A 56008-nucleotide genomic window follows, 5' to 3' on the forward strand; every position below is an offset into this window, starting at 1 on the left:
GCCTACGTAAGACCCGTAAGACCTGCACCCGCAGGCGGGGCAGCGGGCCGTGAAGCGTCTAGACCGGTTCATCCGGTCAACGTCGCCCGGCAACGGACGACTGCCAATCATGAGTCACGTTTGCTCACTGAAAGGTAACGGCAGCGCCAGCGCCAACCCGGTCAGCTGCAGCGGGGCGTCCAGAGATTCGCGCATCAGGATCGGCAACTGGGACAGCAGCATGATGCGTCCACTGGAGAACAGCACCATGACGACCGCGAGGATCAGCAGTAGCCGCCGACCACCGGCCGTCCGCGTCCGGACATCGCCCGCGTCGTCGACGTTCTCAACCGTGGCCGGGCGCCCTGTCGCGGCCGCGACCGTGTCGCCCCTTCCCAGCAGGTACCACGACAGCGCCAGACAGCCGAGGCAGGCGACCGCCACGACCCGGAAGAGCGGACGCGCCCCGAGATAGGCCAGACCGAGACCTCCGATGCCGAATCCGGTGAACGAACCGATCGACAGCACGATGCGCATCGTGGCGATCACCGCCGTGGAAGTGGCGGTGTCGTCCCGGCTCTCCACGAGGTCCCGGCTGTGGGCCATCAGCTGCGTGTTGGGGACGCCGACCGCGCAGAAGAAGACGATCCCGACGGCGAGCATCGCCGGGTACGACCGCACGCTCGCCAGGACCGCGTAGCCGGCGGCCAGCCACGCGAAACCGGCCGGAACGATCACGCGCCGGACGCGGCCCCGGTCGGAGAAGTGGCCCGTCGTGAGCAGCACGGCCATGCCGGCCAGCGCGATGACGACGAAGTTGACCGTGACTTCGGTGTTCGAGGCGCCCAACTCGTCCCGCGCGAACAACGACAGCGCACCGAGTGCCGTGAACGACGCCGTCGAGCTGGCCAGCATCAGCGCCATCAGCGGCCGGTACGGCGCTACACCACGCCACGCAACCCCCAGCCGACGTTCACCGGGGGCGTCCGGTCGAGCGTCCGTCCGCGCCACCACCAACACCTCCCCTCGGTGTGTGCCGGCGGCCAGAGCTTGGCCGACGGCATGTAGATGGTCATCCGACGGCCAGCCCGACATGGTCGGCAAGGAAACCCAGCGCGAACGGAGCAGCGAGGACGAGTATCCCGCCGAGCAACTGGGTGAGCGCGTTGGCCGCCGGGGTGAGTGGCCAGGCGGGCTCACCGGTCACGCGAAATCCGCAGGTTCTGCGGTCGGTATGGCGGCGAACTGGCGATCAGCGCTCGTGACGAGGGCGTGCGACTCAGCGATGCGCGGCACAGGGACCTGGCGGCTTTGACAACGCCTGATCGCCTATTGACGCGGAACGACGGACAGTCGGAGACCGTCTTGTGTCTCCTCCACTCGTACCCGTTCCCCCTGGACGTGATCGGGCAGCAACGCGTCGTACAGTTCGGCGTTGCTGATCTCCACAGTGCCGCCGGCGCGGTTGATGAGGACGTTGAGGACGGCGCGTAGGTTGACGTCACTGAGGTACTGCATGTCATTCATCTCCGTGCTGTTCATTTGTGGGGGTGGGTGCCGCTCTGCTTGCCCCGCCGGGTGGGATGCCGAACCTCCGGCCCGCCGTACCTCGTCGGCCGCTCGACTTTCAGCTGGACCGGCCCTGGACCATCGCCTCGACGAGCGGGGCGAGGGGTACGGTGGCGAAGCCGACCCGGGCGTCGCTGGCGCCGTACGGCAGCCAGAGCAGGTCGCCGTGGAGCAGCGCTCCGCAGGAGTAGACGACGTTGGGTACGTAACCCTCGCGCTCGGTGTCGTCGGGGGCCAGTAGCGCCCCGGGCAGCTCGGCGATCACCCGCTCCGGTCGGTGCAGGTCGAGCAGCAGGGCTCCGATGGCGTAGCGGCGCATCGGGCCGACGCCGTGGGTGAGCACGAGCCAGCCCGCGTCGGTCTCGATGGGCGACCCGCAGTTGCCGACCTGGATCAACTCCCAGCTGCGGCGCGGTCCGTGCAGCGGCACCGGGGCCCGCCAGGTGTTGTCGTCGGCCAGGGCGGTCAGGCCGATGGTTTCACCGTCGGAGCGGCAGAGTGCGAGGTGCCGGCCGCCCACGGCCCGGGGGAAGAGCGCGATGCCCTTGTTCCGGGTGCCCGGTCCGCGCATCGGGTCGATCCGGAAGTGACGCAGATCGTCGCTGGTCAGCGCGCGGGGGGCGATCCGTTGACCGTCGTAGGCCGTGTACGTCGCCCGGTAGGTCGGGGTGCCGGCGTCGTCGACGTACCTGACGAACCGGGCGTCCTCCATGCCGTTGCTCTCCGCCGCCGTGGCCGGCCAGAGCACCCGCTCATGCAGGAGGGTGTCGGCCGGGAATTCGACGGCATAGCTGGCCGCAGAGGTCCGGCGCAGCTGCTCCAGCGTGTCCGGCGTGGTGTGGCGGTAGAGCAGATCGGGCGGCAGGTCGCCGAGCGCCCGTTCGAATTCGGCCTCGTCGTAGTGTTCCGGCAGGGTGGCCAGCACGGTGGCGGAGACCTCGTTGTCCCAGCCCTCCTCGCGCAGCCCGGCGGCGAGCAGGTCCCGTCGGTGCTGGACGTGACCGGGGCGGCCGGTCACCAGCGGCCCCGGCCGCCCCTGCACGGCGAGGTGGCTCCCGGGCCCCAGCACCGCGCTGGCGAACCCGATGGAGGAGAGGTGACCCTCACCGATCTGGCGCAGGCTGACCGCCACCCGTAGCTGCCCGGGTCGCAGCGCGGACTGGTCGGGGTGGGCCACCATGGACGGATTGCACAGCGCCGCGGCCTCGACGGCGAACTCGTGACTGAAGTAGGCACCTACCAGCAGCCGGGCGGTGGGGGAGAGCTGCCGGGTGCGGGTGACTCGGTGCCGGACGAGCTCGTAGTGGTGCTGGAAGGTGCCTTCCAGGTCGCGGTGCCGGTCGCCGAAGTCGTGCAGGGTCCGTCGGAGCAGCAGCTCCGTCTCGTCCGGGTCGAGGTCCGCGATCCGGTCGACGAGGTCGTGCGCGCGGGTGTGCGCCACCGCGGCGTCCTCACCCGGGACGAAGAGCTTGATGATGACCCGGCGGGGGTCGGGGGCGAGGGTGAGCCGCTGGCGGGTGGCCGGGGTTCCGGTCACGACCACCGCCGGGCGTGCTGCAGGGTGGAGATCAGCGCCAGGGTCGACTCCGCGCCCTGGTTGAAGTTGGGGCCGTGCGGGGTCAGCCCGTCGTAGCCGCCGCCGGTCGCCGGGTCCCACATGGCCATGCCTAGGTCGTTGTCCCCGAGGAACCACCCGACGGCCCGCCCGAGGCCGATCTCCCAGGCCGGGTCACCGGTCACCGCGGCGGCGGTGGCGCAGGCGTCGGCGAGGGCGGCGACCTCGATGGGCTGCTGGTCGTGGCGCAGCCGAGGGCTGTCGCGTTCCCAGCCTTCAGCGGGTACGACCGAGAGCCGTCCGTCGCGGAGCTGGACCTCGCACAGCCAGGTCAGCATCCGCAGCCCGGCAGCGAGCAGCGGCGCGTCCCCGCTCAGTTGGCCGGCGGCGATGACGACCTCCGCGAGGGCCGCGCTGGCGTAGCTGAGCCGCTGCCGCGGCCACGGCCAACGCGGATCGGGGTCGGCGGGGCCGACGGCGCGGGCGGCGTCGGCCAGCAGCGCCGCCGCGGCGGCGTGTCCGGGATGGCGACGCAGCACCTCGGCGGCGCCCAGCCCGGCGAAGGCCATCGCGTGCGGCGCGGCCGACCGCCGGACGGCGCCGCAGCTGAAGGCGACGAGGGCCTCCTCGCGGATCCAGGCGGCCGGGTGGCGGGCGGCGGCCGTCCCCAGCCCCCACAGGGCCCGGCCCCACCAGTCACCGAGACCGGGCTGGTCGGCCCACTGTCGGTCGTGGCCAAGGCGGTTGTGGAAGGCGCCGCGGCCGTCCTGGGCGTGGGTCAGGAAGGCCAGGTAGCACTCGGCCAGCCCGAGCACCTGCGCCGACGGCTCCGGCTCCCGGCTGGCGACCAGCAGACCCCGGGCGACGTCGTCGGTGCAGTAGCCGTGTTCCCGGCGGACGATGGCGTGCCGGGCGTGTTCGAAGAGGCCGGTGTCGTCGCTGAGCCGGGCCAGGTGCGTGAAGCTCGGAGCGGGTACCGCCAGCTCCGCGGTGCGGCAGCGGTCGTCGCGGGGCCGGTCGCGCGTCGCGGTCACGCCGGCACCGGGGCGACCGCGGGTGACCGACCGGCGAGGAGCCGGCCGGCGAGCGCGTCGTACCGCGCCGCCACCGCCGGCCAACGCAGCTCCGCGGCGATCGGCCGGGTCCGTCCGGCGAGGCCGGCGGCCAGGCCCGGCTCGGTCAGGATCCGCCGGATCGCGGCCGCCAGCGCGGTCGGGTCCTGATGGGGTACGACCAACCCGGGGCCGCCGGTGAGCAGCTCGACGGCGTGCGGGAAGGGCGTGGCGATCACGGGGACGCCGGCGGCCACCGCTTCGATCAGCACGCCGGACGTCACCTGTTCCCGTGAGTCGTAGGGCAGCACGACCACGTCGGCGGAGCGGACCAGGGCGCCGAGGGCGGCCGGGTCGAGGTACGCGGCCTGGTAGTCCACGGCGTGCGCGACGCCGAGTTCGGCGCCGAGGCGGTGCAGGCCGATCCGGTATGCCTCGCCCTGGTGCTCGATCACCTTCGGATGGGTCCGGCCGGCGACGGTGTACGTGGGGGTCGGGTCGAGGTCCTGCAACCAGGCCAGCGCCCGCAGCGCCCACTCGATGCCCTTACCGGGACCGAGTAGTCCCCAGGTGAGCAGGTGCGGGCGGGTACGCCTCGGCGTGGGTGCGCCGACGTGGTCGGCGGCGCCGTGCGGGATGACTGAAACCTTCGCCGGGTCCACCGCGTAGCCGACGATCAGCCGGTCGTGGGCGGTGTCAGTCATCGTGACGACCGCGCCGGCCACGGCCACGATCTGTTCCAGCAGCGTCTTCTGCCGGGCCGAGGGCTGACGGAGCACGGTGTGCAGGACCACGATGCTCGGTACGTTGAGCCGGCGCAGCATCGGCAGGACATCCTCGCCGTCGATCCCGGGGTAGATGCCGTACTCGTGCTGCACGACGGCCACGTCGAAGGCGTTGAGAGCGGTGGCGGCCCCCCGCCAGCCGGCCGCGTTCCGCGCCGACCAGGTGTGTACGACGCCGGGTTCGGGGCGCTGGTCGTCGCCGGGGGCGGTGACCCGAACGACGCCGCCGGGCGGGCCGCCGAGGGTGAGGTGGGCGGCGAGGGCGGAGTTGAAGGTGGCCAGTCCGCACCGGGTCGGTGGGTGGGTGCTCAGGAAGCCGTAGCTGACGGGCATAGGGTGCCGTGCCTTCCGGTTGTCGGCCGCCACCGGGGGGACGGGGCGGGCCTCACGAGGTAACGGCGCACGTCGGCCAGCGTGAATGGCCGGCGGAACGGGTTTCGGGGCGGCCGCCGCGTCAGCGGGAGGTGGGGCCGGCAGCGAACCTGGATCGGACGGGGCCGGATTCACGGGGAATCGTCGGCCCCTGGACAGTATCAGCGTTCCCGCCGACCGATGTCGTCGTAGACGGCCAGGTAGTCGGTGACCATCCGGTCGGCGCCGAAGCGTTGCCGAGCCCGCGCCCGGCAGCCCACCCGGTCGATCGACGCGACCCGGCCGACGGCCTCGACGGCCTGCTCGACGGTCTGTACGAGCAGCCCCGTCACCCCTTCGTCGACCACCTCGGACATCGACCCCCGCGCGTACGCCACGACCGGCGTCCCGCAGGCCATCGACTCCACCACGGACAGGCCGAACGGTTCGTCGAAGGCGATGGGGTGCAGCAGCGCGGAGCTGCCGCCCAGGATCTCCCCGCGCCGGCGTGGGCCCACGGCGCCGTGGAAGGTGACCCTCTCGCCATCGATGTGCGGGGCAATCTGCTCGCTGAAGTAGCGCTCGTCCTGCACGATGCCGCAGATGCTCAGCGGCCGGCCGGCCCGCCGGGCGATCTCGATGGCGGTATGGGTGCCCTTGTCGGGGTGGATCCGGCCGAAGACCACCAGCCCGGGGCCGGGGTCCGGGGTGAACGGCAACCCGTCCAGGTCGACCCCGTGGTGCACCGTGGCGAGGTACTCGAGCCCCGAGATCCGGTCGGCGTCGGAGATGGAGACGTAGGACGATTGGCTCTTCTCGTACGCCGGCAGGATCCCCGCCCCGGAGAAGCCGTGCACAGTGGTCAGCAGCGGGGCGTGGCAGTGCTCGGCGAAGGCCAGCGGCAACCAGTCCAGGTGGCTGTGCACGAGGTCGAACTCGGCAGACCGGGCCAGCGCGTGGGAGACGTGCAGCGCCTCCCAGACCCGCCCGTCCATGCTCTGATCCTCGGCGTACCCGCGTGGGCACACCCCGTCGAGAGTGGCGGAGGTGATCGAGTCCAACGTGGCGAAGAGCGTCACCTGTACGCCCCGCGCGGCGAGCCCATCCGCGAGCAGACCGGTCACCTGTTCCCAGGGGCCGTAGTGGCGCGGCGGGGTCCGCCATGCCACTGGCCCGAGCAGGGCCACTCTCACCGGGCGGTCGGCTCGGCGAGGTCGGTCGGATCGAGATGCAGGGTCGCGAGCAGCCCGGCGTGTCGGGCCGTGTCGACCTGGTCCGGCAGCTCCCGTTCGACCCAGTCGGCCCTGGTGTGCTGACCGCGCCGACGCAGTGCGGAGATGATGGTGTGCCGGGCGATTGTCACGGGCTGCCCCTCGGTGGGAACGTCGTCGGTCCTTCGCTGCCTCGGCCCGGGTGCTGTCGGCGCGAGCACCGGTTCCACCGGCGCGAACTTCCCGGCCGTTCTGACGTCGGCTCTGCGGGAAGCGACGGTGGCGCGGGCGTCGGGGGCGGTGCGGAGACTGCCGCCCTCCGTCTCCCAGGTACGCCTGCCCGCGCTGTCGACCCCCGCGTCGGACAGCTTGCCCGCGGCGGCGAGCAGCTGCGGAGCATGGACCAGGTTGCCGGCGGTGGCGGCGAGCGCCATCGCTGCCTCGGCCAGGTCGCCTGCGGTTTCCGGCGGGACGACCAGCAGGTCCACCCGGTCGTTGTTGAGGCAGATCGCGGTCAGCAGGCCGGCAGGCTGACTGGTGAAGTAGCCCAGTCGCAGAATCCTGCCGCCGACGGCAAGGCGGCGCGGACTGCCGTCCCAGATCCCGGCGTTGAGGACCAGCCGGATGATCGGCCCGCGCAACAGGTCGATGGCGAGGACGAGGCCGGGCAGCTCCGCGAGCGGGTCGGTCGAGCGGGGCCACCAGCCGCCGTCGAGCAGCGTCCGCGGGGACCGCGTCGGTTCGATCCGTAGGCGTGGCGTCGATGGCGGCGATGGGGGAGCGAGGGGGTCGGTACGTGGCATCATGTCGGATCCTTATCGCCGTGACCGCGGCGTGGCGGTGGGTCGTGCGCCGGAATCGCGCAATGAGCCGGGCGGGATACCAGTTCGCCGACCCCACCCGGGGCCGGGCCGTTGCTCAGCTCACCCTCTGAGGTGGAGCCGGTGCAGCTGGGCGATGCGGACGGTGCCGACCATCATGGCGACGAACGCGAGCGTCGCGGCGCAGACTGCCGATCCGGGCCGCGCCGGCGAGGGTCAACGGCGCCCGGGGCGGCGGGAGGCGGCTCGGTCCCGATGCTCCGACGACGGGAGGTCGGTCGGTCGGGCGGGCCGCTGCAGATCGGGTGCGGTCGGGTACGGACATGGCATCCCTCGGGCGGAGCCGGCGTGGCGGGCACCTCGAAGTGGGATGTCGTCGATTCCGGGATAGCCCCAGCCTACGCCTGTCCGGACCGGGTTGCTCCGCGTCGCGCGCGCCAAGGGGCCGAGGCTCACCCGAGCGATCCGGACCCGCGCGCTGTCAGGGCCGGCCTCAGATCCAGGTGGCCGGTGGCACGCGCCGTGGTCGAGGTCGGAGGGCGATGAGTCCGATCATCGGGCGAAATGACCCCGGGTCAGGCGCCGTCAGTCACTATGCGGTCGATGTGTCCGGAGGCCAATTGGTCCTCCTTCTGTGGCATTCCCCCTCAGCGGGGGGATGGCCGGCCGGTCATCCGCCCTGCGAGCTGCCGCAGCTTCTGCTGGGTGCTCGGCTTCGCCGCCTGGCGTCGCCCGCTCTGCATCAGCTTGCGCGCCTGCGGGCTGTTCAGAAGTCCCTTGATGCGTTGCGTAACCGATGTCATCACGTCTCCCTCTGCTCGCCGGCGTCCGCGCCGCCGCCTTCGGTCGTCTCCAGTCTGGGCGATCGCCGGCCGACCGGTGGCCGGATCAGCTGATCGACGATGTCGTGCCCGGGTTCGGCGGTCCCGGTGCATGCCTCCGGCAGGGGCCGGGTAAGCGGGCTGCCCGTCGTTCTAGTCGGAAGTTCTTTGAGGGGAGATCGGATGACGACCCAGAGTGGCTCCGGTTCGCCGCCCAATGCGAGTGGCAAGCCGCAACAGGCTCGGGAGCAGGCCACGAAGGTTGGCCATGAGGCGGCACAGGCTGGCGGTCAGATGGCACGGCAGGCCGCCGGGCAGGGCAAGCAGGTCGCGAGCGAGACCAGCCGGCAGGCGCGAAACCTGGTAGGGGAGGCGTCCGAACAGTTCCGGCAGCAGGCGGAAACACAGCAGAAGCGCGCGGCTGACGGCCTTCGTTCGCTCGGCGCGGAACTGCAGTCGATGGCCAGCAGGAGCGAGCAGGACGGGGTGGCCAGCGAGGTGGTACGCCGCGCCTCGGGTACGGCCGAGCAGGCCGCCGGTTGGCTGGAGGCGCGTGAACCGGGCGAACTGGTCAACGAGGTACGCGACTACGCACGCCGGCACCCTGGCACATTCCTCGCCGGCGCCGTCGTGGCCGGGCTGCTGGTGGGTCGGCTGACCCGCAACGTCGCCGCTGGCGGCCACGAGGAGGGCGGCCAGGGGGAGGGCCAACCAACCGGTCAGGGCTCTCAGCGTGCTGGCATGCCGCCCGAGGTGTCGCCGGATTCTGGGCAGACCATCAGCGAAGCAGTGGGCACGGCCCACGTACAGCGCAGGGAGGTGGCCCCGTGAGCGACTCGAGGCCGCACAGTGCCAGCGCCACCGCCGAGCGGTCCCAGGCCTCGATCGGTGATCTGCTCGGCGAGGTCACCCGGGACATCTCCACGCTGGTGCGACAGGAGGTGCAACTGGCGAAGGCGGAGGTTCGCCAGGAGGCGAAGACGGCGGGCATGGTCGCGGGGATGTTCGGTGCGGCGGCGATCGCCGGCCTGCTGACCCTGTTCTTCCTGTCGTGCGCGTTGTGGTGGGGCCTGTCCAACGTCATGGACCAGGGCTGGGCCGCCCTGATCGTCGGCGCGATATGGGCGGTGATCGGAGCCGTTCTCGTCGCGCGAGCGCGCAAGCAGATGCGGCAGTTGCGGCCGCTACCACGGACGCAACAGACCGCCCGGGAAATTCCGAACGCCCTTCGCGGCCGCTGAACCGCAGGAGAGGAGACGTGATGTCGAACGATCCCGAACAGATTCGCCAGGAGATCGAAACGGCCAGGGTCGAGCTGAGCACGGACGTGGACGCGCTGGCCTACAAGGCCAACCCGCGACGGATCGCGACCGAACGGGTCGACCGCGCTCGCGGCCGCTTCGGCCAGATCAAGGACAAGGTGATGGGCACCGCCACGAAGGCTCGTCACGACGGCGGCCACCCGGCCTCGGAGGCCCGTCAACGCCTGTCCGGCACCGCCCACCAGACATCCGGCGCTGTTTCCGGTGCCGCTGACCGGGCATCCCATGCCGCCTCGTCCGTCACCCACCAGGCTCAGGCGGTGCCGCAGATGACACGGGAGCGGGCCGAGGGCAACCCACTCGCCGCCGGCTTGGTCGCCTTCGGCGTCGGGCTGCTCGCCTCGTCACTAATCCCACCGAGCCAACGTGAACAGCAAGTCGCCCAGCAGGCGAGACAGAAGGCGATGCAGCACTCCGGTCAGGTAAAGCAACAGGCCACCCAGATGGCTCACCAGGTACAGGACAACCTCCGGCAGCCAGCACAACAAGCCGCGCAATCAGTGAAGTCGACAGCAGGCGAGAGCGCATCCGCGCTACGCCACCAGGGCACGGCTGCCGCCCAGCAGGTCCAGGGCCAGGCACGCGAGAGCCGAGACGATCTACGCCGCTGAGGAAATTGGCCAGGGTTCCGTAAACCCAGCGGCGACCCGCGTTGTCGGCGGGTCGCCGTCCATCGTCGGCGGCGTGTCGCGACGAGACCAGCGGGCTGACCGTGGCTCAGGTGGAGCCGGCGTCGTGATCTGGCTGACCAGACCCGACCTCGTGCAGGTGCTCCAGCGCTTGGGCCCAGGAACGCATCAGGGTGGTTTCGTGGTAGGTGATGCCGTGTTCGGCGCAGAACCGGCGGACCAGTGGTCGAGCGCGGCGGAGGTTGGGTCGCGGCATGCTGGGGAACAGGTGATGTTCGATCTGATAGTTGAGACCGCCGAGCAGGGTGTCGATGAACCAGCCGCCGCGTACGTTGCGGGAGGTGAGCACCTGGCGTCGGAGGTAGTCGAGTCGCTCGTCGCCGGCGAGGATTGGCATGCCCTTGTGGTTGGGGGCGAAGGCACTGCCGAGGTAAAGGCCGAGTAGGCCTTGGTTGACGAGGATGAACGCGACGGCCTGCATGGGGCTCAGGACAAGAACCACGGCACCGAGGTAGCCGGTGGCGTGCAGGGCGAGCAGCGCGGCCTCTGCGGGGCGTCGCTTGATCCTGCCCGGGTCGACGACAGCCCTGATGCTGTTGGCATGCAGGTGCAGGCCTTCCAACAGCAGCAGCGGGAAGAACAGGTACGCCTGGTACCGGACCACCAGTGCGCCCAGCCCACGCCGCTTCCGCGCCTGTCCGGGGGTAAACGACAGCGGCCTGACGACGATGTCCGGATCCCGGCCCTCGGTGTTCGGGTGCGCATGATGCCGGTTGTGCTTTTCCACCCACCAGCCGTAACTGACGCCGATCAGCAGGTTGCCGTGGACGAGGCCGACCAGGTCGTTGGCACGACGGGATCGGAGGATCTGGCGGTGACCGGCGTCGTGACCGATGAACCCGGCCTGCGCGAAGACCACCGCGAGCGCCGCCGCGACGCCCAGCTGCCACCACGACTCACCGAGCCACCCGAACAGCGTCCACGCCCCGAGGTAGCACCCGCCGAGGGCACCGATGCGCAGCGAGTAGTAGCCACGCCGCCGGTCGAGCAGGCCCGCCCGGCGGATCATGCGCGACAAATCCGCGTACTGACTGCCGCCATGACGTTCGGTATCCAGGCTTGCATCGCTCATGGTGGCGCTCCGTCGCATGGCGTTGTCGGTGGTGAACAGCGCACCCGCTACCGGTCGACTTCCGACCAGCCGGCCGCGGAGTGCACGGGCAGCGGCCGGCCCCGTCTGGGCGACCGAACTGCCGGTGACTCTGCCGCGAAGGGCGGCCAACGCCCCTGACGTGCCTCGGCGCAGTGCCGCCCCCAGTTGCAGCGCGGCACGGGCTGTTCCGTCGAGACCTGTGCTGCCGGCCCGTTGCCGGGCCTGAAGGCTCGCGCGGCGGCGGTGCCCGTTCTCACCGCGCTGCGGCTGCCGATGACGCCGTGTCCTTGTCCCGCAGCGCCGTGCCGCCGGCGATCGGCGACCTGCCCGCATCGGCGAACGCGCTGTCGCCCAGGGCCGGAAGATCACCGGCCGGCGCGTCACCTACGGCGCGGCGCCGGCTGGCCCGTACGACGGCCACCGCCGCCGCCACCGCTGTCAGGGACATGGCCGCCGCCTGCATCAACGGCACTCTTCTACTACGTCGACGCCTCATGCCGCACCATCCCTCTCACTTCGAGTCCAAGCTTGTTCTCATCGTGAAGACACCGCAGCGGCAGTGGGGGTTGTTCGGCGCATTCGACACGGTCGGGTTATTTCGCCCACGATGTGCGCCGTCGCGGAGAAGCCGGGCCAAGGCGGGTGGGAGGGGCTCGACGGCTCGGCCCGGGACGGGGGCTCCTAGGGGACTGCTCCGGGGCTGGTAGGGGCTACGCTTCTGCCGTGATTGGCGTGCAGGGGAGCGGGAGCGACGAGCGGCTGCGTCGTATGGAGGCGGTCACCGACGCGACGCTCTCCCAGCTCGACGTCCACGACCTTCTCGAAGAACTCCTCGACCGGGTCCGGGAGGTGCTGCGGGTTGACACCGCCGCCATCCTGCTGGTGGATGTGCACGCCCAGCAGTTGGTGGCCACCGCGGCGAAGGGGCTGAAGGAAGGGGGCCGGCAAGGCTCTCGGATCTCCGTCGGCCAGGGTTTCGCCGGCCGGGTCGCACGGGAGAAGCAGCCCGTCAAACTGGACAACGTCACCGCCGCCGACGACCCGATCCTGTTCGGCAGAGGGGTCCGCTCGCTGTTGGGCGTGCCCATGTTGGCCGGTGGTGAGGTGATCGGCGTCTTGCATGTCGGCTGTCTGGAGCCGCACCGATTCACCAGCGAGGACGTGCAACTGCTGCAACTCGCCGCCGACCGGGCGAGCCTCGCCAGCCGCACCCGGGCCAGCAGCATCGACCGCACCGCTGCCCTGGCACTGCAACGCAGCCTGCTACCCACCCACCTACCCGACGCGCCCGGCGTGGACATGGCCGCCCGCTACGTGCCCGGCCACGACGCCGGCGTCGGCGGCGACTGGTACGACGTGTTCACCCTCCCCTCCGGCTGGCTGGGCGTCGTCATCGGCGACGTGTCCGGACACGGACTGCGCTCGGCCGTCGTGATGGGGCGTCTCCGCAGCGCGCTGCGCGCCTACGCACTGGTCTGCGACGACCCGGCCGCCGCGCTCACGCTGCTCGACCGCAAGGTCCAGCATTTCGAGACCGGGAACCTCGCCACGGTCCTGTACGCGATGATCTCCCCGGACCGGGCCACCGTCCAGATGTCCCTCGCCGGGCACCTGCCACCCATCCTGGGCACACCGGGACAGCCGGCGGTCGCGCTGGACATTCCCGTCGACCTTCCATTGGGTATGGGCGCCCATCAACCGCCCCGCCGGCGCACCGAGGTCGCGTTCCCTCCCGGGGCGGCACTGATCTGCTACACCGACGGGCTCGTCGAACGCCGGGGGGAAGTCATCGACGTGGGCATCGAACGGCTCTGCTCAGCCGTCGAACCAGGTCCCGCCGAAACGGTCTGTGCCCACATCATGACCACAGTCGCCCCCGAACAGGCCACCGACGACATCGCCCTACTCGCCATCCGCGCAACCGACAAGAGTCAGTCACGCGAACCTGACGGGGCCCGGCGAGGCGGCGGGGTCACGCACCTCGGAGGCCGTGCATGAGCGTCACCGCCGCCACCAGGACGGACAGCTTTGTTCACCCGGCCCTCTTCTATGCCGACCGGGAGGAGTACCTGGCCGGCACGGTGCCGTTCATCCAGGCCGGCCTCGCCGCCGATGAGCCGGTCATGGTGGCCGTACCTGGGGACAACCTCGATCACATCCGCGCCGCGCTCGGCAGCGACGCGGACCGGGTCCAGCTGCACGACATGAGCGTGGCCGGGCGCAACCCCGGACGAATCATTCCGGGCGTCCTGCTCGCCTTCGCCGCCGCCCACCCCGGGAAGCGGGTACGCATCATCGGGGAGCCCATCTGGGCCGGCCGCACCGCTACCGAATACCCCGCCTGCGCCCAGCACGAGGCCCTGATCAACGCGGCGTTCGCCGGCCGGCAGGCCACCATCCTCTGTCCCTACGACACCAGTCGCCTGGACCCGAGCTGGCTCGACGACGCCCACCGCACCCATCCGCTCCTGCAGACGGGCAGCGCGGTGTGGGACAGTCCGCACTACGCCGACCCGTTCGCGGTGGCCGCCGGGTTCAACCTGCCGCTGCCGGACCCGCCCGCCCACGCGACCGTCGTCACCATCGACCTACCTGCCCTCCCGGCCATCCGCCGGCTCGTCACCGCCGAGGCGGTCGCGGCCGGCCTGCCGCCGGACCGAGTCGCCGACCTGACCCTGGCGGTCAACGAACTGGCGGCGAACACGGTCAGACACACCAACGCCGGCGGCGCCCTCGCGGTCTGGGCCGACCCCACGCGGCTGATCTGCCAGCTCACCGACACCGGGCACATCACGAACCCGCTCGCCGGCCGGATTCCGGTGCCACCGCAGCAGCCCGGCAGCCGAGGGCTCGTCCTGGTCAACCAGCTCTGCGATCTCGTGCGCGTCCACACCAGGCCCGGCGCCACCACGATCCGCCTTCACATGCACCGCTGACGCTCGTACCGCCGGTGCGGCCGGCCACACCCGGCCGCCGCACGCGTACCGGACGGCAGCTGGGCCCGGGCGAGGCCCGGGCCCAGATCCAGCCGTTCCTCCCTACTCGGTGACCGGCTGGTAGGACGCGATGATCACGCCGCTCTTCATGACCCTGCTGTCGGCCAGGCGGAGCGTCGTCCGCGCCTGGCTCAGCGGCGCGGTGACCGAGGGGCCGCCCTGGAAGACGGGGTGGATCCAGAACCGGACCTCGTCCACCAGCCCCGCCTTGAGCAGGGCGTGGGTGACCGCGCCGTAGCCGTACATCAGGATGTCCTTGCCGTTCTGGGCCTTCAGCTTGGTGACCTCCTCGACCAGGTCACCCTGCAGTACCTCGGTGTTGTTCCACTCCGGGTCGGTCAGGGTGGTCGAGGCGACGTACTTCTTGACGTTGTTGAAGTAGGCCGCGCCGGTGGTCGGGTCGCTCTCGTCCATCTTCGGCCAGGCGGCGGCGAAGCCGTCGTACGTGCGACGGCCCATCAGCAGCGCGTCGGCCGCGTCCGTCTGCTCGCCGGCGAAGGCCATCGCCTCCTCGTCGAAGAACGGCGCGGTCCACGCCGGGTTCTCGATGACGCCGTCGAGGGTGATGTAGGTCGAGTTGATGATCCTGCGCATGGCGTTCGCTCCTGGATGTCCGGGTCGGTCTTGGTGACATCCGGAACGTTGCCAGGGCCCACTTACGATTCGCTTCAGGTGCGCTTCTCAAGGTCGCCCGCGGCCACTGCCTCGCCGCTGCTCCCCCTGCTCGCCGCGCCGGCGGCGATCCTCCCGGACGGCGCTTCTGACACCTTGCAGCGTCGCGCCCGGTGCGAAGATCAGCGCATACCAGCGGTCCAGTGTGGCGTGCAGTTCGGTGAGCGTGGCGGTCGCCCGTTGGGTCTGCTCCCGGGAGATCCGCAGCTGCTCGCGGGCGGCCTGCGCCTCCGCCTCCAGCTCCGACACCCGCAGCCGCATCGGTTGCACCGGGGTCAGCGCCGCGTCGGTGAGCATGTCCGCCGCCTCGGCCTTGAACTTGCCGCGTTGTGACCACGGTGGCGATGGCGGCGACGCCACTGGTGCCGCCCAGCACCCCGAGCACGGACAGCAGGACCTGGACCCACTGCGGGGCGCTGGTGGCGGCGAGCGACGGAGTCATCGGGAGCCGCCGATCCGGCTCTCGAGGCGTGCCTTCTCGATGCCGCGGACGAGCCGGCGGAGGTCGAGCAGGATCTCCACCGCCCGCCACCATGCACCGACCGCCACCGCGATGATGAACGACGCCGCCGCGACCGCCAGGCGGCCGGACATCACCGCCAGCGCAACGGCATACATGCCGGCGATGGTGCCGAGCATGAGCATCGACGCGAGTTCGATGCCGAGGCCGGTGGAGATCCTTCCCGGCCAGGAAAGCCCGACCAGTCCGGCGAGGCCGACCGCGATGAGCCCGAGTTCCCAGCCGATCCGGATCGGGGCCGGCATGGCCATCTCCACAGAGGGCGGTCGTACGTCGAGCGTGATCAACAGGGCACCGCACACGGGTGCGGTGGCCAGGACCGCGTTTTCAAAAGGTCGCCGGTTACGCAGAATCCGCATGCTCGGACACCCCAACTCCTGCATGTTGTGCTGCGGTACCCCGGAGAAGGTGCCGTCGGCTGCGGAGCCCGCGACCACACTGCCCACACTGAGGGACCTACTGCGGGGGATGGGTGTGACGACTCGCGTCGTTGGTGGCCGACACCTTCAGTCATACCACCGGCCCGCCCCGTCACCAACTGATGAGATCCGACATTTTCCCAGCTCAGCGCCCTTGTGTCGGCGCCTGGTGGGGGCCGACGCGGTCCGGCGGGCAACCGATGCCGGTGGGTTCTCCCGACGGGCTGGACAAGCCGGTGGATCGAGAACTGACATCCCACAACGTGTCGGATAGTTTACGGAACGTGACGGCTGAGGATGGTGCCAACCCGGGGCTCGACGCGCCCGTGCGCGACGAGATCAGTGATGCCTGGATGCTGGCGGTGGCCGATGCGGCGCGGCAGCTCGGTCGGGAGCGCGTGCACGTGTGGCTGGCCTCCGGGCAGGTCGCCGACGTGCGGCGTACGGGGCCGGCGGACCAGCCGGTGGCGTGGTTCGCGCCGACCAGAGCGGTCGCTGCGCAGACGGCCGACGGGCGGGACTGCGAGGCGCAGGTGGAGACCGCGGTGGTGTTGGGCCTGGCCCGATGGTCGCCGGGAAACCTGCCGCCGCAGGTCTCCTCCTGGTTCGTGCGGTTGCATCCCATGGGCCTGGCGCTGCACGACCCGAGCGGGCAGGTCTTCGCCCGCGGCAACGTCGAGGTGTCCACCGAGTGGACCTCCGCCGCGCTGGTCGCTGGCGTGCTCGCGGTCTACGGCGTCGCCGATCCCGGCACCGGACCCGAAGCCTCTGCGCCGGTGCCACAGCGACTCATCCATGCCCGGCGGGCGGGGCTGATCGCGGCCGCCTACGTCCCGCTCCACTACTGACCCGAGCAGCCGCCGTGACTCGCTGGGACGCGCCAGCTCATCGCGGGTGGATCAGGCACATTCCGCCGGGAGCGGGCGCGTCCATGGCCGCCAACGCGTCGGGCACCTCGTCGAGGCCGATGGTCCGGGTGACCAGTTCGGCGGGGCGCAGTACGCCCGCGGTGACCAGCCGGAGCAGCTCCGGATAGGCGTGCGCGGCCATGCCGTGACTGCCCCGCAGCTCCAGCTCGAACGCGATCACGAGCTCCATCGGCAGGGCCGGGCGGCCCTGGGCGGCGGGAAGGAGTCCGACCTGCACATGCCGTCCGCGCCGCCGCAGGCTCTCGATCGAGGCGGTGCAGGTGCCGTGACTGCCCAACGCGTCGAGCGACAGGTGGGCGCCACCGCCGGTCGCCTCCCGGACGGCCGCGGCCACGGCGCCGGGGGCGGTGAGGGCACTGCCGTCCAGGCAGACGGTGGCCCCGCAACTCCTCGCCAGCTCGAGCGCGCCGGGGGCGACGTCGACCGCCACCACCTGGGCGCCGCACGCCGCCGCGATCATCACCGCGGACAGCCCCACGCCGCCGCAGCCGTGCACCGCCACCCACTCGCCCGCGGCGACCCGCCCCTGGCTGACCACGGCCCGGAACGCCGTGGCGAAGCGGCAGCCGAGCGCCGCCGCGGCCGGGTGGTCCAGCTCGTCGGGGAGCCGGACCAGGTTGACCTCGGCGTGCTGCACCGCCACGTAGTCGGCGAACGAGCCCCAGTGGGTGAAGCCGGGCTGCGTCTGCCGCTCGCAGACCTGCTGATCGCCCGCGAAGCACGCGGGGCACTGCCCACAGGCGCAGACGAAGGGCGCGGTGACCCGGTCGCCGGGCCGCCAGCCGCGTACGCCGGCCCCGACCGCCGCGACGACACCCGCGAACTCGTGGCCGGGGACGTGTGGCGGGCGGATGTCGGGATCGTGTCCCTGCCAGCCGTGCCAGTCGCTGCGGCACAACCCGGTCGCCTCGACCCGGATGACGGCGCCCCCGGCCGGCGGCACCGGGTCCGGGACGTCACGGACCTCGGGTCGGGCACCGAACTCGTCGAAGATCACCGCACGCATGCGCCGCATCCTGACATGGTGCGATCCGGCGGGCGGGCCCCACCCCCGCCCGACCTGCGGCAATTGCCGTCAAGCGCCGGTCCGGCCCGGGCCGGCTCGGCTGAAACGGCTGGAACCGAAGGCGCGGGCGAGCCTCAGGCGCCGCGGGCGAACAGGGCCAGGCGTACCCGGTTGGGGCTGTTGGTCTTGGTCATCAGGCTGGTGATGTGGGTCTTGACCGTGGTGACGCCGATATGCAGCCGGTCGGCGATCTCCGTGTTGGACAGGCCCTCGGCGACCAGGTTCAGCACGTCCTGCTCCCGGGCGGTCAGGCCCTCGGTCGGCCGCGGCGCCTCGGCGCGGGCGTGCACCGCGCGCTGGACCAGGCGCTGCAGCACCTCCTGGCTGAACGGGCTGTCGCCCGCGGCGGCCCGGCGGACGCCGTCCAGCAGGTCGGCGGGGGGTGCGTCCTTGAGCAGGAACCCGCAGGCGCCGGCGGTCAGCGCCGGGTAGAGGTGGTCGTCGTCGCCGAATGTGGTCAGCACCAGGACGCGGGTCGCGGGGCGGTCGGTGAGGATCCGGCTGGTCGCGGTGATCCCGTCGACGCCCGGCATGCGCAGGTCCATGACGACGACGTCGGGAACCAGCCGCGCGGCGAGGGAGATCGCCTCGCGGCCGTTGTCGGCCTCGCCGACGACCTCGATGTCGGGCTGGGCGTCGCAGAGCATGCGCAGGCCCGCGCGGATCAGGTGCTGGTCGTCGACCAGCAGGACGCGGATCATGCCGGCTCCGGCGTGTGTGGTCCGGCCGAGGTCTCTCGGCCGCGGGGGGCCGGCGTGCCGGCCGGCGGTACGGGCGAGGCGGCCGGCGCGGGGCCGGGCCCGGGGACCGCGGCCGGGAGGACGGTACGGACCCGCCAACCCGCGCCGGTCGGGCCTGCCTCCAGCCGGCCGCCGAGGACCTCGACGCGCTCGCGCATGCCGGTGATGCCGTGGCCGCCACCGGGCGGCACCGCCGCCGGCACCCGGCCGCGCCCGTTGTCGGAGACCTCCCAGTGGACGGCGCCGTCGGCCACGGCAACCGACAGGCGCGCCAGCGCGGACGTCCCGGCATGCTTCGCCACGTTGGTCAGCGCCTCCTGGGTCAGTCGCAACACCGCCAGACCACGGACCGCATCGAGCGAACCGACCGCCGGGTCGATGTCGGCCTCCACCGTGACACCGGCCTGGCGGGCCCGGTCGACCGCCGCGCCGAGCGCCGCCGGAAGCGCCGACGGCTCGATCGCGGTCAGCGCCGCGTCACCGCGTACCCCGTCGGGGTTGCGCAGGACCGCGACCAGCCGGCGCAGATCCGCCAGGGCCGCCGTCCCCGTGCCGTGCACGTCGTCGAACACCTCGCCCACCCGCGGATCCAGTTCGGTGAGCACGTGCCGGGCCACGCCGACCCGCAGCACCATCGACGCCACGTGATGCGCGACCACGTCGTGCAGCTCGCGGGCGATGGCGCTGCGTTCGTCGGCGCGCGCGGCGCGACTCTCCGACTCGCGCCGGCGCTGTTCCGCCGCCGCCCGCTCCTCGGCCTGCCGGCCGAGTTCCCGGGTGGTCCGGATGACCAGGCCGAGCAGCAGCGGTACGCCGACCTCCAAGGTCAGCCCGAAGACGCCGGAGAGGAACCGTCGGAACGGGTCGCCGATCGAGTCGGTCAGGTCGACCGTGGACAGCAGCCCGGCGGCCAGCCAGATGATCCGCGGCCGGTGCGCCCACATGGCCAGCTCGAGCAACGCCCAGCTGGCGCCCACCTGGTTGATCGTCGTGTCGTCGATGATCTGGATCGCGACGGCCAGCAGCGCGGCCTGCCCCACCAGGTTGACCAGCGGCCGGCGGTGGAACACCAGCGCGACGGTGAACGCGACCATCGCGAGCACCCACTGGGTGACCGTCGGGGAGCGTCCGGCCTGGCTGCCGAAGACCAGATAGCCCACGCCGCTGAGGTCGAGCAGCAGCATCCGCACGAACGTGTCGCGCGCGTCGAACAGCCGTCCCACCCACCCCACCGGATCAGCCTAGGCGCTGCGGCTCGCGGGCCGGAGCGGCGGCGCCCGCCGGCCGGCCGACGAACCGCGCCGCGGTCATGCGGCCAGCGCCAGTTCCGGGCGGCGTCGGCGAGCGACGACCAGGCCGGCGGCGGTCGCGGTCGCGACCACCAGGGCCGCCACGGCGGCCAGGGTGAGCGCGTCCGGGCGCAGCAGCGGCTGCCCGCGCAGTGCCTGCCAGGTCAACAGCATCGTGAGTACGCCGTAGGCACCGCCCGCCACGACCAGCAGCCGTACGCGGGTGTGCTCGTCCAGCCGCGTTCCGACGAACCGGCTCAGCAGGATCGCCAGGATCGGCAGCGCCTGCAGGGCGTGCAGCCCCACGAAATGCCCGATCCGCAGGTCCCCGCCGGTGGTGCTCCAACCGACCAGCGGCAGCCCGGGCCCCCCGTCCGGTACGCCCACGCTGTGCGCCCCGGCGACCCCCTCGATCCCCGTGTCCCGGCCGGCCACCATCGGTATTGCCGCCAGCATGCCCAGCAGCGACAAGCCGATCCCCAGCCCGACCGCGTACCCGCCGACCCGGTCCGCGATCGGCTGACGCAGTACCACTATCCCGATGACGAAGTGCGCGGCGAACAGCACCAGGATCGACGCGCCCATCGCCTGCCACAGGGCGGCGTTCAGCGGGGTCGTCTCGTTGTAGTGGCTGGTCGTGCCGCGCAGCACCTGCCCGACGATCACCACCATCTCGATCACCGACATCGCGACGATGACCGTGCCCGCCCACTCCGCGATCCGGCTGCGTCCCGGCAGGAGGGAGAGCATCCAGGCGAGGGTGGCGCCGTACAGCACGAACGACACGGCGAACTTGAACGGCTTGAGCCAGATCGGCACGCCGGTGAGGACGCGCGGGTCGGCCACGATGCCGACCGCGGAGACGACGGCGAGCAGCGCCATCGCGGAGACGAAGACCATCAGGGGGCGGTGCCAGTGTGCCGCCCGGTGCAGTGCGCTAGTCATACCTGTAGATGCTCGTGAGCCGCCTTCCCGACCGCGTCCGACCGCGGGCCCCGGTTGCGGCCGGCGGTCGGAGCGTTGCCTCCTCCCTGGGGAGGAGGCGGCAGTCCGAGCCGGTGGAGGAGGTCGTGGTCCGCGTCCGCCGGACCTGGCGCGCCCGCTCCCACCTGATGCCAATAGCGCCCGGGGACCCAGGATCATCGGATGAGCGCCGGCGTGGCACGGCTCCGGTCCCTACCCACGGGAGCCGTCCGTACACCTGTGCCGCGGACGAGTGTTCGCCGCGGTGCCGGTTGCGGCCGGCGGCATGGTGGGCGGCGCCCAGGGTAGACCGAGTTCACCCGATACCAGGTGAGGTGGACGATGGCGGGATCATGGTTGCTCGGCGCCGGTGCCGACCTGCCGGGCGAACGGCCGAACGCCGTGCTGGTCGCGGTCAACCAGGAGGACGGGGCGGGCGACAGCGGTCCGGGTAGCGAGGTGTCCCTGGCCGAGCTGCGGCGGCTCGCCGACACCGACGGTCTGACCGTCGTCGACGCGGTGGTGCAGAACCGGCCCAGACCCGACCCCGCCACCTACGTCGGCTCGGGAAAGGTGGAGGAACTGGCCGCCGTCACCGAGCGAACCCAGGCCGACCTGGTGATCGCGGACGGGGAGCTGAGCCCCGGCCAGGTGCGCAACCTGGAGGAACGGGTCGGCGTGCGCGTGGTCGACCGCACTGCGCTGATTCTGGACATCTTCGCCGAGCACGCCCGCACCAGTGAGGGCCGGGTGCAGGTGGAGTTGGCGCAGATCGCGTACCAGTTGCCGCGGCTGCGGGACGGCGGCCGGACGATGTCCCGGGTCGGTGGTGGCCGGGTCGCCGGCGGCGCCGGGATAGGTGTCCGCGGTCCCGGTGAGATGCGACTGGAGACCCAGCGCCGGACGCTGCGCCAGCGGGCCACCCGGCTGCGGCGCAACGCCTCGGAGCTGGCTCGGCGGCGGGAGCGGACCCGGAGCCGAAGGGCCCGCAACCGGGTGCCGTCGGTGTCGATCACCGGCTACACCAACGCCGGCAAGTCCGCCCTGCTGAATCGGCTCACCGGCGCGGACGCTCAGGTCCGGGACGTGCTGTTCGCCACGCTCGACCCGACCGTGCGCCGGATCAGCACCGGCGAGCTGACCTACACCGTCATCGACACGGTCGGCTTCGTCCGGCACCTGCCGCACCAGCTCGTCGATGCGTTCCGCTCGACGCTGGAGGAGGTCAGCCGCAGCGACCTGACCATGCACGTGGTCGACGCCTCGGCGCCGGACGCGCTCGAACAGATCACCACGGTGCACGGGGTGCTGCAGGAGATCGGCGCCGGACAGGTTCCCGAGTTGCTGGTACTCAACAAGATCGACATTGCGCCGCCGGAGTGGGTCGACGCCCTGCGGCGGGTGTACCCCGAGGCGGTGGCGGTCTCCGCGCTGACCGGCGCCGGCATCGACGAGCTGCGGGCCGTCCTGGCTGCCCGGCTGGCGTGACGCCGACGGGAGAGCTGACGTCAGGCCTGCCGCCCCGGCTGCACCAATCCGCCACGGGACGGACCGGCGCGCAGGTAGGTGAGCACCGCCCGGGCCCCCGGACCATCCGGGAGCGGATGGTGCCGACCGGGCAGCCGCACACCTCCGCCGCCTCGGCGTAGGACAGGCCGACGCCGTAGGCGTACCCGGTGTCGAACCGGACACGCTTTAACAAGATCATGTCACTATTGGCCGCTTGCCGCCGGCATGCGCCCCTTTAGCGGCTTTTGTGGCATCTAGGCACTCTGGTGAGTTTCGCTCAATATGCTCCAAAGCGACATCCAGTACTCGACCCAGGGGCTCCTGGCGGGTTCGTGCTGCCCGATCCGCACACCACGAGGACGCCGGACCGGCGTTCACCGCGGGGCGGCCGCGGGCCGCGACCGCCGGAACCCACGGAGATGCGTGAGATCCCGATGAAGGACGCGGAAACCATGGTCCTGCCCCGGCTCGGGCCGGCGGCGGTCAGTGTCGAGGACCCCTGGGGAGAAGACCAGGGCGCCGACCCGGTCGGTCCGGCGACGGACCCCCAGCGGTGGCGGGTCGCCGCCTGGCTGGTGCCGGCACTGCTGATGGGCCTGCTCGGCGTCGTCCGGGCCGGCGCACCCGGACTGCGGACGGAAGAGCTCGCCACCTGGGGCCGGGCCGCGTCGTCCTGGCGGGACAACTGGTCGATGCTCGGCTCGGACGATGTCGCCGTCGGGCCGTACCACCTGCTGATGCGCGCGTGGGCGGCGGGCTTCGGCACCTCCGATCTCGCCCTGCGCGTACCCTCCATCCTGGCCATGACCGCGGCCGCGGCGCTCGTCGGGGCGCTGGCGGCCCGACTGTTCGCGCCGGGGACCGGTGTCCTCGCCGGGGTGGTCTTCGCGCTGCTGCCGACGTCGGCGCGGTACGCGCAGGAGGCCCAGCCGTACGCATTGACCCTGCTCGCCGCGGTGCTCGCCACGTCCCTCCTCGTGGCGGCCATCGACCGGCCGAGGCACTGGCGCTTCGCCGGCTACGCCGGCGCGGTGGTGGTCCTGGGCCTGTGCAACGTCGTCGCGCTGCTGCTGCTCGTCGGCCACGGCTGGGCCGTGTTCGCCTTCCGGCGCACGGTCGCTGTCCGATGGCTGGCCGCCGCGTCCGTGGGCGCGCTGCCCGTGGCCGCCCTGCTCTGGTTCGCCACGCGGCACGGCGCGCAGATCGCCCCGGCCTCGCACCCGAGCCTGACCGCGCTGGCCGCGACCCCCCGGGAACTGTTCGGCGTCACCGCACTGGGGGCCGTGCTGCTCGCGCTCGCGTTGTTCAGCCTCCCGCTGCGGCACTCCGCTGCCATCTACACCGCCTGGGCGGTGGTGCCGCCGCTCGTGCTGCTGCTCATCGCGCAGGCGACGCCGTTCTGGCGGCCGCAGTACCTGCTCTTCACGCTCCCGGCGTGGGCGACGCTCGGCGCGGTCGCCCTCGCCCGGGCGGGCACCCGATGGTCCGTGGGTGTGCTGGCGGCGGTCGCCCTGATCGTCGCGCCGGCCCAGTTGGCCGTGCGGGAACCCGATGGACATCAGCAGGCGACCCGTCAGCTCGCGGAGATCATCCAACCTCGGCTGCAACCCGGTGACGGCGTCGTCTACGGCTCGTCGGATCCGGGAGGTGGCGGGGTCGGCCGGAACGTGGTGGCGCACTACCTCCCCGCCGACCGCCGGCCGAAGGACCTGCTCGCCACGGCTCCACACCGCGTCGACGGTCGGCTCCCGGTGTCCGAATGCGCCGACGTCGCCAGGTGCCTGCACGGCGCGCGGCGACTGTGGGTGGTCCGCCTCGGCGAGCAGCCGGACCCGGTGCACGGCATCGGCGGCGCGAAGGAGCAGCTGCTCCGAAAGACGTATCAGGTGGCGCAGGTCTGGCGACCCACGGGGCTCACGCTGGCCCTGCTGGTGGACGAGCGGACCGACCTCTGACCGGTCGCCGCACCCGGGATCGGATGGCGTGGTCCGCTGCGGTGATTGGGGCAACTCGCACTGTTTGACCGTATTGCACGTTTAGGCTCAGCCACAGTCGAGTCCGTGGCGAGCAGGAGTCGGACCCTTGGGGGGCAATGTGGGCGTCGTCGCCGATAGGCGCCTGTCTTCAGCCACAAAGGACGGAACCTCCGCCGGCGGCACCCCGGTCGACGACGCGGCCCAGCCGCCGTCCGGTCAACGCCCCGATCGTCGCCGGCTGAACATCAGGGCTCGCCTGGCGTACGCGAGATGCGGCGCCATCGCCGGCCCCCTGGTCGCGCCGCGGCACCCGCGCGCGGCGGTCGAGTTCCGCCACGCCGTCTCGCCCGCGGCGCGGGTGGTCCTGACGCTGCTCGTCCTGGTCAACAGCGCGGCCGGGCTGCTGCTCGTCGGGTGGCTGCTGCTTCCCGAGCACGTACCCGGAGCGGGCGTGATCGGGCTCGGCGGCTGGCAGACGGTGGCGGCCCGGCTCGGCTTCTGCGTGGTCGTCGGCGTCGAGTTGATCCGCCTCGCGCAGAACGTGGTCGTCTGGGTGTTCGCCTTCAACGCCAAGGACCCGGTCCCGGTCGATCCTCCGGTCGGCCTGCGGGTGGCCCTGCTCACCACGATCGTGCCCAGCAAGGAACCGATCGACGTCGTGGAGCGGACCCTGCGGCGGTGGAAGCAGATCGTCTACTGCGGTCGGGTCGACGTCTGGATCCTCGACGAGGGGGACGACCCCGCGGTGCGGGAGATGGCCGCGCGGCTCGGGGTGCGGCACTTCAGCCGGAAGGGCCGACCGGAGTACAACCAGCCGAACGGTGAGTTCCGCGCCAGGACGAAGTCGGGCAACCACAACGCCTGGCGGGCCGAACACGAGCACCACTACGACGTGGTCGCCAACGTCGACCCCGACCACGTGCCGCTGCCGAACTTCCTCGAACGCACGCTCGGCTACTTCCGCGACCCGGACGTGGCCTTCGTGGTGACCCCGCAGGTGTACGGCAACATGCACCAGAACCTGGTCGCGCACGGCGCCTCGGTCCAGCAGTACCTCTACAACGGCCTCATCGCGCGCGGCGGAAACGGTCTGGACGCGCCCCTGCTCACCGGCACCGGCCACCTCTACCGGCCATCCGCGTGGCGGACCATCGGCGGCTACCAGGACTCGATCATCGAAGACCACCTGACCAGCATCCGGATCCATGCCGCCGTCAACCCGGAGACGGGCAACCAGTGGAAGGGCGTCTACACCCCGGACGTGGTGGCCATCGGGGAAGGCCCGACCTCGTGGGCCGACTACTTCAACCAGCAGAAGCGGTGGGCCGCCGGCATCTGCGAGATCCTGGTCCGCCGTGACCTGCGCGCGCCGCGCGAACTGCCGTCCCGACGCCGCTGGCAGTACCGCCTGCTCCAGTTCTACTACCCGAGCGTGGCGGTCAGCCTGCTGCTCGGCAACTTCGCCACCGCCATGTCGCTGCTCACCGGGGTGAGTGCGGCCCAGCTCGACGTCACCGTGTGGTCGGTGCTGTGGGGCTCGACCATCGCCACCTGGTTCGTGCTGTGGCTCTGGCTCCGCCGGTTCAACATCGCCCCGCACGAGCGGGAAGAGATCGGCTTGGTCGGCATGGCGCTGGCGCTGTTCGCCGGTCCGATCTACGTGGCCGCCGGTGTCGGCGCGCTGCTGCGGCGCAAGCTCGGGTTCGTGGTGACGGCCAAGGGCAAGCTGCGTACCACCGAGTCGCTCGGCACCTTCCGTCTGCACTTCTGCTGGGCGGCCTTCGCCGCCGGCGTGCTCGGCGCGAGTTTCCTGCTGGACAACGACTTCACCCTGCTCCGGGTGTGGCCGGTCCTGACCCTCCTGATGGGGCTTGGTCCGCCGCTGATCGCGCTCGCGTCGAGTGTCGCGGCCCGCCGCGAGCAGCAGCACGAGGAGAAGGCCGAGCCCGCCGCTCGGACCGGGAGAGAAGAACGTCACCCGCCGAAGTCACGGGTGGCGGCTGACGGGGGTTTGCCATGGTGAGGGTGACCGTTCCGCGGGTCCTGCTGATGCTGAGCGGAGGCGTGCTGGTGCTGACCTACGGCTTCACCTTGGCGCCCGTCACCAGCTCCGGGGGCCGGGGGGACGCCCGGTCCGACCGGGCGGCGACGGCCGAAGCACAGGAGCCGGCCCAACCCGGCGCGTCGCCCCGACCGGCTCGAGAACTCTTCCCGCCGGCCGGAAAGACGTTCATCGGTGTCATGACCGAGAAGGGCCCACACGACTTCACCGCGACGAACATGTTCACGGCGGCCGCCAAGCGTCAGCCACAGGCCATGCTCTTCACCTCGGGGTGGGCGTCCGACACCTTCGACCGGACTCTCTTCGACCAGATCAAGGGTCGCGGCATGCTACCGATGCTGGCCTGGGAACCGTGGGACTACCGGCCGGGCGAAGCGGCCCACAGGAAGGGGCTCCCGACCCGCGAGGTCGACAGGTTACGGAACGAGCAACCCCGGTACCGGTTGTCCCACATAACGCGCGGCGACTTCGACAGCTACCTGCGGTCCTGGGCCGACGGGATCAAGTCACTCGGCTACCCGGTGGCCATCCGGTTCGGCCACGAGATGAACGGCTACTGGTACCCGTGGTGCGAGACGGTCAACGGCAACCGGCCGGGCGACTACGTCAAGGCGTGGCGGCACATACATGACCTGTTCCGGGCCGCCGGGGCCACCAACGTCACCTGGGTATGGAGCCCGAACAACAGATGGGACGACTCGACCCCGAAACTCTCCACGCTCTACCCGGGCGATGACTACGTCGACTGGGTGGGCATCTCGGGCTACTACAGCACGGTGTTCACCTCGGAATACCGGTCCTTCGACCTGATCTTCAACCAAACCATCGAGGATATCCGCGTCTTCACCAGCAAACCGCTGGTCATCACCGAGACCGGTGCGTCCGACGTCAACGGGCGCAAGGCCGAGTGGATCGAGCAGACCTTCCAGCTGCTGTCCAGACACAAGGACATCATCGGATTCATCTGGTTCGAGGTGGACAAGGAGGTGGACTGGCGCATCGCCAGCTCACCGGCCGCGGCAAGGGCCTTCGCCAAGGCGGTCGCCGACCCTCGCTACCAGTTCACCTGGTCGCCGGACATGCTCCTGCGCACGGAACTGGAGGATTAGATGTTCCGTGCCCTGCCTGCCGACCAGCATCCGTCCGCGGATGACGACCTGGCCGAGCCGGTCGCTCGCGCCGACAGCGAGGAACGCCACCCGCCGAAGTCACGGGTGGCGGCTGAGGGGGTTCTGCAATGATGAGGTTGACCGTTCCGCGGCTCCTGATGGTGCTGATCGGCGCGCTGCTGCTGGCCTACGCGTTCGCCATCGCACCGATCGCCACGTCCGGGGGCCGGGAGGACGCGCCGTCCGACCGGCTTGCGAAGGCCGAGCCGGGTGCGGTGGTGACGGCCGAAGCCAATGCGGTGACAACGGCTGCACCGGGCGCCCCGCCCCCACCGGCTGAGGAATTCTTCCCGCCGGCCGGCAAGGCGTTCATCGGTGTGATGACCGAGAAGGGCCCGCACGATTTCACTGCGACGAACATGTTCACGGCCGCCGCGAGACACCGGCCGCAGGTGATGCTCTTCAGCTCGGGGTGGGCATCCGACACCTTCGACCGGACGCTCTTCGACCGGATCCGTGACCGGGACATGCTGCCGATGCTGGGCTGGGAACCATGGGACTACAAGGTGGACCAGGCGGCCCGCAAGGAGAGGCTGCCGGCCCGCGAGGTCGACAAGGTCCGGTCCAACCAACCTGCCTACCGGTTGTCCCGCATCGCACGCGGGGACTTCGACAGCTACCTGCGCAAATGGGCGGACGGGATCAAGTCGCTCGGCTACCCGGTGGCCATCCGGTTCGGGCACGAGATGAACGGCGACTGGTATCCGTGGTCCGAGGCGACCAACGCCAACCGGCCGGGCGACTACGTCAAGGCGTGGCGCCATGTCCACGACGTGTTCGGAGCCGCCGGGGTCACCAACGTGATCTGGGTGTGGAGCCCGAATGCCAGATGGAGCACGACGACCGCGAATCTCGCCGAGCTCTACCCCGGCGACGACTACGTCGACTGGGTGGGCGCCTCGGGCTACTACGGCACGGGGGTCTTCTCGAACTACCGGTCCTTCGACGAGATCTTCAAGCCCACCATCACCGAGATCCGGACCTTCACCAGGAAACCGATGGTCATCACCGAGACCGGCGCCTCCGACGGCAACGGGCGCAAGGCCGAATGGATCAAGCAGACCTTCCAGCTGCTGTCCAGACACAAGGACATCATCGGACTCATCTGGTTCGAGGTGGACAAGGAGCTGGACTGGCGCATCGGGAGCTCCCCGGCCGCGGCCAAGGCCTTCGCCGAGGCGGTCGCCGACGCTCGCTACCAGGTCACCTGGTCGCCGAAGATGCTCCCGCGTACCGAGCTCGTCGGTTAGGCAGCCGGATCAGGCTGGCGGGCGCAGGCCGTCGAGGGCGACGCCGAGCACCCGGTCACGCTGGTCCGGCTCCGGGAACTGGGCCATCGTGAGGCCGCTGACCAGCCGGACCACGTCGTCGAAGCTGATGTCGTCGCGTACCACTCCGGCGGCCTGGGCGCGACGCATCAGCGGCTCGCCCGCGGTGTAGATCTCCGTCCGGCAGCTGCGGAAGACCTCGGAGTCGTGCAGCAACTCCTCGGCCAGTGCCCGCTTCGTGGCGACGTACGCGACGAAACGCCGCAACCAGGCGACGAGGGCGTCCCACGCGGGCAGGTCGGCCAGCTCTGCGGCGGACCGGCTGAGCGCCCGGACCTCCTCGACGTAGACGGCCTCGAACAGCTCCCGCCGGCTGGGGAAGTTCCGGTAAAGGGTGCCGATGCCGACGCCGGCCCGTCGGGCCACCTCCTCCAGCGAGGCCGACGCGCCGGCCTCCGCGAACGTCTCCCGGGCCGCCCCGATCAGCGACTCGTAGTTGCGCCGGGCGTCGGCCCGTTTGGGCCGCCGTGCGAAGACGTCGGGCAGCTGCTCCGCGCTGGTCATGACGTGCGTCACCTCGCCGTAGTTGCATCCGGAGGCATGCCTCCGGTAGCTTAGCGGAGGAGCCCCTCCGGAAAGTCCGGAGCCATGCCTCCGGATAGCTTACCCCGATCCTCCCACGGATCCGGCGCAGCGGTGGCCGGCGCCGTCGACCAAGCCGCGGCACGCCGGAACCGACCACCCCGAGCCCGCCCGCGCGACGCCTGATTCGTGGTGGCCAGCCTCCTTTCCCCGTACGCAGATGGAGCTTTCTCCGTGACAGAGACCGTTCGGCGCGGCTCGCGCCGGCTCACCTTCTTCGTCCTGGCGGCCGGCGCCGGGTTCTTCGCGATGCTCCAGTCGCTGATCACCCCGGTGCTGCCGACCATCCAGCACGACCTGCACACCTCCCAGAACACCGTCACCTGGGTGCTGACCGCCTACCTGCTGTCCGCGTCGATCTTCACGCCGATCCTCGGCCGGGTCGGCGACATGGTCGGCAAGGAGCGGATGCTGGTCGTCTCCCTCGCCGCGCTCGCGCTCGGCTGCCTGCTCGCCGCCGTCGCGCCGAGCATCGGCGTGCTCATCGTCGCCCGGGTCATCCAAGGCATCGGCGGGGCCGTCTTCCCGCTCTCGTTCGGGATCATCCGCGACGAGTTCCCCGCCGCCCGGGTGGCCTCCGCCGTCGCCGCCATCTCGGCGATCGTCGCGGCCGGCGGTGGTCTGGGCGTCGTCCTCGCCGGCCCGATCGTCACCACCCTCGACTACCGGTGGCTGTTCTGGATCCCGATGGTCGTCGTCGGGTTGACCGCCCTCGCCGCGCACCTGTTCGTCCCCGAGTCGCCGCTCCGCACCCCCGGCCGGATCGACTGGCGGGCCACCGTCCTGCTCTCCGGCTGGCTGGTCGCGTTGCTGCTGCCGATCAGCAAGGGGTCGGCCTGGGGCTGGACCTCCGGCCGGGTGCTCGGCCTGCTGGCCCTCGCCGCGGTGCTGCTGGCCGGCTGGCTGGTCGCCGAGATCCGCTCCACCAACCCGCTGATCGACATGCGGATGATGCGCCTGCCCGGGGTCTGGACGACCAACCTGGTGGCCCTGCTGTACGGCGCTTCGATGTTCTCCGTCTACGCGTTCCTGCCGCAGTTCGTGCAGACCCCGATCGTCGCCGGCTACGGCTTCGGCGCCAGCATCACCCAGGCGGGCCTGCTGATGCTGCCCATGCTGGTCGGGATGTTCGTCGCCGGCATCCTCGCCGGTCGGCTGGCGTCGCGGTTCAGCGCCAAGGCGCAACTCGCCACCGGCGCCGCCTTCAACGTACTCGCCTCGGCGATGCTGACCGTCGCGCACGACACCCGCTGGGAGATCGGTGTCGCCGGTGGCCTCGTGGGCCTCGGCATCGGGCTGGCGTTCGCGTCGATGGCCAACCTGATCGTCGGGAACGTACCGGCCCGGCAGACGGGCGCCGCCACCGGCATGAACGCCAACATCCGCACCATCGGCGGCGCGATCGGCGCCGCCGTGGTCAGCGGCGTGATCACCGCCCACCCGCAGGTGAACGGCCTGCCCCGGGAGGCCGGCTTCACGATGGGCTTTCTGGTCCTCACCGGTCTCGCCCTGGCCGCCGCGCTCGCGGCCCTGGCCGTCCCGTCCCCGCGGCGCGCGGCGGCCGGCCGACGTCCGACCCCCGCGACGGAGCCGGTCGGAGAGCTGGTGACCGTACCCGCGGGGCGCTGAACCGCGGACCGGCGGGCCGGCGGACAACCCCGCCGGCCCGCCGGGTGGGTTTCGCCGCGCACGGCGGATAGCCTCACGCCGTGGAGGTCCACCGACTCGATCGCACCGAGGCGCGCCGCATCGCCGTACGCGCCCAACTGCTGGGCGCGCCGCGACCCACCGACCTCGTGACGGTGGTACGGCAGCTGACGCTCCTGCAGATCGACCCGACCGCCGCCGTCGCACCGAGTGCGGACCTGGTCGCCTGGAGCCGCCTCGGGGCGTCGTACCGCCCTGACCAGCTGCAGCGGGCCCTGGAGCAGGACCGGACGCTCTTCGAGCACAACGCGATGGTGCGGCCGGTGAGCGACCTGGGGCTCTACCTGGCGGGTGCGGCCGACTGGCCCAGCCGCGCCACCACCAGGGAGTGGCTGCGGGCCAACGACGCGTTCCGGCGCGACATCCTCGACCTGCTCGGCCGCTCCGGTCCGCTGCTGTCCCGGGACATCCCGGACACCAGCGTGGTGCCGTGGCCGTCGACGGGGTGGACCAACAACCGCAACGTCACCCAGATGCTGGAGTTCCTCATGATGCGCGGCGAGATCGCCATCGCCGGTCGCCGGGGACGCCAGCGCCTGTGGAACCTGGCCGAGCGGATCTACCCGGCCGACCTGCCGGAGCTGACGGTGGACGAGGCGCACCGGCTCCGCAACGAACGCCGGCTGCGGTCCCTCGGCATCGCGCGGGCCAGGGGGACCGCCCTACCCAACGAGCCGGCCGACGTCGGCGATGCCGGCGAACCGGCGGTCGTCGAGGGCGTCAGCGGGACGTGGCGGGTGGACCCGGAGGCGATCGGCCGACCATTCACCGGGCGCACCGCCCTGCTGTCCCCGTTCGACCGCCTGGTGCACGACCGCGTCCGGACCCTGGACCTGTTCGACTTCGAGTACACGCTGGAGATGTACAAGCCGAAGGCCAAGCGGCGCTGGGGCTATTTCGCGTTGCCGGTGCTGCACGAGGACCGGCTCGTCGGGAAGGTGGACGCCACGGCGGACCGCAAGAGCGGCGAGCTGGTCGTGCACGCGGTCCACCGGGACGTTCCCTTCACCCCGGCGATGACGGACGCGGTGCACCACGAACTCGAGGACCTGGCGTCCTGGCTGCGACTGACCCTCAGGGAGGCGGGCAGCGCTCGCTAGCCGGTGCGGGCTACGGCAGCGGTCGACCCGGAAGCGGAAGTCCGCCCGTGCGGATCGAGTTAGAGTCGGCGAGTGAGCGCCCATACCCGCTCAATTCAGGCACTCAGGGCCGATCCCGCCATGTCCTCACTTCGCCGCTCGCTGGACCACTCCTACGGCGACGCGTCCCACGGGGCCGCGCTGGACGAGTTGTACGCGCGGTTCGTGACGCCGGGCGACCTGGTCTTCGACGTCGGGTCGCACGTGGGCGACCGGATCGGCAGCTTCCGCCGCCTCGGCGCCCGGGTCGTGGCCGTGGAGCCCCAACCGCTGTGCAACCGCGCCATCCGCGCCATCTATGCCGGCGACGACCAGGTCACGCTGGTCGAGGCGGCGTGCGGGGCGTACGCCGGGAACGTCCGCCTGCACGTCAACTCCCGTAATCCCACGATCTCCACCGTCTCCGCCCACTTCCTCCAGGCGGCGAACGGCGCGGACGGTTGGGCGCACGAGGTCTGGGACGACGAGATCGACGTACGCTGCGTCACCCTCGACTCGCTGCTGAACCGGTACGGCGTACCGACCTTCGTGAAGATCGACGTCGAGGGCTTCGAGGGCGCCGTGCTGGCCGGCCTGAACCGCCCGCTGCCGGCGCTGTCCTTCGAGTTCACCACGATCGAGCGCGCGCTGGCGCGACGGTGCGTCGACCGGCTCACGTCGCTCGGCTTCGACGGCTTCGACGTCGCGCTGGGCGACGACACCTCGTTCGCCTTCGGGGAGTGGGTGTCGGCGGAGCGGATCATCGCCCACCTGCTGGCGCTGCCGTACCGGGTCAACTCCGGCGACGTGTACTGCGTGGGGAAGCGTTCCGGGTGACCCGGGGGCCACGGCATTCTTCCTGACCCGGGGTCGCCCACGGAACCGTTTGCCCGTCCCCGCGACGGGAACGCGTGCGGGACCAGCCGTGCGCCGCACGAGGGCGGCGCCGCGAAGGAGGCCGCACATCATGGGCGACAACCAGCAGCCGCTGGCCGGAAAGCGGATCGCGATCCTCGCCACCGACGGGGTCGAGGAGGTCGAGTACACCCAACCCCGGTCCGCCGCGGAGCAGGCGGGCGCGGAGGTGCATCTGGTCTCTCTGTCCGCCGGCGAGGTGCAGGCCATGAACCACGACGTCAACCCGGCCAACCGCCACCCGGTCGACCGTACGCTGGACCGGGCCAACCCGGCCGACTACGACGCCCTGGTGCTGCCCGGCGGGACGGTCAACCCGGACCGGCTCCGGATGAACCCGGCGGCGATGGACTTCGTGCGGGGGTTCTTCCAGCAGGCCAAGCCGGTGGCGGCGATCTGCCACGGCCCGTGGTCCCTGGTCGAGACCGGAATGGTCGACGGTCGGACGGTCACCTCGTACCCGAGCCTGCGCACCGACATCCGCAACGCCGGCGGGAACTGGGTCGACCAGCAGGTGCAGGTGGACAACGCCCTGGTCACCAGCCGCCGCCCCAGCGACCTGCCGGCGTTCTGCGCCAAGATGGTCGAGGAGTTCGCCGAGGGTCGACACGTGCGTCAGATGGCGACCGCCTGACCTCTGAGCGCTCCGGACCGGGCCGCGTGCCCGGTGCGGAGCGGGCCCGGCGATGCCGCCACGCCACCGGCCGGTCGGCGCTACCGTCGGCCTGATGGGGCGGATGCGGGGCACCCACGAGCGACCGGCGGGGCTGACCTACCAGCCCGAGCTGGTGAGCTGCGACGAGGAGCGGTCGTTGCTGACCGCGCTGGCCGCGTACGACTTCCTCGAGGTCCGGATGCACGGGCAGATCGCCCGGCGTACGGTCCGGCGCTTCGGTTTCGACTACGACTACGGCTCCTTCCAGCTCACCGAGACGGAGGCGTTGCCGGTGGAGCTGCGGGAGGTCCGCGAGCGGTGCGCCGGGCTCGCCGGCGTGCCGGCGGCCACGCTCGCGCAGGCCCTGGTCACCCGCTATCCGCCCGGCTCGGTCATCGGCTGGCACCGCGACGCGCCGGCGTTCGGGCCGACCGTGGTCGGGCTCTCCCTGGGCTCCGCCTGCCTGTTGCGCTTCCAGCGCGGCCGGGCCGAGGAGCGCCGGGTGTACGAGGTGGAGCTGGCGCCTCGCTCGGCGTACGTGCTCGCCGGGGCGGCGCGGTCGGCCTGGCAGCACAACATCCCGCCGGTGCCGGAGCTGCGCTACTCGATCACCTTCCGACAGCTGCGGACATCCCTGGCCGGACGCGGCTGACCGGGACCAGTACCGGTGGCTTCGCCCGCGATCCGACCCGGGCGTGCCGCCCCGACGCCCGACGTGTGGATGCTCCGACAGCGGGAAGGCCAGGGCCGTTGGCAGCCGGCAGCGGGAGGGACATGGGCGCCAGAACCTTCGTGGTGATCGGTGGCACCAGCGGTCTCGGTCTGGCGGTGGCCCGCCTGCTCGTCGACGAACACCGGGTCGCCGTCCTCGGTGACGTGCCTGACGAGGTCGCCGCGGTCGCCGACGAGCTGGGCTGCGCCGGGCGGATCTGCGACGTCTCCTCCTACGAGCAGGTCCGGGACGCGTTCGCCGAGGTGGTCGACCGGTACGACGTGATCGACGGGGTGGCGGCGTGCGCCTCGATGTGGGCGGGCGGTGACCTGGCGGACCTCTCCCCGCAGCGGATCCGGCGGGCCGTGGAGATCAACGCCCTGGGCACCACGTACGTGTTCAAGGAGGCGCTGCACCACCTGCGCCGGCAGGGTCACGGCAACCTGGTGTACATCGGGGCGCTGGCCGTGACGAAGCCCCGGCCGGGCATCCCGATCTACCGGGCCACCAAGAGCTACGGCAGCAGTCTGGTCGAGTCGCTGGCCGAGGCCCAGCACAGCAACCGGATCAAGGTGATGGAGCTGCATCCCGGGCCGATGCCGACGCGGTTGCAGGAACGGGTCGGCGACGAGTTCCTCGACAAGATCTACGCGCTGCCGGAGCAGGTCGCCGCCGAGGTCGTACGGCTGCTGCTGCTCGCCCCCGACGACCTGTACGTCTCCGGCGAACTCGTGCTCCGCGCGGACGGGCGATGGTGACACCCGGAGGCGCCACGGCCGAGGTCACCGTCTCGGCGTGGGCGCCGTTGCGCACCGCCGTCTACCGCAGCCTGTGGCTGGCCCTGCTCGCCGCGAACATCGGCACCTGGATGCAGACGGTCGGCGCCCAGTGGCTGTTGATCCACCAGTCGAACGCCTCCACCCTGGTCGCCCTGGTGCAGACCGCCAGCCTGCTGCCGACGCTGCTGCTGGCCCTGCCGGCGGGCGCCCTCGCGGACACCTTCGACCGACGGCACCTGCTGATCTCGGTGCAGCTGTTCCTGGTGGTGGTCGCCGCGGCGCTGACACTGCTCACCGCGACCGGCCGGATGCCGCCGGCGCTGCTGCTCACCCTCACCTTCGCCTTCGGCGTGGGACAGGCGCTGACCCTGCCGGCCTGGGCGGCGGTGATCCCGGAGCTGGTGCCCCGGGACCAGCTCCGGTCGGCCTCGGCGCTGGGCTCGATCAGCGTCAACGTGGCCCGGGCCGTCGGGCCGGCCGCCGCCGGCGTGCTGATCGCCCGCATCGGGGTGGCCCCGGTCTTCGCCCTCAACGCGGTGGCGTTCCTGGTCTTCGCGCTGGCGCTGTTCCGGTGGCGGCCCGGCGACGCCCGCGCCGTCGAGGTGCCCGAGCGGTTCACCGCCGCGCTGCGGGCCGGCGGCCGGTACGTGCGGCACTCGCCGATCGTGCGCCGGCTGCTGCGCCGCGCGCTGGTGTTCGTGATCCCGGCGAGCGCGCTGTGGGCGCTGCTGCCGCTGGTGGCGGCCCGCCGGCTGCACATGAACTCCAGCGGGTACGGCCTGCTGCTGGCCGCGCTCGGGGTGGGCGCCATCATCGGTGGGCTGCTGCTGCCGAGGATCCGGACCTGGATGTCGGCCAACCAGTTCCTGCTGGTGGCCGGGGCGACCTACGGCGGCACGCTGATCGTGGTGGCGTCGGTGCGGATCGTCCCGGTGGTGCTGCTCGCCCTGCTGCCGGCCGGGGTGGCCTGGGTGACCGTCCTCGCCAACGTCAACGCCGAGATCCAGCTCTTCCTGCCCGGCTGGGTACGCGCCCGCGGCCTGGCCGTGTACCAGATCGTGCAGGGCGGTGGGCAGGCCGTCGGCGCGTTCGCCTGGGGTGTGGTGGCGGACGCCGCCGGGCTGGCCGCCGCGTTCCTCGTGGCGGCCGCGCTGATGCTGATCGGCGCGGTGACGTCGCAGATCTGGCCGCTGCCCGACCTGCGCGGGCTGAACAAGGACCCGACCACCTACCGGCCGCCCCTGGAACTGGCCCTCGAACCGGATCCCCGGGTGGGGCCGGTGCTGGTGGTGGTCACCTACACCGTCCGGCCCGGTCGGGAGGCCGAGTTCCTGGATGCGATGGACCACGTCCGCGGGTTCCGGCAGCGTACCGGGGCGATGCGGTGGGGACTCTTCCGCGAGGGCGAGAGCCCGGCCCAGTTCGCGGAGGTCTACCTGGTGCCGTCCTGGGATGAGCACCTGCGCCAGCACGGGGGTCGGCTGACGACCGCCGACCGCGAGGCCGAGGAACGGGCCAAGGAACTCGCCGAGGGCGAGCCGGAGGTGCGGCACCTGCTGCCGGCCGCCGCCGGCCTGGCGCTGGCCGACGACGGTGACCTGGCGTGAGCCCGTCCGGCCGGTGTGTCGTCCGACGGCGAGCCACCGGCTCCGGCGGCTCGTCCGGCGAGCGTGATCGCGCGCATTTCGGGAATGAGCGGCCACGGCGAGCGAGGGGGAGATCGCGCCCGGCACCGCAACGGGCGGTCGCCCGTTGCCACCGGGCGCGACGAGCCGCGGGCGGACCCCGTCGACGGGCGGGTGTGGTGCGCCGGTCCACCCGCCGATGAAGCAACCCATGGGGGAATGGAGTGAGCAGGATGGCTCGAAAGAGCACGATCGGGGTGCGGTCGGTGACCGACGCCCTGGGCATCGAACGGGCAAGTCGGGACCGCCCGTCCGAGGGCCTGGCCCGGTTCCTGGGCTGGTTCAGCCTCGGGCTGGGCGCCGCCGCCCTCGGCGCGCGATCGCGCGTCAGCCGACTGTCCGGCATCGACGACTCCCGGACCGCGCAGACCGTGCTGCGGATCGCCGGGGTGCGGGAACTGGGCCACGCCGCGGCGCTGCTCGTCCCCCGCCGAGCCGGGTGGGGGGCGTGGACCCGGGTGGCCGGCGACGCGATGGACCTCGCCGCCTGCGGACGGGCGCTGCAGCGGCGGCGCGGGGAACGGCGACGGCGGCTGACGTACACCACCCTGGCGGTCGCCGGGATCACCGCGGTCGACCTCTACACCGCCGTACGCGTCGCCCGGCGCCGGCGCGCGGACGGCAACGAGGTACACGCTGCGGTGACGGTCAACCGGAACATCGAGGACGTCTACCGGTTCTGGCACGACTTCGAGAACCTGCCGCGCTTCATGTACCACCTGCGGTCGGTGCGGATGACGGGCGACCGGCGGTCGCGGTGGATCGCGAGGGCGCCGGCCGGCAAGAGCGTGGAGTGGGACGCCGAGATCGTCGACGACCGCCCGAACGCGCTGATCAGTTGGCGCTCGGTGGCGGGCGCACGGGTGCCCAACTCCGGCACCGTCCGGTTCATGCGCGCCGCCGGTGGGCGGGGCACGGAGGTGCGCGTCCAGATCAGTTACCGGGCGCCGGGCGGGATGCTCGGGGCGAAGGTCGCCAAGCTCTTCGGTGAGGACCCCCAGCAGCAGGTCTGCGACGACCTGCGGCGGTTCAAGCAGGTGATCGAGACGGGCGAGATCGTCCGCTCCGACGCCAGCCCGAACGGCAGCAGCGTCCAGCAACAGGCAAACCAGCGCCCGGCGCGACCGGTGGCGATGCGTGGAGCGGAGTGGTGAGGAACCGATGCTAGCCAACTGCTGGATCGCGCCGAACAGCCTGGCCGTCGAGGACGTCCCCGACCCGCAGATCCGGAACCCGCGGGACGCCATCCTGCGGATCACCTCGTCGGCGATCTGCGGATCCGACCTGCACCTGCTGGACGGATTCATCCCGGCGATGAGGAAGGGCGACATCCTCGGGCACGAGTTCATGGGCGAGATCGTCGAGCTCGGCCAGGGCGTACGGGACGGGCTGAGCGTCGGTGACCGGGTGGTGGTGGGCTTCCCGATCGCCTGCGGTGACTGCATCTCCTGCCAGCGCGGTCTCTACTCGGTCTGCGAGAACTCCAATCCCAACGCGGCGATCGCGGAGACGGCGATGGGCCACTCGCCGGCCGGCATCTTCGGCTACTCCCACCTGCTCGGCGGCTATGCCGGGGGACAGGCGCAGTACGTCCGGGTGCCCTTCGCCGACGTGGGCGCCCTCAAGATCGAGGACGACCTGCCCGACGAGAAGGTGCTGTTCCTGTCGGACGTGCTGCCGACCGGCTACATGGCCGCCGAGATGTGCGACATCGAGCGTGGCGACATCATCGCCATCTGGGGCGCCGGGCCGGTCGGGCAGTTCGCCGCCGCCAGCGCGTTCCTGCTCGGCGCCGAGCGGGTCATCGTCATCGACCGGTACCCGTACCGGCTGCGGATGGTGCGGGAGAACACCGGCGCGGAGACCATCAACTACGAGGAGTCCGACGTCCTGGACGCGCTCCGCGAGATGACCGCCGGACGCGGGCCGGACGGTTGCATCGACGCGGTCGGCATGGAGGGGCACCACGCCTCCGCGGCGCTGCACGCGTACGACCGGGCGAAGCAGGCGGCGAAGGTGGAGACGGACCGGCCGCACGCGCTGCGGGAAGCCGTGCTGGCCTGCCGCAACGGCGGCACCATCTCGGCGGTCGGCGCGTACGGCGGCTTCATCGACAAGTTCCCGATGGGCTCGTTCATGAACCGGTCGCTGACCATGCGGTCCGGGCAGGCTCACGTGCAGCGCTACATGCGGCCGCTGCTGGAACGGATCCGCAAGGGCGAGATCGACCCGAGCTTCATCATCACCCACACCATGCGGCTCGACGACACGCCCCACGGCTACGACATCTTCAAGAACAAGCAGGAGGAGTGCGTCAAGGTCGTGCTCAAGCCGTAGCGGAACCATCCACACCGTCGCGCCGGGCAGCGGGCCCGGCGCGACGGCGTGCCGCGCCCAGCCGCACGGCCCGGCGTTTCCGGCAACCCCCCCGGCCGCCGGCAGCCTGCTGGAGGTGGTCGGCCGGGTGATCGCGGTGACCTGCTGCCTCGGCACCATGTGGCAGGTCTTCCGGCGCGACGGCGGGCCGCACCGGGTCACGCCTGAGGGAGCGCGCGGAGCGCAGGTCGGCGTGGCGGCCGGGGAGCGGCTGCGCCCTGGGATCCCCGGGCGCCGACACCTCACCGGTCCAACAGCGCGCGCAGCGCCTTCACCACCTCGGCGGGCGCCTCCTCGGCCATGAAATGGCCATAGCTGACCGGCACGTGCACCAGGTCGGGCGCCCACGCCCGCCACCTGGCGGCGGCGTCGAAGCCCAGCGCCGCGCCCCAGTCCTGCTGGAGCACGGTCACCGGCATGCGGAGCCGGTTACCGGCCGCGTGGTCGGCCCGGTCGTGCTCGACGTCGATCCCGGCCGACGCCCGGTAGTCCGCGACGATGGAGACGACCGCCTCCCGGGAGGCCCGCAGGTAGGCGGCCCGCACGTCGGCCGGGATCGCCTCCGGGTCGCCCGCCCAGACGTCCAGGAAGTGGCCGAAGAAGGCGTCCGGGCTGGCCGCGATCAACCGCTCCGGCAGGCCGGGCGGCTGCGCCATCAGGTAGAGGTGGAACCCGACGGCGGCGCTGGTGCCGTGCAGCACGTCCCACATGTCGAGGGTGGGCAGCACGTCGAGCGAGGCGAGATGGGTGACCGCGCCGGGGTGGTCCAGGCCGGCGCGGACCGCGACCAGGGCGCCGCGGTCGTGCCCGGCCAGGGCGAACCGGTCGTGCCCCAGCTCGCGGGCCAGCGCGACGACGTCGGCGGCCATGGTGCGCTTCGCGTACGCCGTGCCGTCGGTGTCCGCGGGCTTGTCGCTGGCGCCGTAGCCGCGCAGGTCGGGGCAGATGACGGTGTGGTCGGCGGCGAGGTCGGCGGCGACGTGCCGCCACATGAGGTGGGTCTGCGGGAAGCCGTGCAGCAGCACGATCGGGCTGCCGGAGCCGCCGACGGCGGTGTTCAGGGTCACGCCGTCGGCGACGGTGACGCGTCGGTAGTCGAACCCACTGATCCTGGGATCCACGGAATGCCTCTCTGTTCGGATGTCCGGTACGCGCCGAGCCTGCCCGGGGCGGATCAGCGGCGGATCAGCGTCCGATGAGTGGCCCGGCCGGCGCGCCGGTGCGGCGACCCCTGCGGTGCCTAGAGTGGGCGACATGACCAGCCAGACCTCGGTGCGGTTCGGCGTGCTGGGGCCGGTGGAGGCGGTCGGCGAGCGCGGCCCCGTACCGCTGAAGGGGACCCGGCAGCGCGCCGTGCTGGCCCGGCTGCTGGTCGCCCGGGGACGGTTGGTGCCGGTCGATCGGCTCGTCGGCGACCTGTGGGCCGAGCCGCCGGAGGGCGCGGTGGCCGCCATCCGCACCTTCGTCGCCGACCTGCGCCGCGCCCTGGAGCCCGACCGGCCGCCGCGGCAGCCGGCCCGGCTGCTGGTCACCACCCCGCCGGGGTACGCGCTGGCCGCCGCGTCCGACGCCGTCGACGCCTGGCGGTTCGAGACGGCGGTCGCCGGCGCGGGCGCGCTGCTGGCGGCGGGACGCCCCGGACCGGCCCTCGCCGGCCTGGACGCGGCGCTCGCCCTGTGGCGAGGGCCGGCGTACGCGGAGTTCGCGGACCAGGGCTGGGCCCGGGGAGAGATCAACCGGCTCGACGAACTGCGGATGCTGGCCGTGGAGCGGCGGGCCGAGGCGCTGCTGGCGCTGGGCCGGGCCGCCGAGGCCGCCTCCGACCTGCGCGCCCACACGACTGCCCAACCGCTGCGGGAGGACGCCTGGCACCTGCTGGCCGTTGCCCTCTACCGTGCCGGCCGGCAGGGCGACGCGCTGGCCGCGCTGCGCCGGGCCCGGGAGACGCTGGTGGGGGAGCTGGGATTGGACCCGGGCCCGCGGCTGCGACAGCTCGAGGCCGACATCCTCGCCCAGGCGCCGCACCTGCGCCCGACGCCGGTCACCGGGCCCGTGCCAGGCGAGCCGCCGACGCTCGCGCCCGCCGGCGCTGCGGTCTCGACGCCCGCCGGCGCTGCGGTGTCGACGCCCGCCGGCGGTGCGCTGCCGGCCGCCGGCGCTGCGGTGCCGACGCCTGCCGGCGGCGAGCCGTCGGTGCCGGTGTCCGGTGAGCGGCGCCCGTTCGTCGGGCGCGGCGCGGAGCTGGCCGGCCTGGTACGAGCGGCCGACGAGGTGGCCCGGCGCGGCCGGCCGGGCCTCGCTCTGGTCTCCGCCGAGGCGGGCGGCGGGAAGACCGCGCTCGCCGAGGCGCTCACCGAGCGGTTGGCCGCCGCCGGCTGGAGCACGGCCTGGGGCCGCAGCCCCGAGTACGACGGCGCGCCGGTCGCCTGGCCCTGGGCGCAGGTCACCGCAGCGCTGACCGCCGGCTCATCGCCGCCCGATCCCGGCTCGCCGGCGACCGCAGCGGACGCCGGATCCGGCCCGGACGCGCCGACGGGCGCGACCGGTGGACCGTCCCCCGCCGGGGACGCCGCAGCGGCGGCGGACCCCGCCGTGGACCGGTTCCGGCTGCACCGGGCCGCCGCGACCCGACTTGCGGCGGCGGCCGGCCGGCGGCCGGTGCTCGTGGTCCTGGACGACCTGCACCGGGCCGACGCGGACACCCTCGACCTGCTGACCGCCCTGCTCGCCGGGCCGGAGCCGGTCACCGGGCCGGTGTTCGTCGTCGGCACGTTCCGCGCCACCGAGATCTCCCCGGGGCTGACCGCGACCCTGGCCCGGCTCGCCCGGACCGAACCCGTCCGGGTCTATCTCGGCGGCCTGTCGGAGGCGGCGACCGGGGAGGTCGCGGGCGCCGTCGTCGGGCGGGAGCTGGAACCGTCGACCGTGCGGCTGCTCCACCGGCGCAGCGGCGGCAACCCGTTCTTCGTCCGGGAGCTGGCGAGGCTGCTCGCGGCCGAGGGCGACGCGGCCCTGGCGGCGGTCCCGGCCGGCGTGCGGGACGTCATCCGGCACCGCCTGGGGCAGCTGCCGGAGGCCACCCGGACCGTGCTGCGGCAGGCCGCGGTGATCGGCCGGGACGTCGACCCGGAGGTGCTCGCCGCAGTCGCCGGCGAGGACGCCATGCTCGACGCGCTGGACCGGGCCGGGCCGGCCGGCTTCCTGACCGGGCCGGGCACCCGGTTCACCCACATCCTGGTCCGCGACACCCTCTACGGGGACCTGTCCGCGCCGCGCCGGGCCCGCTGGCACACCGAGGTCGGGGAGGCGATCGAACGGCTGCGCCCGGACGACGTCGCCGCGCTGGCGCACCACTTCACCCAGGCCGGCGGCCGAGCCACCGCCCCGCGCGCCGCCCGCTACGCCACAGCCGCCGCCGAACGGGCCGAACGGCGCCGCAACCCGCACGAGGCGGCCCGCCTCTGGCAGCAGGCGGTCGCCGCCCACGACCGGGCGGGTGGGCAGGACGTACGCGGGCGGCTGGGCGCGGTGATGGGGCTGGGCCGGGCGCTGGCCGTGACCGGACACCTGGCGCAGACCCGCCGGCTTCGGGCCGAGGCCGTCGCCTCCGTCGAGCGAATCGACGATCCGGTGCTGACCGGGACCGTGCTGGCGGCCTTCGACGTCCCGGCCGTCTGGACCCGCAACGACGACGAGGACCTCTCCCGCCGGGTCGTCGAGGCCGCCGAACGCACCCTGGCGGTGCTCCCCGCCGAGCAGGCGGAACAGCGCAGCCGGCTGTTGAGCACCCTGGCCCTGGAGCTGCGCGGCACCACCACCGACCGTGGCCGCCGGGCGGCCGCAGAGGCGGAGGCGATCGCCCGGCGACTCGGCGACCCGGCGCTGCTGGCCTTCGCCCTCAACGCCCGCTTCATGCACACCTTCCGGCGGACCGGCCTCGCTCCCGAACGTGCCCGTCTCGGCGCGGAGCTGGTCGACCTGGCCGCCCCGCACCAGCTGGTGACCTTCGAGGTGCTCGGGCACCTCATCGGCCTGCAGGCGCGGTGCGGGCTCGGCGACCTGGCCGCCGCCGACGCCCACGCCCGCGCCGCCGACCGGCTGGCCGAGCGGTACGAGCTACCGCTCGTCGGCGTCTTCACCCGGTGGTACGCCGCCCTGCGGCCGGCCGTCGACGGGGACCGCGCGGCGGCGGAGGTCGCGTACCGGGCCGCCGAGGCTCGGCTCGCCGGCAGCGGGATACCGGGCATGGCTCACGGGCTGCTGCCCCTCGCCCTGCTCGGGCTGCGGCTGTCCACCAAGGACGACGAGCGCCCCCTGCTCACGGCGGGCGCCGACTGGGGGCCGTACGAGCCGTGGGTGCGCCCGCTGGTCCGGCTCGCCGCCGGCCGCCCCGCCGAGGCCGCCGCCGCGCTGCGGGCCCTGCCGGAGACGCCGCACGACCTGCTGTCCGAGGCGCGCCTGTGCCTGGCCGCCCGCGCCGCGCTCGCCCTCGACGACCGGCCCCGGATCGCGCGCCTGTACCCCGAACTGCTGCCCGCCGCCGACGAACTGGCCGGGGCGGGCAGCGGGGCGCTCACCCTCGGCCCGGTGGCCCGTTACCTCGGCGAGCTGGCCACGGCGCTGGGCCGCCCCGACGAGGCGGCGGCCCACCAGCGGACGGCACGGCGCTTCCGGGTACCGGAAGTTCGCTAGCGCCGCGACCGGAACGCGCGGGCTCAGGCGGTGGCCGGGACCTCCGCGCCGGGCTGCGCGGCCGGCTCCTCGCCGGTCCGCCCGGCGGGCGTCCCCTCGGCGGGCGTCCGCACCGCGAAGGCGTCGAAGGGCTCCCGCGGCGCGGGGACCCGCTCGACGGGGGCCGGCTGGGCGGAGACCGGCTGGGCGGGGGACGCCTCGGCGGCCGCGCGGGCGCCCACCTGCGGGTACTCGGCGGTCTCCCCGCCGCCCGCGGCGGCCGCCATCACCGCGGCGGCGGCCAGGTCGGCCACCCGCTTCGCCTCGCGCTGCACCCGGGCGCGTACCTCCTTGGCGTGCTGCTCGGCGAGGTCGGCGGCCCGGCGGGCGTCCTCCAGCCGCTTCGTCTCGGTGGTCAGGTCGCGGCGGACCTCCACCAGGCGCTCCTCCAGCTCGGCGCCCTCCTGCTCGATGCTGGCGATCTCCTGCCGGGACCGGTCGAGCTGCTGGCCGGCGGTCTCCAGCTCGGCCTGGAGCTGGGCCAGCGCCTCCTGCCGCTGCTGGAGCTCCTGCTGCACGGTGGAGAGCTGCTCCTGGTGCGCGCTCGTCTGCTCGTCGGCGCGTTCCCGGACCTCGGTGGCGTACTGCTGGGCCTCGGCGACGAGCGCGGCGATGTCCCGCTCGGCCGCGGTGGCCCGGTCGGCCAGCTCCTGCTCGGCCGCGGCCCGCCGCTCCTCCAGCTCCCGGGCCATGTTGGCCTGCCACTGGGCCAGCTCCTGCTGGGCCTTGCTGCGGTTCGCCTGCACCTCCTGCTGGATCTGCGTCCGCGCCGCCTTCACCAGCGCCTCGGAGGCGGAGCGGGCCTGCTCGACCTGCTGGTTGCTCTGCTCGGCGATCCGCTTCGCCTCCTGCTGAGCCCGCTCGTGGGCGGCCTGACCCTCGGTCCGCAGCTTCTCCGCCAGCTCGCGGGTGGCGGTGAGTTCGGCCTGCGCGGCGGCCCGCCGCTCCTCGTGCGCCTGCTCCTGCTCGGCGCGCCGGGCGTCCAACTCCTCGTCCAGCTCGCGCAGCTCCCGGGCGGCCTGCTCCCGCGCCGCGGTGAGGGCCTTCTCCGCCTGGGCGTGGAGCTCGGCGGCCCGCTTCGCGGCGGTCTCGCTGATCGCCCCGGCCTGCTTCTCGGCCAGGTCGAGGATCTGCTCGACCATCGGTCCCAGGTCACTGAACGAGGCCCGGTCCACCTGCGCCGGTCGCTGCCGCAGCTCCGCCGCCTCGGTCTGCGCCCGCTGCAACTGCACGGTCAGCTCCTGGACCTGGCGGTACGCCCGGTCCCGGTCGGCGGTCAGCGTGGACACCTCGCCGTCCAGCCGCTTGACGTACCGGTCCACCTGCCGCTTGTCGTAGCCGCGCAGCGCGAGTTCGAAGCTCGGCCGGGCCGACGCGTCCTCGTGTGGTGCGAACGGTTCCTCGCCGTTGGACATTGCGCCATCCTCCGTCGGTTCGCCAGCGCCAGGCCGGCGGATGACCGCCCCGCAGGGCATGATGAGGCGCAACGGTACCGCCACCCCGGAACGGCCCGGCGGCGTGCCCCACCACCGTCCCGGTGGGATGCCGTGACCGTTCGGCCGGATCCCGCTCTCGGCCGGCCGGTGCGGTCCCGGAAGCGGTCAGCCCGGCACCGGCCGGAGCTCCCGCTCGTCCGCCACCGGCGCCGATCCCGCCCGGCGAATCGGGCCGCAGCACCCGCCGACGGCCACCAGCAGGCAGCCCGCTCCCGCCACCAGACAGACCGGAGCGGCCCCGTACCGGCCGGCCGCCCAGGTCAGCAGGGCAGCGCCGGCCGGCCCCAGCGAGAAGTGCGTGCTCCAGAACGCGGAGGTGACCCGGCCCAGCAGGTGATCGGGCGTGATCTCCTGGCGCAGCGACATCGAGCAGATGCCACCCACGCTGACGCAGCAGAGGTGGACCGCGGCCGCCGCGATGAGGGCGGGGACGGTGCCGGCCAGCCCGATTCCGGCGACGGCGACGCCGCAGACGCCGGTCGCGCCGATCCAGGTGACGCCGAAGCCGAGCCGACGGCGCAGCGGGGCCACCAGCAGCGCCCCGGCGACCGTGCCGAGGGTGGCCAGGCCGAGCACCGTGCCGACGGTCCGGTCCGAGCCGCCCAGGTCGTGCTTGACGTGGTAGATCAGCACGTCGGTCAGGCCGAACGTCAGGAAGATGAAGACCGACAGCAGCGCGGTCAGCGACCGCAGCACCGGCTGTCGCCAGAGGAACCGCGCGCCGGCCAGGAACTCGGCCAGCGGTCGCTCGCGGGGCGGGGCGGCCGCGTCCGGGTCCGGCCGGCGGAGGCGGACCAGCCGGAGGCCGACGGCGGAGAGCGCGAAGCTGGCCGCGTTCACGCCGATCGCCGCGGTGGGACCGAACCGGGCCGACACGAGGCCGGCCAGCAGCGGCCCGACCGCGGCGGCCGCGGCGTACGTCGCGTGCAGCCGCCCGTTGGCCTCCGTGATCCGCTCCCGGTCGACCAGGTTGCGCACCGCGGTCACCGAGGCGACCTGACAGACCATGCCGACCGCCTCGCAGACCGGCAGCACCGCGAAGAGCAGCCACACCTGTGGGCCGGCGAGCCAGGCCAGCGGGATCAGTCCGTAGAGCACCAGCCGGACCAGGTCACCGACGATCATCAGGGTGCGCCGGTCGAACCGGTCGACGAGCACCCCGCCGAACACGCCCGCACCCACCGACGCGACCCCGGCCACCGCGGTGAGCAGGCCCATCCGGGCCACCGAGCCGGTCGCGTGCAGCATCAGCAGCGGCACCGCCAGGTAGGCGAAGGAGTCCCCGGCCGCGGAGACCGCCTGCGCGATCCAGTAGGTGACGAAGGAGCGGTCCCGCGCCAGGGAAGGCCGGGCCGGGCCGGGACCGCGGCGCGGGCTCACCACCCGAGGCTATCCGCCGCGCCGCAACCGGTGGCGCCCGCCGGGTCGTTGAGGGACACTCGACGGATCGCGTACGCCGCCGCGCGACGGGCCACCGGGACGCGACCTGGAAGGGCTGGACATGCGGATCGCCCTGTTCGTCACCTGCCTGGCCGACACCCTCTTCCCCGAGGCGGCCAGGGCGACGGTACGGCTGCTGGAACGCCTCGGTCACCAGGTGGCCTTCCCCGAGGAGCAGACCTGCTGCGGGCAGATGCACGTCAACACCGGCTACCCGGACGACGCGCTGCGGCTGGTGCGCCGGCACGTGCGGGCCTTCGCCCCGTACGACGTGGTGGTCGCCCCGTCCGGCTCGTGTGTCGGCTCGGTGCGGCACCAGCACGCGATGGTGGCCCGCCGGGCCGGCGACGAGCGGCTGGCCGGCCGGGCCGAGGAGGTCGCCCGGCACACGTACGAGCTGTCGGAGCTGCTCGTCGACGTGCTCGGGGTGACCGACGTGGGGGCGTACTACCCGCACCGGGTGACCTACCACCCGACCTGCCACTCGCTGCGGATGCTCCGGGTGGGGGACCGGCCGCTGCGGCTGCTGCGCGAGGTCCGCGGCCTCGACCTGGTGGAGCTGCCGCAGGCCGAGCAGTGCTGCGGCTTCGGTGGCACCTTCGCCGTGAAGAACGCGGACACCTCCACGGCGATGCTGGCCGACAAGATGCGCCACGTGCTGGCCACCCGGGCCGACGTCTGCACCGCCGGGGACGCCTCCTGCCTGATGCACATCGGCGGCGGGCTGTCCCGGCTGCGCGCCGGCGTCCGAACCGTGCACCTGGCCGAGATCCTGGCCAGCACGGAGGCGGGCCGCTCCGGCGACCCGACCGGCCGGACTACCGAGGGGGTGGCCCGGTGAGGGCGACGGACCGGGAGGGGCGGCGATGACGGAGACGTTCCTCGGCCTGCCCGCGACGGCCCCGCCCGGGGTCGGCCACCTGCGCGGCGACGAGCCTTTTCCGGTCGCCGCCCGCCGCGCCCTGGCCGACCCCCAGCTCCGCCGTAACCTGCGGCACGCCACCGGCACCATTCGGGCCAAGTCGTCGGCGGTGATCAGCGAGGTGCCGGACTGGCCGGAGCTGCGGGCCGCCGGGCGGGCGATCAAGAGCGACACCATGGCCCGCCTGCCCGAGCTGCTCGAACAGCTGGAGGCGGCGGTCACCGCCGCCGGCGGCACCGTGCACTGGGCGACCGACGCGGTCGAGGCGAACCGGATCGTCACCGACCTGGTCCGGGCCACCGGCGCCGACCGGGTGATGAAGGTCAAGTCGATGGCCACCCAGGAGATCGGCCTCAACGAGGCGCTCGAGGCCGCCGGGATCGAACCGGTCGAGACCGACCTGGCGGAGCTGATCGTCCAGCTCGGACGGGACCGGCCCAGCCACATCCTGGTCCCGGCGATCCACCGCAACCGGGCCGAGATCCGCGAGGTCTTCCTGCGCGAGATGCCCGGGGTGGACCCGGCGCTGACCGACGAGCCCGCCGCGCTGGCCGCCGCCGCCCGGCGGCACCTGCGCGCCACCTTCCTCAGCACGAAGGTGGCCGTCTCCGGGGCGAACTTCGCGGTCGCCGAGACCGGCACCCTCGCGGTGGTCGAGTCCGAGGGCAACGGGCGGATGTGCCTCACCCTGCCGGAGACCCTGATCACCGTGATGGGCATCGAGAAGGTCATCCCCACCTGGGACGACCTCGGGGTCTTCCTGCAACTGCTGCCCCGGGCGTCGACCGGGGAGCGGATGAACCCGTACACCTCGATGTGGACCGGGGTCACCCCGGGCGACGGGCCGCAACAGGTGCACCTGGTGCTGCTGGACAACGGCCGCAGCGCGGTGCTCGCCGACGAGGTGGGCCGGCAGGTGCTGCACTGCATCCGCTGCTCGGCGTGCCTCAACGTCTGCCCGGTGTACGAGCGCACCGGCGGGCACGCGTACGGGTCGGTCTATCCCGGGCCGATCGGGGCGGTGCTCTCCCCGCAGCTGACCGGGGTCGCCGACAATGCCTCCCTGCCGTACGCGTCGTCGCTCTGCGGGGCCTGCTTCGACGCCTGCCCCGTGATGATCGACATCCCGTCCGTCCTGGTCCACCTGCGCGCCCGGCACGTGGCCGAGCGCCGCGCGGCGCACCGGATGCCGAGCGCCGAGGCGGTCGCGATGGCCGCGGCCGCGTACACGATGGACCATCCCCGGCTGTACGCGGCCGCGCAACGCGCCGCGGGGCTGGGCCGGATCGCCGGTCGCGCCCTGCCCCCGCCGTTGAACGGCTGGACCGCCAGCCGGGACATGCCGGCCGCGCCGCCACAGACCTTCCGGCAGTGGTGGTCGGAGCGGAGGCGTGATGATCGCCCGTGACGTCACGCTGGCCCGGCTCCGCGCCGCCCTGGCCGCCGCACCTCCCACGCCGGTACGTCACCGGCCGGGCCACCGCCGGCAGGGGGAGCTGCCGCCCGGCGACCCGGAGCTGGTCGACCTGCTCGCCGAGCGGCTGACCGACTACCGGGCCCAGGTGTACCGGGCCACCGGTGCCGCCGTCGCCGACACGGTCGCCGGCATCCTCGCCGCCGAGGGCGCCACGGCGGTGGTGGTGCCGCCCGGGCTGCCCGCCGACTGGCGACCGGGCGGGATCGAGGTGGTGGTCGACGACGACCTGTCCGCCGACCGGCTGGCCGAGCTGGACGCGGTGGTCACCGCGGCGGCGGTCGCCGTCGCCGAGACCGGCACCATCGTCCTGGACGCCGCCGCCGACCAGGGCCGGCGGATCATCAGCCTGCTGCCCGACCGGCACGTCTGCGTGGTGCGCCCCGAGCAGGTGGTGGCCACCGTGCCGGAGGCTCTCGCCCGGCTCACCCCGGGCCACCCGCTGACCTGGATCAGTGGGCCCTCGGCGACCAGCGACATCGAGCTGAACCGGGTGGAGGGTGTGCACGGCCCGCGCCGCCTGCACGTCGTCCTCACCGACGGGTGACCGGTCACCACGTGGCCGCCTTTCCCGGTCACGGGAGGGCGGGGGACGACCGGATCAGACCGGGAAGTCCGGGTTAACGGCCGTCAGCCGGACCGTGAAGCCGTCCGGGCCGCGGTGCAGCGCCACGTGGCTGCAGGACTGGTGGGAGATCCAGAGGCCCAACCCGCCGGGGAGCCGTTGGTCGCCGGGAGGAGGCCGGCGAACGGGTCCTTCGGTCCGTCGCCGCCGTCGCTCACCGTGACCACGATGCGGTCGGCGCCGCTCCACAGCCTCATCGACACGGGTGGGAGACCGTGGCCCTGGGCGTTGGTCACCATCTCGCTGACCGCCACCACCAAGTCCTCGACGTCGTCGGCGGGGAGCTGCCCCCGGTCGGCGGCATGGACGGCGGCGCGGGCCTGCGCGGGCGTCGGGTCGGCCAGCTCGACCACCGGCACCGTCCGCTGCACCGGGTCGAGCAGCATCGCCCGCGGCTCGGCCAGGTAGCTGGTCGGCTCGGTGTAGACGCCGGTGGGCACGTGACTGCCGTCGGGCCGGGCCACCCGGGGATGGGTGCGGGCCACGTCCGTCAGCACCCGGGGCGGGGTGACTCGGGTGTCGTACGCGCACATGCTCCAGAGCGGGAAGTCGTCGTAGGCATGGTTGACGGCGGACTCGTACCGCGCCCACCAGTCCCACGTCGAGCCGAGCGCTTCGGAGGGCAGCTCACCGACGATGCGGATCTGCTGGGCGCCGTCGGCCACGAACGCGGCGAGCAGCTTCCGGTAGGAGCGGATCGCGGAGGTCGGCCGGTCGTAGACGGTGCCGCCGGGCAGGAACGTCACGCCCGAGCCGGCGGGCAGGGCCTGCCGGACCAGCTCGGCGTGGCGCCCACCGAAGCTCACCACGGCCGGCTCGCCGGCCTCGACGCCACCGAGCAGGAAGGCTCGACGCCACCGAGCAGGAAGGGCAGCACCACGGCGAGCAGGTGCTCGTCCGAGTCGAACAGGAGGGCCTCGTGGTAGTAGCCGACGTGGCCGGCGGCGGCACCGGTCCTCATCGCATGACCTCGACCCGGACGTCGGGGAGGTCCAGCAGCTCGACCAGGCGGGCCGCGGACGACCGGGAGGTGCGCAGGACGGCGGTGACGCCGCGACGCCGGGCGTGCTCGCCCAGGTGGATCAGGCAGCGATGGTCGATGAACCGGAGGTCCATCCCGTCGACCACCAGCCGGCCGTCGACCGGCTGCGGGTCGGCGCGGTCCAGCGCGGTGGCGAAGAGCCGGTGGTTGGACGGGTCCAGCTCGCCGGCCAGCGCGACCGCGCCCTCGTCCGGGTCGGCGGCGTACAGGCGGAACAGCACGTCGGCGTTGGTCTCGGGGGTGCAGGCAGGCCAGTTCGGCGATGGCCCGTTCTCCCGGCGCAGATCGCCGACATCGGATTGACGCACATGTAGCGGTCGATGAGGTGCTCGTACCGAGTGAACGCGTCCCGCTGGGCGGGAGTGCGGACCAGTGAGGTCGTCTCGGCCGCCACCCGGAAACCGGTGTAGCCGTCGGCCAGCGCGTCCGCCGTGGCGGCCGCGTAGTGCCGCACCTGGGTCTCCGGGTCGATGACCTCCTCGCGCCGGTAGGCGTCGTCGACGGGAACCATCCGGGCGGCCCCGGTGCGCAGCGCGTCAGCGAGGCCGGGCAGGCCGTCCAGGCGGTGGGTCAGCGAGCCGCGCCTGCTCGGCGCCGCGAGCCAGACCCGCTCGCCGGCCGCGAGGAAGGCCATCGCGCGGGAGTCGAGCACGGCCGGGTCGTCGTAGGCCCAGCAGAGGTGGTCGTACGCAGGGGGCGCGGCGTTGCTGGTCAAGCGGGCTTCCTCATGGCGCCTGCTTATTCCGCTCCGCGGGAACGGCCATTCGTGCCGTCCCCGGTGCCGCGGTCCGGTCCCGCCCGGCGGGCCTCCCGGTCCGGCCGGGTGGCCGGGCCGGAGGCCCCCCGGTGGCGGGTCGGACCGTCGCGGCGCACTGCCGCAGCAGGACCGGCCAGCCGCCGTCGCTCCTTGTAGGTGGCCACGAGCGGTAAGCCCAGACTCTCCGATAGTCCGGTCAAGCGGCCTGCAGGTTCCGCCACGCGGTCGACTCCAGGGGCGGGTCGGGCAGCTCGAACTCGGCCCAGTTGTTCCAGTACGCCACCGCGTCCACGTCGGCCTGCTGGCGCAGCCAGGTGACGTGGTCCCGCAGCGCCTGCGCCCGGCCGGCGCCGGTGGTGTCGGTGGTGGTCCGGCTCAGCCCGTACTCGGGGACGAGCAGCCGGAGCCCGGGGTACGCGGCGCGGATCTTGCCGAACGCGACGCCGAACATCCGGGCCGCCGTCCAGTACGTCGAGGTGTCCCGCGAGTAGCAGTCCACCCCGTAGTGCGTCATCCCCGGGTAACCCCAGTCCGTCGGGTTGCCGCGCCCCTCGTCCAGCCAGTACCGGGTCACGATCGGGCCGTGCCCGAGGACGTACCGCCGCCTGGGATGGGCGGCCACGATCTGGGCCAGCCGGGTCGCCGTGGCCCGGTACGTCGCCGGGGCGACATCGCCCATCGGCTCGTGGTACCAGGTCAGGTAGATCGGCCGGGTCAACCCGTCCAGCCAGGTGGTGAGCTGCTCGACGTCGTCCTTCCACGAGACGTGCATGACGGCCGCCGGCGCGTCGACGAACTTCCCGGCGGTCAACGGGGGCAGCTCCGGCAGGGCGTCCGCGTCGCCGGTGTCCGACCCGAAGTCCCGCATGTAGCGGATGGCCGGGTAGTCCGCCACGATCCGCTGGGTCCGGGCGCCCTTCTCGGCGCTCATCCCCACCAGCGTTGGCACCGTCACCATGGCGGTCGCGGTCGCGGTCCGTCCGGCCGCGTCCCGGACCGTGGCGGTCAGGGTCACCGTGCTCCGGCCGGCCAGCACGGTCACCGTGAAGCGGGCCGGGTCGGTGCCGCTCGGGGTGATGGTGACCCCCGCCGCGGTGGTGGTGAGCTGCCAGGTCAGCGGCACGCCCAGGTCGACCCGGACCGGGGTGTCCCAGGCCGCGCCGGTGGGGTCGCTGACCCGCCCGGAAAGGGTGAGCACCCGGGAGTCCGGATGGTAGGCGTCGACGACGACGGTGGTGGACTGGCCGGGCAGCAGCACCGCCGGGCTGACGGTGACGGAACGGATGACGGGAGCGGCCATGGCGTGCCTCCGAGGGTGTGCTCCAGGGCCGCCGGCCGCACGTCGCTGGGTGGCCAGGAGTGCCCTGACCTGCGTATTTACCAGCTTGCGTCAGTCCGTCGACGTCGCCAGCACCTCGGCAGATGGCGCAAAAGACGACGGCTGACCGGGTACGCCGCCGCCCAGGATCAGGGGCCGCACCTGCGCTCCGGCGACGCGCACCGGGTGGCCCGGCTGCACGACCGCTACGTCCGCCCGGACCGGCGCCGGCACGGCGTGGGGCGGGCGCTGCTCGCGGCGGTGTCGGACCGGGCCGCCGGGTGGGTCCGGTACCTGGAATGGCAGGCCCACCGGGAGCGGGCGGCTCCCTTCTACGAGCGGCTCGGCCACCGCGGCGAGCCCTGCCCGCAGCCGGAGTACCCGACCTTCATCCTCGACTTCAGGTCGCGCTGACGCTCCGGCACCGGGAGGGCGACGCTCAGGCCAACGGGTGGGAGATGCCCCGGGCGTGGTCGGTGATCGCCGCCCCGACCACCGTGGCGGTCAGCGGCAGCACCTCCAGGCAGCGGCGCACCGCCGCGGCCATCAGGGCGTTCGGCACCCGCATGGACAGCGTGCAGTGCGGCACCCACCGTCCCGGCTGGTAGTGCTCGACCAGCGTGATGCCGGCGCGGGCCAGCCGGTGGTGCACCTGGGCGTGGTGGGCGAGCAGCTCGGTGGTGGGCGTCGGCCCGAGCCAGAGCACCCGGCCGACGAACTGGCCGGCGTGCTGGAACTCCAGCCGCAGCGGCGCGGCCACCACCGTCCCGGCGAGAGCCTCGGCGACCTGGTCGGGGTCGAAGCGGGCGGCGACGGCGAGCGAGACGTGCGGGCGGTGCCGCTGCTCCAGCAGCGACCGCATGCTCTGTACGCCCTCGGACTCCAACGCGTCCCAGAGCACCCGGATCCGCCGGGTGGCGTCGGTGTCGAGATACAGCTCCAGCGCCGCGACCACGTCGCTCACCCTAGAGGTGAGGTTTGCCCGGCCCCGAGGGCGGTACTGCCCGGGTGGCACCGACATGGAGGAGCGTGGACCGTGGATGTGACGGACCTGCTGGCGGAGGCGTACGGGCGGCTGCCCGACCTGGTCGGCGCGGCGGTCGACGGGCTCGGTCCCGAACAGCTGCGGCAGCCACCGGCGCCGGGAGCCAACACGGTGGGCTGGCTCATCTGGCACCTGACCCGGATCCAGGACAGCGGCGTCGCCGACCTGCTGGGCGAGGAGCAGGTCTGGGTCTCCGGGGACTGGGCCGGCCGGTTCGGGTTGACCGCCGACCCGAACGACACCGGCTTCGGGTACACGACCGAGCAGGTCCTCGCCTGCCGCCCGGAGAGCGGGCAGGCGCTGCTCGACTACCACCGGGCGGTGGCCGAGCGGACCGGGGCGTACCTGCGCGGGCTGCGGCCGGGAGACCTGGACCGGGTGGTGGACGAGAACTGGGACCCGCCGGTGACCGCCGGCGTCCGGCTGATCAGCCTGCTGGAGGACAACCTCCAGCACGCCGGTCAGGCCGCCTACGTGCGGGGGCTCATCGAGCCTGGTTGACGCCGCGCCGGCCGGGAAGGCTGCCTGGGGCTCACCCGGATCGGGTGAGTTGAACTCACCCCACCGCCGGGGATCCTGCGGGGACGACCGGGGACGGGAGGGGGACCGATGGGCGTCTCGGCGGTTGAGCACCTGGAACGGGGGGTCGCGGGCCGGCATCCCGAGCTGCCGGAGAACACGGCCGGCACGCTCCGCCTCGACCTGAACGACGGCGGGCACACCGAGCACTGGTACCTGACCATCGACCACCAGAACGTCCAGGTGGCCCGCTCCGCCGACGAGGCCGAGCTGATCGTCCGCGCCGACCGCGAGGTCTTCGACCGGCTGGCCGCCGGCCGGCTCCACCTCGTCGCGGCGCTGCTGAGCAACGACCTCACCGCGCAGGGAAACCTCCGGTTGCTGTTGACGCTGCGCCGGCTCTTCCCGGGTCCGCCCGGCGCCCGGCACCCGCGCGACGCGGCCTGCGGGCGGGGTGGCACGGCATGAGGCAGGAGCTGGTGAGTGTCGTCGCCGGCAACTCCTTCGCGGTCAGCGACGCGCAGGGTGACATGGAGGTGGACCCGCGCGCCCCCATCGGGCTCTTCTCCTTCGACACCCGGTTCATGTCCCGCTGGGTGCTCACCCTCGACGGGCAGCGGCTGCACGCCCTCTCCCGGGACGACATTGCCTACTTCGAGACCCGGTTCGTGCTGGTGCCCGGCGCTGCCAGTCACTACGTGGACGCCGCCGTGTCGGTGATCCGGCACCGGTCCATCAACGACAGCTTCAACGAGCGCATCACCGTGCTCAACCACGCCACGGAGCCCACCGAGTTCGTCCTGCGCATGGAGATCGGCAGCGACTTCGCCGACACCGCCGAGATCGGCCATCCGGCGCCCCGCCGGGTCACGGCCACCGCCGACTCCGACCGGGGCGAGCTGCGGCTGTGCTACCAACGGGAGCGGTTCACCCGGGAGACCGTCGTGTCCAGCACCACCTCCGCCGCCGTCGACCAGGGCGGGATGACGTTCCGGATCCGGGTCGAGGCCGACGGCGAGTGGAGCACCGACCTGCACGTCGGCGCGGTGATCCACGGCGCCGGCGGGCGGGACCTGCGGGCCAGCCTGGAGTCCCACCGGCACGCCGTACGTTCGACCATGCGGGAGGAGCTCGCGCGCTGGCTCGACCGGGCACCGCAGCTCGTCGCCGAACGCGACTCGGTGGAGTCGGCGTACGAGTGCGCGCTGACCGACCTGGCGGTGC

Annotated in this window: 55 protein-coding genes and 3 pseudogenes (1 of these 58 cut by a window edge); 28 read left to right on the forward strand and 30 right to left on the reverse strand. The window is 72.8% G+C overall.

Translation table 11 applies throughout. The features are described from left to right. Window positions 1-114: 114 nt before the first annotated feature. The 10 genes from DKT69_RS10360 to DKT69_RS38245 all read right to left on the reverse strand — a co-directional run bounded on the left by DKT69_RS10360 (window position 115) and on the right by DKT69_RS38245 (window position 8126). Window positions 115-903 (reverse strand): MFS transporter, encoded by a 789-nt coding sequence (locus DKT69_RS10360; protein WP_161557796.1) that lies wholly within the window; start codon window positions 901-903, stop codon window positions 115-117. Window positions 904-920: 17 nt separating this feature from the next. Continuing rightward, window positions 921-1055, reverse strand: a complete 135-nt coding sequence (locus tag DKT69_RS40590) for a hypothetical protein (protein WP_255420191.1) — start codon at window positions 1053-1055, stop codon at window positions 921-923. Next, the gene (locus DKT69_RS40595) at window positions 1052-1186 is read right to left on the reverse strand and encodes a hypothetical protein (RefSeq protein ID WP_255420192.1); all 135 of its coding nucleotides are present in this window, start codon (window positions 1184-1186) and stop codon (window positions 1052-1054) included. Before DKT69_RS40595 ends, DKT69_RS40590 begins: the two co-directional genes overlap by 4 nt. Before the next feature lie 122 nt (window positions 1187-1308). Beyond that, window positions 1309-1497 (reverse strand): hypothetical protein, encoded by a 189-nt coding sequence (locus tag DKT69_RS37695; RefSeq protein WP_146231024.1) that lies wholly within the window; start codon window positions 1495-1497, stop codon window positions 1309-1311. Between the two features lie 109 nt (window positions 1498-1606). Continuing rightward, window positions 1607-3085 (reverse strand): glycoside hydrolase family 130 protein, encoded by a 1479-nt coding sequence (locus DKT69_RS10370; RefSeq protein ID WP_109801406.1) that lies wholly within the window; start codon window positions 3083-3085, stop codon window positions 1607-1609. Next, window positions 3082-4137: a glycosyltransferase gene (locus DKT69_RS10375; RefSeq protein ID WP_236647530.1), complete on the reverse strand. Its 1056-nt coding sequence runs from the start codon at window positions 4135-4137 to the stop codon at window positions 3082-3084. Before DKT69_RS10375 ends, DKT69_RS10370 begins: the two co-directional genes overlap by 4 nt. Beyond that, on the reverse strand, window positions 4134-5273 hold the full coding sequence (locus DKT69_RS10380) for a glycosyltransferase (RefSeq protein ID WP_109801353.1): 1140 nt from the start codon (window positions 5271-5273) through the stop codon (window positions 4134-4136). Before DKT69_RS10380 ends, DKT69_RS10375 begins: the two co-directional genes overlap by 4 nt. A 200-nt stretch (window positions 5274-5473) precedes the next feature. Next, window positions 5474-6460, reverse strand: coding sequence for a glycosyltransferase family 4 protein (locus DKT69_RS10385; protein WP_375373501.1), 987 nt, complete (start codon window positions 6458-6460; stop codon window positions 5474-5476). A gap of 20 nt (window positions 6461-6480) precedes the next feature. Further along, window positions 6481-7308, reverse strand: a complete 828-nt coding sequence (locus DKT69_RS10390; RefSeq protein WP_109801355.1) for a DUF5994 family protein — start codon at window positions 7306-7308, stop codon at window positions 6481-6483. 662 nt (window positions 7309-7970) lie between these two features. Beyond that, window positions 7971-8126 (reverse strand): hypothetical protein, encoded by a 156-nt coding sequence (locus DKT69_RS38245; RefSeq protein WP_161557797.1) that lies wholly within the window; start codon window positions 8124-8126, stop codon window positions 7971-7973. Between the two features lie 201 nt (window positions 8127-8327). Here DKT69_RS38245 and DKT69_RS10395 point away from each other — a divergent pair, with 201 nt between their 5' ends. From DKT69_RS10395 to DKT69_RS10405, 3 genes are read left to right on the forward strand one after another with little or no spacing between them, the layout of a single operon-like run. Then, window positions 8328-8975 carry a hypothetical protein gene (locus tag DKT69_RS10395; RefSeq protein WP_146231025.1) on the forward strand — a complete coding sequence of 216 codons (648 nt, stop codon included), beginning with the start codon at window positions 8328-8330 and terminating at the stop codon, window positions 8973-8975. Beyond that, on the forward strand, window positions 8972-9385 hold the full coding sequence (locus DKT69_RS10400) for a phage holin family protein (RefSeq protein WP_109801357.1): 414 nt from the start codon (window positions 8972-8974) through the stop codon (window positions 9383-9385). The genes DKT69_RS10395 and DKT69_RS10400 overlap by 4 nt, the downstream gene beginning before the upstream one ends. Window positions 9386-9405: 20 nt before the next feature. Further along, window positions 9406-10077 (forward strand): DUF3618 domain-containing protein, encoded by a 672-nt coding sequence (locus DKT69_RS10405; protein ID WP_109801358.1) that lies wholly within the window; start codon window positions 9406-9408, stop codon window positions 10075-10077. A gap of 106 nt (window positions 10078-10183) precedes the next feature. Here the strand turns inward: DKT69_RS10405 and DKT69_RS10410 are convergent, their stop codons facing one another. Further along, window positions 10184-11164, reverse strand: coding sequence for an acyl-CoA desaturase (locus DKT69_RS10410; protein ID WP_236647531.1), 981 nt, complete (start codon window positions 11162-11164; stop codon window positions 10184-10186). A 337-nt stretch (window positions 11165-11501) separates the two neighbouring features. Next, window positions 11502-11696 (reverse strand): hypothetical protein, encoded by a 195-nt coding sequence (locus DKT69_RS38250; RefSeq protein ID WP_161557798.1) that lies wholly within the window; start codon window positions 11694-11696, stop codon window positions 11502-11504. A 275-nt stretch (window positions 11697-11971) separates the two neighbouring features. Between DKT69_RS38250 and DKT69_RS10420 the strand changes: the two genes are divergently transcribed. Both DKT69_RS10420 and DKT69_RS10425 read left to right on the forward strand, forming a co-directional pair. After that, window positions 11972-13246, forward strand: coding sequence for a PP2C family protein-serine/threonine phosphatase (locus tag DKT69_RS10420; RefSeq protein WP_236647533.1), 1275 nt, complete (start codon window positions 11972-11974; stop codon window positions 13244-13246). Next, window positions 13243-14184: a sensor histidine kinase gene (locus tag DKT69_RS10425; protein WP_109801362.1), complete on the forward strand. Its 942-nt coding sequence runs from the start codon at window positions 13243-13245 to the stop codon at window positions 14182-14184. The genes DKT69_RS10420 and DKT69_RS10425 overlap by 4 nt, the downstream gene beginning before the upstream one ends. Before the next feature lie 102 nt (window positions 14185-14286). Here DKT69_RS10425 and DKT69_RS10430 read toward each other — a convergent pair whose 3' ends face one another. The 3 genes and pseudogenes from DKT69_RS10430 to DKT69_RS10440 form a co-directional block, all read right to left on the reverse strand. Continuing rightward, window positions 14287-14838, reverse strand: coding sequence for a dihydrofolate reductase family protein (locus tag DKT69_RS10430; RefSeq protein WP_109801363.1), 552 nt, complete (start codon window positions 14836-14838; stop codon window positions 14287-14289). An 87-nt stretch (window positions 14839-14925) separates the two neighbouring features. Beyond that, window positions 14926-15358 (reverse strand): annotated as a pseudogene (locus DKT69_RS10435) (hypothetical protein). After that, window positions 15355-15819, reverse strand: a complete 465-nt coding sequence (locus DKT69_RS10440) for a hypothetical protein (protein WP_236647537.1) — start codon at window positions 15817-15819, stop codon at window positions 15355-15357. The pseudogene DKT69_RS10435 and the gene DKT69_RS10440 overlap by 4 nt, the downstream one beginning before the upstream one ends. 320 nt (window positions 15820-16139) lie before the next feature. Between DKT69_RS10440 and DKT69_RS10445 the strand changes: the two genes are divergently transcribed. Beyond that, window positions 16140-16703, forward strand: coding sequence for a hypothetical protein (locus tag DKT69_RS10445; RefSeq protein ID WP_146231026.1), 564 nt, complete (start codon window positions 16140-16142; stop codon window positions 16701-16703). 37 nt (window positions 16704-16740) lie between these two features. On the opposite strand, the gene DKT69_RS10450 is transcribed toward DKT69_RS10445, so the two are convergent. From DKT69_RS10450 to DKT69_RS10465, 4 genes are all read right to left on the reverse strand, one after another. Further along, window positions 16741-17799 carry a zinc-dependent alcohol dehydrogenase family protein gene (locus DKT69_RS10450; RefSeq protein ID WP_236647546.1) on the reverse strand — a complete coding sequence of 353 codons (1059 nt, stop codon included), beginning with the start codon at window positions 17797-17799 and terminating at the stop codon, window positions 16741-16743. A 125-nt stretch (window positions 17800-17924) separates the two neighbouring features. Further along, on the reverse strand, window positions 17925-18551 hold the full coding sequence (locus DKT69_RS10455; protein ID WP_109801366.1) for a response regulator transcription factor: 627 nt from the start codon (window positions 18549-18551) through the stop codon (window positions 17925-17927). Next, complete coding sequence (locus tag DKT69_RS10460) at window positions 18548-19822, reverse strand: sensor histidine kinase (protein WP_109801367.1); 1275 nt, start codon at window positions 19820-19822, stop codon at window positions 18548-18550. Before DKT69_RS10460 ends, DKT69_RS10455 begins: the two co-directional genes overlap by 4 nt. A 75-nt stretch (window positions 19823-19897) precedes the next feature. After that, window positions 19898-20824, reverse strand: a complete 927-nt coding sequence (locus DKT69_RS10465; RefSeq protein WP_109801368.1) for a hypothetical protein — start codon at window positions 20822-20824, stop codon at window positions 19898-19900. Between the two features lie 360 nt (window positions 20825-21184). On the opposite strand from DKT69_RS10465, the gene hflX reads away from it, so the two are divergent. Beyond that, complete coding sequence (gene hflX / locus DKT69_RS10470; RefSeq protein WP_109801369.1) at window positions 21185-22330, forward strand: GTPase HflX; 1146 nt, start codon at window positions 21185-21187, stop codon at window positions 22328-22330. Window positions 22331-22427: 97 nt separating this feature from the next. On the opposite strand, the pseudogene DKT69_RS10475 reads toward hflX, so the two are convergent. Continuing rightward, a pseudogene (locus DKT69_RS10475) lies at window positions 22428-22502 on the reverse strand (sigma factor-like helix-turn-helix DNA-binding protein); the annotation flags it as partial. Between the two features lie 268 nt (window positions 22503-22770). Here DKT69_RS10475 and DKT69_RS10480 point away from each other — a divergent pair. The 4 genes from DKT69_RS10480 (at window position 22771) to DKT69_RS10495 (ending at window position 28808) form a co-directional block, all read left to right on the forward strand. Then, on the forward strand, window positions 22771-24306 hold the full coding sequence (locus DKT69_RS10480) for a glycosyltransferase family 39 protein (RefSeq protein ID WP_236647577.1): 1536 nt from the start codon (window positions 22771-22773) through the stop codon (window positions 24304-24306). 127 nt (window positions 24307-24433) lie between these two features. Then, a complete protein-coding gene (locus tag DKT69_RS10485) occupies window positions 24434-26350 on the forward strand; it encodes a glycosyltransferase family 2 protein (RefSeq protein ID WP_236647600.1) in 1917 nt (638 codons plus the stop codon). Further along, complete coding sequence (locus DKT69_RS10490) at window positions 26344-27498, forward strand: glycoside hydrolase family 26 protein (RefSeq protein WP_109801371.1); 1155 nt, start codon at window positions 26344-26346, stop codon at window positions 27496-27498. Before DKT69_RS10485 ends, DKT69_RS10490 begins: the two co-directional genes overlap by 7 nt. 131 nt (window positions 27499-27629) lie before the next feature. Then, window positions 27630-28808, forward strand: coding sequence for a glycoside hydrolase family 26 protein (locus tag DKT69_RS10495; RefSeq protein ID WP_236647602.1), 1179 nt, complete (start codon window positions 27630-27632; stop codon window positions 28806-28808). A 9-nt stretch (window positions 28809-28817) separates the two neighbouring features. On the opposite strand, the gene DKT69_RS10500 is transcribed toward DKT69_RS10495, so the two are convergent. Beyond that, entirely contained in the window at window positions 28818-29390 is a 573-nt protein-coding gene (locus tag DKT69_RS10500; protein ID WP_201749569.1) for a TetR/AcrR family transcriptional regulator, read from the reverse strand. A 252-nt stretch (window positions 29391-29642) separates the two neighbouring features. Between DKT69_RS10500 and DKT69_RS10505 the strand changes: the two genes are divergently transcribed. From DKT69_RS10505 to DKT69_RS10545, 9 genes are all read left to right on the forward strand, one after another. Further along, a complete protein-coding gene (locus tag DKT69_RS10505) occupies window positions 29643-31097 on the forward strand; it encodes an MFS transporter (RefSeq protein WP_109801374.1) in 1455 nt (484 codons plus the stop codon). 80 nt (window positions 31098-31177) lie between these two features. After that, on the forward strand, window positions 31178-32275 hold the full coding sequence (locus DKT69_RS10510) for a DNA glycosylase AlkZ-like family protein (RefSeq protein ID WP_109801375.1): 1098 nt from the start codon (window positions 31178-31180) through the stop codon (window positions 32273-32275). 72 nt (window positions 32276-32347) lie between these two features. Then, window positions 32348-33130, forward strand: a complete 783-nt coding sequence (locus DKT69_RS10515; RefSeq protein WP_375373554.1) for an FkbM family methyltransferase — start codon at window positions 32348-32350, stop codon at window positions 33128-33130. A 130-nt stretch (window positions 33131-33260) separates the two neighbouring features. Then, window positions 33261-33842, forward strand: a complete 582-nt coding sequence (locus tag DKT69_RS10520) for a type 1 glutamine amidotransferase domain-containing protein (protein ID WP_109801377.1) — start codon at window positions 33261-33263, stop codon at window positions 33840-33842. A 94-nt stretch (window positions 33843-33936) separates the two neighbouring features. Further along, window positions 33937-34515: an alpha-ketoglutarate-dependent dioxygenase AlkB gene (locus DKT69_RS10525; RefSeq protein WP_109801410.1), complete on the forward strand. Its 579-nt coding sequence runs from the start codon at window positions 33937-33939 to the stop codon at window positions 34513-34515. A 122-nt stretch (window positions 34516-34637) separates the two neighbouring features. After that, window positions 34638-35333: an SDR family NAD(P)-dependent oxidoreductase gene (locus DKT69_RS10530; protein WP_109801378.1), complete on the forward strand. Its 696-nt coding sequence runs from the start codon at window positions 34638-34640 to the stop codon at window positions 35331-35333. After that, window positions 35327-36961, forward strand: a complete 1635-nt coding sequence (locus tag DKT69_RS10535) for an MFS transporter (protein WP_109801379.1) — start codon at window positions 35327-35329, stop codon at window positions 36959-36961. Before DKT69_RS10530 ends, DKT69_RS10535 begins: the two co-directional genes overlap by 7 nt. Window positions 36962-37212: 251 nt before the next feature. After that, window positions 37213-38193, forward strand: coding sequence for an SRPBCC family protein (locus tag DKT69_RS10540; protein ID WP_109801380.1), 981 nt, complete (start codon window positions 37213-37215; stop codon window positions 38191-38193). A gap of 7 nt (window positions 38194-38200) precedes the next feature. Then, a complete protein-coding gene (locus DKT69_RS10545) occupies window positions 38201-39376 on the forward strand; it encodes a zinc-dependent alcohol dehydrogenase (protein ID WP_109801381.1) in 1176 nt (391 codons plus the stop codon). Between the two features lie 281 nt (window positions 39377-39657). Here DKT69_RS10545 and DKT69_RS10550 read toward each other — a convergent pair whose 3' ends face one another. Beyond that, the gene (locus DKT69_RS10550; protein WP_201749570.1) at window positions 39658-40536 is read right to left on the reverse strand and encodes an alpha/beta fold hydrolase; all 879 of its coding nucleotides are present in this window, start codon (window positions 40534-40536) and stop codon (window positions 39658-39660) included. Window positions 40537-40669: 133 nt separating this feature from the next. Here DKT69_RS10550 and DKT69_RS10555 point away from each other — a divergent pair, with 133 nt between their 5' ends. Beyond that, the gene (locus tag DKT69_RS10555; RefSeq protein WP_109801382.1) at window positions 40670-44107 is read left to right on the forward strand and encodes an ATP-binding protein; all 3438 of its coding nucleotides are present in this window, start codon (window positions 40670-40672) and stop codon (window positions 44105-44107) included. Between the two features lie 23 nt (window positions 44108-44130). Here DKT69_RS10555 and DKT69_RS10560 read toward each other — a convergent pair whose 3' ends face one another. Both DKT69_RS10560 and DKT69_RS10565 read right to left on the reverse strand, forming a co-directional pair. Continuing rightward, window positions 44131-45561: a coiled-coil domain-containing protein gene (locus DKT69_RS10560; protein WP_438361825.1), complete on the reverse strand. Its 1431-nt coding sequence runs from the start codon at window positions 45559-45561 to the stop codon at window positions 44131-44133. Between the two features lie 186 nt (window positions 45562-45747). Continuing rightward, a complete protein-coding gene (locus DKT69_RS10565) occupies window positions 45748-47022 on the reverse strand; it encodes an MFS transporter (protein WP_109801412.1) in 1275 nt (424 codons plus the stop codon). A gap of 121 nt (window positions 47023-47143) precedes the next feature. Between DKT69_RS10565 and DKT69_RS10570 the strand changes: the two genes are divergently transcribed. Genes DKT69_RS10570 through DKT69_RS10580 form a run of 3 tightly spaced genes read left to right on the forward strand, consistent with a single transcriptional unit; the run spans window position 47144 to window position 50025 of the window. Continuing rightward, complete coding sequence (locus DKT69_RS10570) at window positions 47144-47923, forward strand: (Fe-S)-binding protein (RefSeq protein ID WP_109801383.1); 780 nt, start codon at window positions 47144-47146, stop codon at window positions 47921-47923. Between the two features lie 25 nt (window positions 47924-47948). After that, complete coding sequence (locus tag DKT69_RS10575; protein WP_109801384.1) at window positions 47949-49412, forward strand: lactate utilization protein B; 1464 nt, start codon at window positions 47949-47951, stop codon at window positions 49410-49412. Next, on the forward strand, window positions 49399-50025 hold the full coding sequence (locus DKT69_RS10580; protein WP_109801385.1) for a LutC/YkgG family protein: 627 nt from the start codon (window positions 49399-49401) through the stop codon (window positions 50023-50025). The genes DKT69_RS10575 and DKT69_RS10580 overlap by 14 nt, the downstream gene beginning before the upstream one ends. Window positions 50026-50108: 83 nt before the next feature. Here DKT69_RS10580 and DKT69_RS10585 read toward each other — a convergent pair whose 3' ends face one another. From DKT69_RS10585 to DKT69_RS10595, 5 genes and pseudogenes are all read right to left on the reverse strand, one after another. Further along, entirely contained in the window at window positions 50109-50909 is an 801-nt protein-coding gene (locus DKT69_RS10585; protein ID WP_236647605.1) for a sensor histidine kinase, read from the reverse strand. Continuing rightward, a complete protein-coding gene (locus DKT69_RS39640) occupies window positions 50906-51064 on the reverse strand; it encodes an MEDS domain-containing protein (protein WP_236647615.1) in 159 nt (52 codons plus the stop codon). Before DKT69_RS39640 ends, DKT69_RS10585 begins: the two co-directional genes overlap by 4 nt. Continuing rightward, entirely contained in the window at window positions 51061-51453 is a 393-nt protein-coding gene (locus DKT69_RS39645; RefSeq protein WP_236647628.1) for an STAS domain-containing protein, read from the reverse strand. The genes DKT69_RS39640 and DKT69_RS39645 overlap by 4 nt, the downstream gene beginning before the upstream one ends. A 29-nt stretch (window positions 51454-51482) precedes the next feature. Further along, a pseudogene (locus tag DKT69_RS39650) lies at window positions 51483-51779 on the reverse strand (MEDS domain-containing protein); the annotation flags it as partial. Between the two features lie 319 nt (window positions 51780-52098). Further along, window positions 52099-53202: a hypothetical protein gene (locus tag DKT69_RS10595; RefSeq protein WP_109801386.1), complete on the reverse strand. Its 1104-nt coding sequence runs from the start codon at window positions 53200-53202 to the stop codon at window positions 52099-52101. A 3-nt stretch (window positions 53203-53205) separates the two neighbouring features. On the opposite strand from DKT69_RS10595, the gene DKT69_RS10600 reads away from it, so the two are divergent. Further along, complete coding sequence (locus DKT69_RS10600) at window positions 53206-53634, forward strand: GNAT family N-acetyltransferase (RefSeq protein ID WP_236647617.1); 429 nt, start codon at window positions 53206-53208, stop codon at window positions 53632-53634. 25 nt (window positions 53635-53659) lie between these two features. Here DKT69_RS10600 and DKT69_RS10605 read toward each other — a convergent pair whose 3' ends face one another. Further along, window positions 53660-54175, reverse strand: coding sequence for a 2'-5' RNA ligase family protein (locus DKT69_RS10605; protein ID WP_109801387.1), 516 nt, complete (start codon window positions 54173-54175; stop codon window positions 53660-53662). An 81-nt stretch (window positions 54176-54256) separates the two neighbouring features. Here DKT69_RS10605 and DKT69_RS10610 point away from each other — a divergent pair, with 81 nt between their 5' ends. From DKT69_RS10610 to DKT69_RS10620, 3 genes are all read left to right on the forward strand, one after another. Beyond that, a complete protein-coding gene (locus DKT69_RS10610; protein WP_109801388.1) occupies window positions 54257-54766 on the forward strand; it encodes a mycothiol transferase in 510 nt (169 codons plus the stop codon). Between the two features lie 108 nt (window positions 54767-54874). Further along, window positions 54875-55252, forward strand: coding sequence for an SCP2 sterol-binding domain-containing protein (locus DKT69_RS10615; RefSeq protein WP_109801389.1), 378 nt, complete (start codon window positions 54875-54877; stop codon window positions 55250-55252). After that, a protein-coding gene (locus tag DKT69_RS10620) for an amylo-alpha-1,6-glucosidase (protein ID WP_109801390.1) crosses the window boundary here: on the forward strand, window positions 55249-56008 show its 5' end (the start). It continues 1298 nt past the right edge of the window; 760 of the gene's 2058 nt are visible here — the first part of the coding sequence; its start codon is at window positions 55249-55251; the stop codon falls past the right edge of the window. Before DKT69_RS10615 ends, DKT69_RS10620 begins: the two co-directional genes overlap by 4 nt.

The organism is Micromonospora sicca, assembly GCF_003172935.1.
GTDB lineage: Bacteria > Actinomycetota > Actinomycetes > Mycobacteriales > Micromonosporaceae > Micromonospora > Micromonospora sicca.

Bases quoted from the DNA above. Each gene is read 5' to 3' on its own strand.
- DKT69_RS10440 (WP_236647537.1), bottom strand. From the start codon at position 15,819: ATGCAGGAGTTGGGGTGTCCGAGCATGCGGATTCTGCGTAACCGGCGA.
- DKT69_RS38245 (WP_161557797.1), bottom strand. From the start codon at position 8,126: ATGACATCGGTTACGCAACGCATCAAGGGACTTCTGAACAGCCCGCAG.
- DKT69_RS10520 (WP_109801377.1), top strand. From the start codon at position 33,261: ATGGGCGACAACCAGCAGCCGCTGGCCGGAAAGCGGATCGCGATCCTC.
- DKT69_RS10430 (WP_109801363.1), bottom strand. From the start codon at position 14,838: ATGCGCAGGATCATCAACTCGACCTACATCACCCTCGACGGCGTCATC.
- DKT69_RS10480 (WP_236647577.1), top strand. From the start codon at position 22,771: ATGCGTGAGATCCCGATGAAGGACGCGGAAACCATGGTCCTGCCCCGG.
- DKT69_RS10530 (WP_109801378.1), top strand. From the start codon at position 34,638: ATGGGCGCCAGAACCTTCGTGGTGATCGGTGGCACCAGCGGTCTCGGT.
- DKT69_RS10500 (WP_201749569.1), bottom strand. From the start codon at position 29,390: ATGACCAGCGCGGAGCAGCTGCCCGACGTCTTCGCACGGCGGCCCAAA.
- DKT69_RS10390 (WP_109801355.1), bottom strand. From the start codon at position 7,308: ATGATGCCACGTACCGACCCCCTCGCTCCCCCATCGCCGCCATCGACG.
- DKT69_RS39640 (WP_236647615.1), bottom strand. From the start codon at position 51,064: ATGAGGACCGGTGCCGCCGCCGGCCACGTCGGCTACTACCACGAGGCC.
- DKT69_RS10580 (WP_109801385.1), top strand. From the start codon at position 49,399: ATGATCGCCCGTGACGTCACGCTGGCCCGGCTCCGCGCCGCCCTGGCC.
- DKT69_RS10575 (WP_109801384.1), top strand. From the start codon at position 47,949: ATGACGGAGACGTTCCTCGGCCTGCCCGCGACGGCCCCGCCCGGGGTC.
- DKT69_RS10525 (WP_109801410.1), top strand. From the start codon at position 33,937: ATGGGGCGGATGCGGGGCACCCACGAGCGACCGGCGGGGCTGACCTAC.
- DKT69_RS10495 (WP_236647602.1), top strand. From the start codon at position 27,630: ATGAGGTTGACCGTTCCGCGGCTCCTGATGGTGCTGATCGGCGCGCTG.
- DKT69_RS10560 (WP_438361825.1), bottom strand. From the start codon at position 45,561: ATGTCCAACGGCGAGGAACCGTTCGCACCACACGAGGACGCGTCGGCC.
- hflX (WP_109801369.1), top strand. From the start codon at position 21,185: ATGGCGGGATCATGGTTGCTCGGCGCCGGTGCCGACCTGCCGGGCGAA.
- DKT69_RS10555 (WP_109801382.1), top strand. From the start codon at position 40,670: ATGACCAGCCAGACCTCGGTGCGGTTCGGCGTGCTGGGGCCGGTGGAG.
- DKT69_RS10545 (WP_109801381.1), top strand. From the start codon at position 38,201: ATGCTAGCCAACTGCTGGATCGCGCCGAACAGCCTGGCCGTCGAGGAC.
- DKT69_RS10380 (WP_109801353.1), bottom strand. From the start codon at position 5,273: ATGCCCGTCAGCTACGGCTTCCTGAGCACCCACCCACCGACCCGGTGC.
- DKT69_RS10410 (WP_236647531.1), bottom strand. From the start codon at position 11,164: ATGATCCGCCGGGCGGGCCTGCTCGACCGGCGGCGTGGCTACTACTCG.
- DKT69_RS10615 (WP_109801389.1), top strand. From the start codon at position 54,875: ATGGGCGTCTCGGCGGTTGAGCACCTGGAACGGGGGGTCGCGGGCCGG.
- DKT69_RS10595 (WP_109801386.1), bottom strand. From the start codon at position 53,202: ATGGCCGCTCCCGTCATCCGTTCCGTCACCGTCAGCCCGGCGGTGCTG.
- DKT69_RS10425 (WP_109801362.1), top strand. From the start codon at position 13,243: ATGAGCGTCACCGCCGCCACCAGGACGGACAGCTTTGTTCACCCGGCC.
- DKT69_RS40590 (WP_255420191.1), bottom strand. From the start codon at position 1,055: ATGACCATCTACATGCCGTCGGCCAAGCTCTGGCCGCCGGCACACACC.
- DKT69_RS10490 (WP_109801371.1), top strand. From the start codon at position 26,344: ATGGTGAGGGTGACCGTTCCGCGGGTCCTGCTGATGCTGAGCGGAGGC.
- DKT69_RS10395 (WP_146231025.1), top strand. From the start codon at position 8,328: ATGACGACCCAGAGTGGCTCCGGTTCGCCGCCCAATGCGAGTGGCAAG.
- DKT69_RS37695 (WP_146231024.1), bottom strand. From the start codon at position 1,497: ATGCAGTACCTCAGTGACGTCAACCTACGCGCCGTCCTCAACGTCCTC.
- DKT69_RS10465 (WP_109801368.1), bottom strand. From the start codon at position 20,824: ATGACTAGCGCACTGCACCGGGCGGCACACTGGCACCGCCCCCTGATG.
- DKT69_RS10535 (WP_109801379.1), top strand. From the start codon at position 35,327: ATGGTGACACCCGGAGGCGCCACGGCCGAGGTCACCGTCTCGGCGTGG.
- DKT69_RS10570 (WP_109801383.1), top strand. From the start codon at position 47,144: ATGCGGATCGCCCTGTTCGTCACCTGCCTGGCCGACACCCTCTTCCCC.
- DKT69_RS10540 (WP_109801380.1), top strand. From the start codon at position 37,213: ATGGCTCGAAAGAGCACGATCGGGGTGCGGTCGGTGACCGACGCCCTG.
- DKT69_RS10405 (WP_109801358.1), top strand. From the start codon at position 9,406: ATGTCGAACGATCCCGAACAGATTCGCCAGGAGATCGAAACGGCCAGG.
- DKT69_RS38250 (WP_161557798.1), bottom strand. From the start codon at position 11,696: ATGTCCCTGACAGCGGTGGCGGCGGCGGTGGCCGTCGTACGGGCCAGC.
- DKT69_RS10360 (WP_161557796.1), bottom strand. From the start codon at position 903: ATGGCGCTGATGCTGGCCAGCTCGACGGCGTCGTTCACGGCACTCGGT.
- DKT69_RS10450 (WP_236647546.1), bottom strand. From the start codon at position 17,799: ATGCGGCGCATGCGTGCGGTGATCTTCGACGAGTTCGGTGCCCGACCC.
- DKT69_RS10455 (WP_109801366.1), bottom strand. From the start codon at position 18,551: ATGATCCGCGTCCTGCTGGTCGACGACCAGCACCTGATCCGCGCGGGC.